The organism is Rhodococcus aetherivorans (genome assembly GCF_011058165.1).
Classification (GTDB): domain Bacteria; phylum Actinomycetota; class Actinomycetes; order Mycobacteriales; family Mycobacteriaceae; genus Rhodococcus; species Rhodococcus aetherivorans.
In genome coordinates this window covers 1-54,305 of sequence record NZ_JAALEG010000029.1, presented here as the reverse complement: position 1 = coordinate 54,305, position 54,305 = coordinate 1, and the positions used below count along the sequence as shown (strand labels likewise).

At 70.3% G+C, this 54,305-nt stretch carries 62 protein-coding genes and 1 tRNA gene (1 of these 63 running past the window's edge); 26 read left to right on the top strand and 37 right to left on the bottom strand.

Going from position 1 to position 54,305, the window contains the following annotated elements:
- The 6 genes from G6039_RS13880 to G6039_RS13855 all read left to right on the top strand — a co-directional run.
- On the top strand, positions 1-169 hold the final stretch of the coding sequence (locus G6039_RS13880; RefSeq protein WP_006940660.1) for an ESX secretion-associated protein EspG. The gene continues 590 nt to the left of window position 1, outside the view; 169 of the gene's 759 nt are visible here — the last part of the coding sequence; its start codon lies beyond the left edge, outside the window; the stop codon is at positions 167-169.
- On the top strand, positions 162-635 hold the full coding sequence (locus G6039_RS13875) for a DUF309 domain-containing protein (RefSeq protein ID WP_006940659.1): 474 nt from the start codon (positions 162-164) through the stop codon (positions 633-635). The genes G6039_RS13880 and G6039_RS13875 overlap by 8 nt, the downstream gene beginning before the upstream one ends.
- Complete coding sequence (locus G6039_RS13870; RefSeq protein ID WP_043802413.1) at positions 635-1,255, top strand: LON peptidase substrate-binding domain-containing protein; 621 nt, start codon at positions 635-637, stop codon at positions 1,253-1,255. Before G6039_RS13875 ends, G6039_RS13870 begins: the two co-directional genes overlap by 1 nt.
- Positions 1,256-1,501: 246 nt before the next feature.
- Complete coding sequence (locus tag G6039_RS30595; RefSeq protein ID WP_235194116.1) at positions 1,502-2,290, top strand: DUF8017 domain-containing protein; 789 nt, start codon at positions 1,502-1,504, stop codon at positions 2,288-2,290.
- Positions 2,290-3,510, top strand: coding sequence for a WXG100 family type VII secretion target (locus G6039_RS13860; protein ID WP_043802417.1), 1,221 nt, complete (start codon positions 2,290-2,292; stop codon positions 3,508-3,510). The genes G6039_RS30595 and G6039_RS13860 overlap by 1 nt, the downstream gene beginning before the upstream one ends.
- Before the next feature lie 50 nt (positions 3,511-3,560).
- Positions 3,561-3,878, top strand: coding sequence for a hypothetical protein (locus G6039_RS13855; RefSeq protein ID WP_232334139.1), 318 nt, complete (start codon positions 3,561-3,563; stop codon positions 3,876-3,878).
- Positions 3,879-3,952: 74 nt separating this feature from the next.
- Here the strand turns inward: G6039_RS13855 and G6039_RS13850 are convergent, their stop codons facing one another.
- The 3 genes from G6039_RS13850 to G6039_RS13840 form a co-directional block, all read right to left on the bottom strand.
- On the bottom strand, positions 3,953-5,461 hold the full coding sequence (locus G6039_RS13850) for a solute symporter family protein (RefSeq protein WP_029546469.1): 1,509 nt from the start codon (positions 5,459-5,461) through the stop codon (positions 3,953-3,955).
- Positions 5,462-5,466: 5 nt separating this feature from the next.
- Positions 5,467-5,793, bottom strand: a complete 327-nt coding sequence (locus G6039_RS13845) for a DUF485 domain-containing protein (RefSeq protein ID WP_043802506.1) — start codon at positions 5,791-5,793, stop codon at positions 5,467-5,469.
- A 109-nt stretch (positions 5,794-5,902) separates the two neighbouring features.
- Positions 5,903-6,469, bottom strand: a complete 567-nt coding sequence (locus tag G6039_RS13840) for a MarR family winged helix-turn-helix transcriptional regulator (RefSeq protein WP_043802419.1) — start codon at positions 6,467-6,469, stop codon at positions 5,903-5,905.
- A gap of 100 nt (positions 6,470-6,569) precedes the next feature.
- Between G6039_RS13840 and G6039_RS13835 the strand changes: the two genes are divergently transcribed.
- Both G6039_RS13835 and G6039_RS13830 read left to right on the top strand, forming a co-directional pair.
- Positions 6,570-7,532, top strand: a complete 963-nt coding sequence (locus G6039_RS13835; RefSeq protein ID WP_029546472.1) for an MBL fold metallo-hydrolase — start codon at positions 6,570-6,572, stop codon at positions 7,530-7,532.
- A 28-nt stretch (positions 7,533-7,560) separates the two neighbouring features.
- On the top strand, positions 7,561-9,192 hold the full coding sequence (locus tag G6039_RS13830; RefSeq protein WP_043802422.1) for an FAD-dependent monooxygenase: 1,632 nt from the start codon (positions 7,561-7,563) through the stop codon (positions 9,190-9,192).
- Between the two features lie 52 nt (positions 9,193-9,244).
- Here G6039_RS13830 and G6039_RS13825 read toward each other — a convergent pair whose 3' ends face one another.
- Genes G6039_RS13825 through G6039_RS13810 form a run of 4 tightly spaced genes read right to left on the bottom strand, consistent with a single transcriptional unit; the run spans position 9,245 to position 12,382 of the window.
- Positions 9,245-9,502, bottom strand: a complete 258-nt coding sequence (locus G6039_RS13825; RefSeq protein WP_152103802.1) for a WhiB family transcriptional regulator — start codon at positions 9,500-9,502, stop codon at positions 9,245-9,247.
- Positions 9,499-10,122 carry a LutC/YkgG family protein gene (locus G6039_RS13820; RefSeq protein WP_006940643.1) on the bottom strand — a complete coding sequence of 208 codons (624 nt, stop codon included), beginning with the start codon at positions 10,120-10,122 and terminating at the stop codon, positions 9,499-9,501. The genes G6039_RS13825 and G6039_RS13820 overlap by 4 nt, the downstream gene beginning before the upstream one ends.
- Positions 10,119-11,621, bottom strand: a complete 1,503-nt coding sequence (locus tag G6039_RS13815) for a LutB/LldF family L-lactate oxidation iron-sulfur protein (RefSeq protein ID WP_006940641.1) — start codon at positions 11,619-11,621, stop codon at positions 10,119-10,121. The genes G6039_RS13820 and G6039_RS13815 overlap by 4 nt, the downstream gene beginning before the upstream one ends.
- Entirely contained in the window at positions 11,618-12,382 is a 765-nt protein-coding gene (locus G6039_RS13810) for a (Fe-S)-binding protein (RefSeq protein ID WP_006940640.1), read from the bottom strand. Before G6039_RS13810 ends, G6039_RS13815 begins: the two co-directional genes overlap by 4 nt.
- A gap of 187 nt (positions 12,383-12,569) precedes the next feature.
- On the opposite strand from G6039_RS13810, the gene G6039_RS13805 reads away from it, so the two are divergent.
- Entirely contained in the window at positions 12,570-14,237 is a 1,668-nt protein-coding gene (locus tag G6039_RS13805) for an L-lactate permease (RefSeq protein WP_006940638.1), read from the top strand.
- Positions 14,238-14,244: 7 nt separating this feature from the next.
- On the opposite strand, the gene G6039_RS13800 is transcribed toward G6039_RS13805, so the two are convergent.
- The gene (locus G6039_RS13800) at positions 14,245-14,646 is read right to left on the bottom strand and encodes a PPOX class F420-dependent oxidoreductase (protein ID WP_043802425.1); all 402 of its coding nucleotides are present in this window, start codon (positions 14,644-14,646) and stop codon (positions 14,245-14,247) included.
- A gap of 77 nt (positions 14,647-14,723) precedes the next feature.
- Here G6039_RS13800 and G6039_RS13795 point away from each other — a divergent pair, with 77 nt between their 5' ends.
- The 3 genes from G6039_RS13795 (at position 14,724) to G6039_RS13785 (ending at position 16,876) form a co-directional block, all read left to right on the top strand.
- Positions 14,724-15,464 (top strand): FadR/GntR family transcriptional regulator, encoded by a 741-nt coding sequence (locus G6039_RS13795; RefSeq protein ID WP_029546476.1) that lies wholly within the window; start codon positions 14,724-14,726, stop codon positions 15,462-15,464.
- Between the two features lie 12 nt (positions 15,465-15,476).
- Positions 15,477-15,553 (top strand) — tRNA-Met (locus G6039_RS13790).
- A 183-nt stretch (positions 15,554-15,736) separates the two neighbouring features.
- Positions 15,737-16,876 (top strand): AI-2E family transporter, encoded by a 1,140-nt coding sequence (locus G6039_RS13785; RefSeq protein ID WP_029546477.1) that lies wholly within the window; start codon positions 15,737-15,739, stop codon positions 16,874-16,876.
- A gap of 3 nt (positions 16,877-16,879) precedes the next feature.
- Here G6039_RS13785 and G6039_RS13780 read toward each other — a convergent pair whose 3' ends face one another.
- Positions 16,880-17,431, bottom strand: a complete 552-nt coding sequence (locus G6039_RS13780) for a peroxidase-related enzyme (RefSeq protein ID WP_037201207.1) — start codon at positions 17,429-17,431, stop codon at positions 16,880-16,882.
- Positions 17,432-17,535: 104 nt separating this feature from the next.
- Positions 17,536-18,033, bottom strand: a complete 498-nt coding sequence (locus G6039_RS13775) for a MarR family winged helix-turn-helix transcriptional regulator (protein ID WP_051446174.1) — start codon at positions 18,031-18,033, stop codon at positions 17,536-17,538.
- Positions 18,034-18,061: 28 nt separating this feature from the next.
- Between G6039_RS13775 and G6039_RS13770 the strand changes: the two genes are divergently transcribed.
- The gene (locus G6039_RS13770; protein ID WP_043802430.1) at positions 18,062-18,628 is read left to right on the top strand and encodes a carboxymuconolactone decarboxylase family protein; all 567 of its coding nucleotides are present in this window, start codon (positions 18,062-18,064) and stop codon (positions 18,626-18,628) included.
- 76 nt (positions 18,629-18,704) lie between these two features.
- On the opposite strand, the gene G6039_RS13765 is transcribed toward G6039_RS13770, so the two are convergent.
- On the bottom strand, positions 18,705-19,358 hold the full coding sequence (locus G6039_RS13765; protein ID WP_043802432.1) for a CoA transferase subunit B: 654 nt from the start codon (positions 19,356-19,358) through the stop codon (positions 18,705-18,707).
- Positions 19,355-20,101: a CoA transferase subunit A gene (locus tag G6039_RS13760; RefSeq protein WP_029546482.1), complete on the bottom strand. Its 747-nt coding sequence runs from the start codon at positions 20,099-20,101 to the stop codon at positions 19,355-19,357. The genes G6039_RS13765 and G6039_RS13760 overlap by 4 nt, the downstream gene beginning before the upstream one ends.
- A 169-nt stretch (positions 20,102-20,270) precedes the next feature.
- Here G6039_RS13760 and pcaH point away from each other — a divergent pair, with 169 nt between their 5' ends.
- The 6 genes from pcaH to G6039_RS13730 are packed head-to-tail and all read left to right on the top strand — an operon-like array spanning position 20,271 to position 26,146.
- Complete coding sequence (pcaH, locus tag G6039_RS13755; RefSeq protein ID WP_043802435.1) at positions 20,271-20,990, top strand: protocatechuate 3,4-dioxygenase subunit beta; 720 nt, start codon at positions 20,271-20,273, stop codon at positions 20,988-20,990.
- The gene (pcaG, locus tag G6039_RS13750) at positions 20,983-21,576 is read left to right on the top strand and encodes a protocatechuate 3,4-dioxygenase subunit alpha (protein ID WP_043802439.1); all 594 of its coding nucleotides are present in this window, start codon (positions 20,983-20,985) and stop codon (positions 21,574-21,576) included. The genes pcaH and pcaG overlap by 8 nt, the downstream gene beginning before the upstream one ends.
- A 13-nt stretch (positions 21,577-21,589) precedes the next feature.
- The gene (locus G6039_RS13745) at positions 21,590-22,942 is read left to right on the top strand and encodes a lyase family protein (protein WP_043802443.1); all 1,353 of its coding nucleotides are present in this window, start codon (positions 21,590-21,592) and stop codon (positions 22,940-22,942) included.
- Positions 22,939-24,108 (top strand): bifunctional 3-oxoadipate enol-lactonase/4-carboxymuconolactone decarboxylase PcaDC, encoded by a 1,170-nt coding sequence (gene pcaDC / locus G6039_RS13740; protein WP_043802446.1) that lies wholly within the window; start codon positions 22,939-22,941, stop codon positions 24,106-24,108. Before G6039_RS13745 ends, pcaDC begins: the two co-directional genes overlap by 4 nt.
- Complete coding sequence (locus tag G6039_RS13735; RefSeq protein ID WP_050036044.1) at positions 24,105-24,911, top strand: IclR family transcriptional regulator; 807 nt, start codon at positions 24,105-24,107, stop codon at positions 24,909-24,911. The genes pcaDC and G6039_RS13735 overlap by 4 nt, the downstream gene beginning before the upstream one ends.
- A 26-nt stretch (positions 24,912-24,937) precedes the next feature.
- Entirely contained in the window at positions 24,938-26,146 is a 1,209-nt protein-coding gene (locus G6039_RS13730) for an acetyl-CoA C-acetyltransferase (protein ID WP_043802450.1), read from the top strand.
- Positions 26,147-26,200: 54 nt separating this feature from the next.
- Here the strand turns inward: G6039_RS13730 and G6039_RS13725 are convergent, their stop codons facing one another.
- The 17 genes from G6039_RS13725 to G6039_RS13645 form a co-directional block, all read right to left on the bottom strand.
- Entirely contained in the window at positions 26,201-27,490 is a 1,290-nt protein-coding gene (locus tag G6039_RS13725) for an MFS transporter (RefSeq protein ID WP_043802454.1), read from the bottom strand.
- Between the two features lie 52 nt (positions 27,491-27,542).
- On the bottom strand, positions 27,543-27,947 hold the full coding sequence (locus G6039_RS13720; protein WP_029546490.1) for a RidA family protein: 405 nt from the start codon (positions 27,945-27,947) through the stop codon (positions 27,543-27,545).
- Complete coding sequence (locus tag G6039_RS13715; RefSeq protein ID WP_043802519.1) at positions 27,944-28,261, bottom strand: hypothetical protein; 318 nt, start codon at positions 28,259-28,261, stop codon at positions 27,944-27,946. The genes G6039_RS13720 and G6039_RS13715 overlap by 4 nt, the downstream gene beginning before the upstream one ends.
- An 11-nt stretch (positions 28,262-28,272) precedes the next feature.
- Positions 28,273-29,370, bottom strand: a complete 1,098-nt coding sequence (locus G6039_RS13710; protein ID WP_029546492.1) for a Rieske 2Fe-2S domain-containing protein — start codon at positions 29,368-29,370, stop codon at positions 28,273-28,275.
- Position 29,371: 1 nt separating this feature from the next.
- On the bottom strand, positions 29,372-29,614 hold the full coding sequence (locus G6039_RS13705; protein WP_029546493.1) for a recombinase-like helix-turn-helix domain-containing protein: 243 nt from the start codon (positions 29,612-29,614) through the stop codon (positions 29,372-29,374).
- Positions 29,611-30,081: an alpha/beta fold hydrolase gene (locus G6039_RS13700; RefSeq protein ID WP_050036047.1), complete on the bottom strand. Its 471-nt coding sequence runs from the start codon at positions 30,079-30,081 to the stop codon at positions 29,611-29,613. Before G6039_RS13700 ends, G6039_RS13705 begins: the two co-directional genes overlap by 4 nt.
- Entirely contained in the window at positions 30,078-31,763 is a 1,686-nt protein-coding gene (locus G6039_RS13695) for a thiamine pyrophosphate-binding protein (RefSeq protein WP_043802458.1), read from the bottom strand. The genes G6039_RS13700 and G6039_RS13695 overlap by 4 nt, the downstream gene beginning before the upstream one ends.
- Positions 31,764-31,794: 31 nt before the next feature.
- A complete protein-coding gene (locus G6039_RS13690) occupies positions 31,795-32,580 on the bottom strand; it encodes an SDR family oxidoreductase (RefSeq protein WP_043802461.1) in 786 nt (261 codons plus the stop codon).
- Positions 32,581-32,620: 40 nt separating this feature from the next.
- Positions 32,621-33,358, bottom strand: coding sequence for an SDR family oxidoreductase (locus G6039_RS13685; protein ID WP_029546497.1), 738 nt, complete (start codon positions 33,356-33,358; stop codon positions 32,621-32,623).
- Positions 33,358-34,143: an alpha/beta fold hydrolase gene (locus G6039_RS13680; protein ID WP_235194117.1), complete on the bottom strand. Its 786-nt coding sequence runs from the start codon at positions 34,141-34,143 to the stop codon at positions 33,358-33,360. The genes G6039_RS13685 and G6039_RS13680 overlap by 1 nt, the downstream gene beginning before the upstream one ends.
- Positions 34,140-35,141 (bottom strand): VOC family protein, encoded by a 1,002-nt coding sequence (locus G6039_RS13675; RefSeq protein WP_043802465.1) that lies wholly within the window; start codon positions 35,139-35,141, stop codon positions 34,140-34,142. Before G6039_RS13675 ends, G6039_RS13680 begins: the two co-directional genes overlap by 4 nt.
- Before the next feature lie 17 nt (positions 35,142-35,158).
- Positions 35,159-36,046 (bottom strand): PDR/VanB family oxidoreductase, encoded by an 888-nt coding sequence (locus G6039_RS13670; protein ID WP_043802528.1) that lies wholly within the window; start codon positions 36,044-36,046, stop codon positions 35,159-35,161.
- A gap of 108 nt (positions 36,047-36,154) precedes the next feature.
- Entirely contained in the window at positions 36,155-36,673 is a 519-nt protein-coding gene (locus tag G6039_RS13665; protein WP_006938328.1) for a cupin domain-containing protein, read from the bottom strand.
- Positions 36,674-36,702: 29 nt separating this feature from the next.
- Complete coding sequence (locus tag G6039_RS13660; RefSeq protein WP_006938326.1) at positions 36,703-37,074, bottom strand: RidA family protein; 372 nt, start codon at positions 37,072-37,074, stop codon at positions 36,703-36,705.
- Positions 37,071-38,633: an aldehyde dehydrogenase gene (locus G6039_RS13655; protein ID WP_043802468.1), complete on the bottom strand. Its 1,563-nt coding sequence runs from the start codon at positions 38,631-38,633 to the stop codon at positions 37,071-37,073. The genes G6039_RS13660 and G6039_RS13655 overlap by 4 nt, the downstream gene beginning before the upstream one ends.
- Before the next feature lie 256 nt (positions 38,634-38,889).
- Entirely contained in the window at positions 38,890-39,426 is a 537-nt protein-coding gene (locus G6039_RS13650; RefSeq protein ID WP_043802471.1) for a MarR family winged helix-turn-helix transcriptional regulator, read from the bottom strand.
- A gap of 264 nt (positions 39,427-39,690) precedes the next feature.
- Positions 39,691-40,674: a helix-turn-helix transcriptional regulator gene (locus G6039_RS13645; RefSeq protein WP_043802472.1), complete on the bottom strand. Its 984-nt coding sequence runs from the start codon at positions 40,672-40,674 to the stop codon at positions 39,691-39,693.
- 89 nt (positions 40,675-40,763) lie between these two features.
- On the opposite strand from G6039_RS13645, the gene G6039_RS13640 reads away from it, so the two are divergent.
- A complete protein-coding gene (locus tag G6039_RS13640; protein ID WP_006938318.1) occupies positions 40,764-41,180 on the top strand; it encodes a VOC family protein in 417 nt (138 codons plus the stop codon).
- Positions 41,181-41,265: 85 nt separating this feature from the next.
- Here G6039_RS13640 and G6039_RS13635 read toward each other — a convergent pair whose 3' ends face one another.
- On the bottom strand, positions 41,266-42,018 hold the full coding sequence (locus G6039_RS13635; RefSeq protein WP_006938316.1) for an isocitrate lyase/PEP mutase family protein: 753 nt from the start codon (positions 42,016-42,018) through the stop codon (positions 41,266-41,268).
- A 162-nt stretch (positions 42,019-42,180) separates the two neighbouring features.
- Positions 42,181-43,548, bottom strand: a complete 1,368-nt coding sequence (locus G6039_RS13630) for an NAD(P)/FAD-dependent oxidoreductase (RefSeq protein ID WP_029546503.1) — start codon at positions 43,546-43,548, stop codon at positions 42,181-42,183.
- Positions 43,549-43,691: 143 nt separating this feature from the next.
- On the opposite strand from G6039_RS13630, the gene G6039_RS13625 reads away from it, so the two are divergent.
- The 3 genes from G6039_RS13625 to ygiD all read left to right on the top strand — a co-directional run bounded on the left by G6039_RS13625 (position 43,692) and on the right by ygiD (position 46,398).
- On the top strand, positions 43,692-44,594 hold the full coding sequence (locus G6039_RS13625; RefSeq protein WP_029546504.1) for a LysR family transcriptional regulator: 903 nt from the start codon (positions 43,692-43,694) through the stop codon (positions 44,592-44,594).
- A gap of 99 nt (positions 44,595-44,693) precedes the next feature.
- Positions 44,694-45,530, top strand: coding sequence for an alpha/beta hydrolase (locus G6039_RS13620; RefSeq protein ID WP_043802475.1), 837 nt, complete (start codon positions 44,694-44,696; stop codon positions 45,528-45,530).
- A gap of 25 nt (positions 45,531-45,555) precedes the next feature.
- Positions 45,556-46,398 (top strand): 4,5-DOPA-extradiol-dioxygenase, encoded by an 843-nt coding sequence (gene ygiD, locus G6039_RS13615; RefSeq protein WP_029546506.1) that lies wholly within the window; start codon positions 45,556-45,558, stop codon positions 46,396-46,398.
- 77 nt (positions 46,399-46,475) lie between these two features.
- On the opposite strand, the gene G6039_RS13610 is transcribed toward ygiD, so the two are convergent.
- From G6039_RS13610 to catA, 5 genes are all read right to left on the bottom strand, one after another.
- Entirely contained in the window at positions 46,476-47,453 is a 978-nt protein-coding gene (locus G6039_RS13610; RefSeq protein WP_029546507.1) for an alpha/beta hydrolase, read from the bottom strand.
- A 75-nt stretch (positions 47,454-47,528) separates the two neighbouring features.
- Positions 47,529-48,662, bottom strand: a complete 1,134-nt coding sequence (locus G6039_RS13605; protein WP_043802478.1) for an alkaline phosphatase family protein — start codon at positions 48,660-48,662, stop codon at positions 47,529-47,531.
- Between the two features lie 27 nt (positions 48,663-48,689).
- A complete protein-coding gene (catC, locus tag G6039_RS13600; RefSeq protein ID WP_029546509.1) occupies positions 48,690-48,974 on the bottom strand; it encodes a muconolactone Delta-isomerase in 285 nt (94 codons plus the stop codon).
- A gap of 69 nt (positions 48,975-49,043) precedes the next feature.
- Entirely contained in the window at positions 49,044-50,171 is a 1,128-nt protein-coding gene (locus G6039_RS13595) for a muconate/chloromuconate family cycloisomerase (protein ID WP_029546510.1), read from the bottom strand.
- A 129-nt stretch (positions 50,172-50,300) separates the two neighbouring features.
- On the bottom strand, positions 50,301-51,152 hold the full coding sequence (gene catA / locus G6039_RS13590; RefSeq protein ID WP_029546511.1) for a catechol 1,2-dioxygenase: 852 nt from the start codon (positions 51,150-51,152) through the stop codon (positions 50,301-50,303).
- A 196-nt stretch (positions 51,153-51,348) separates the two neighbouring features.
- Between catA and G6039_RS13585 the strand changes: the two genes are divergently transcribed.
- Positions 51,349-52,119 carry an IclR family transcriptional regulator domain-containing protein gene (locus G6039_RS13585; RefSeq protein WP_043802481.1) on the top strand — a complete coding sequence of 257 codons (771 nt, stop codon included), beginning with the start codon at positions 51,349-51,351 and terminating at the stop codon, positions 52,117-52,119.
- Between the two features lie 6 nt (positions 52,120-52,125).
- Here the strand turns inward: G6039_RS13585 and G6039_RS13580 are convergent, their stop codons facing one another.
- Entirely contained in the window at positions 52,126-53,055 is a 930-nt protein-coding gene (locus tag G6039_RS13580; protein WP_043802485.1) for an AraC family transcriptional regulator, read from the bottom strand.
- Between the two features lie 243 nt (positions 53,056-53,298).
- On the opposite strand from G6039_RS13580, the gene G6039_RS13575 reads away from it, so the two are divergent.
- A complete protein-coding gene (locus tag G6039_RS13575; protein ID WP_043802490.1) occupies positions 53,299-53,862 on the top strand; it encodes a flavin reductase family protein in 564 nt (187 codons plus the stop codon).
- Positions 53,863-53,912: 50 nt separating this feature from the next.
- On the top strand, positions 53,913-54,305 hold a 393-nt coding region (locus G6039_RS13570), incomplete at its 3' end, for a 4-hydroxyphenylacetate 3-hydroxylase N-terminal domain-containing protein (protein WP_277606666.1).

Below are 54,305 nucleotides of genomic sequence, written 5' to 3'. Positions count from 1 at the left end.
GTTCGACGTCGCAGGCGACGGGCGGTACCTGTTCCGGACCGGCCACCACACCCACGTCTGCCCGGCCACCCCGGAGCTGCTGCGCGACGAGCTGGCCTACGCGGTCGACGAGGCGCGCGAGAAGCGGGGTCGCGTCGGCGCTGCCGGTTTACGCTGGGTGCATGGCTGAACGGGATCGAACGGTCGACGGCAAACCGCAGAACGCCCGCCCGCGCGACGCCCTGGGGCGCCCGTTGCCCTACGGCGAGGAGGGAGTCGAACGGGTCCCGGAGGACCTGCAGCTCGAGCCCGACGAGGCGATCACCGAGGCGCAGCGGCTGCTCGACCACGGGTATCCGTTCCATGCGCACGAGGTGCTGGAAGGCACGTGGAAGTCGGCGCCGGCCGACGAGCGGACGCTGTGGCAGGGCTTGGCGCAGCTCACCGTGGGGCTGACGCATCTGCTGCGGGACAATCCGGCCGGGGCCGCGTCGCTGCTACGGCAGGGGGAGGCTCGGATCCGCCATTACGAGGACGAGCCGCCGCACGGGCTGGACATAGACGGCCTCGCGGCATGGGCGGAACACCTGTTGACGGAGATCGCGCGCGGCGAGCCGATCCCGGCGCCGCCGATACCGCGGCTGCGGCTGCCCTGATGCCCGTGCTCCCGATGTTCCCGCTGGGAACCGCGCTGCTTCCGGGCGACGCCCTTCCACTCCACGTGTTCGAACCGAGGTATCGAGAGCTGGTCCGGGACTGCCTCGCAGATCCGGACGGGCCGCGGTTCGGCGTGGTGCTCATCGAGCGAGGCCACGAGGTGGGTGGGGGCGAGACCCGCCACGACGTCGGCACGGTCGCGCGGATCGTGATGGACACCGAACTCGACGACGGTCGCTACTTCCTGGAATGCATCGGCGAGGAACGCATCCGGGTGATCGACTGGCTACCGGACGACCCGTATCCGCGGGCGGAGGTCGAGCCGTGGCCGGACATGGAGTCCGGTCCGGTGGACTTCTCCGGCCTGAGAGTGGGGCTCGGCCGGCTGTACGGTCTGCTCGACCGCCTGTCGGGCGGCCGGATCGAACCCCCGAGCATCACCGAACTGCCCGACGAGCCGGGTGCCCGGCTGTTCGCGCTGGCACGCTTCGTCCCTATGGGTGAGGCCGACCGGCTGCAGGTACTCACGGCGCACGGACCCACCGAACGATTGGCCGTGCTGACCGAATGCATCTCGAACGCTGTCCAACTCGCGCAGTGGCGCCTCGACAGTACGTAAGGGCGAGGGCGAACCGCCTCGCGGACAGCGCATGACCTCCCTCGACCGCACCCGCGCGTCTGCCGGTCAACCGCTGCCGCACCCCGTCGGTCGCCAGGACGACCGCGCACGTCGCCGACGGTTGCATCCCGACAGCCGGGAACGAACACACGACGATCCGGGTATCTGCGGGGCCCAGAAAAGCTCAATCCCCATGCGGAACACATCAACTGGTATGGTTCTGCCGTCGATAGGGGGGATCGAACAATGTCGAAATGGGGCGTCGTTGTCCTTCAGCTGGCCAAGGTGGCGTTGTGGTATGTGGGGGGCTTGCTGGCCATCGGTGGAATATCCGCAGCAGCGAGCCTGCTGAGGCCGGACCTTCCGGATTCCGGCTGGGCGCCACCACCACCGATCACGACGACACGCACCGAGTCGCCCACTGCCGCAACACCACCGCGCGAACTCCCCCCGGGTTTCCCGTCGATGGAGCGCGCTCCGCTCCCGCCGGAGGTTCCCGAAGGGCAACCGCAACCGGTACCGACACGGTTCGGGCTCACGTACACCACTCCAGCCGGCTGGTTCGGGCAGGGCCAATCGGTCATGGGCTGGAGAAGCCGGGACGGTGCAGCGATGGTGATCGGTTCGGCATCCGCTTTCGGGAAGGAGTACTGCGAGGCGGACGACACGTCGATGCTGGCCGCAGTGGGGATCACGGGGCGCCCAGCGGGCGACCTCCTGACCGTCGCTGCTCACGAAGTCCGGGCGGTCGAATGGATGTACTCCGACGACGGACGACTGCCGACGATCAACTATTCGGACCCCGTCCATTTCGAGATTGCCGGAAACCCGGCAGTCCGGCTCACGGCTCTGGTGTCCGACATCCCGCCCACCGACGAATGTGACCCGCCGGCAGCACGGTTGGACGTCGTGGCCACCACCGGCCTTGCAACAGCGGAGGTCGCGGTCTTCGTCGTCCGGGCGGATCGCGGTGTGGCCGGACAGCTCGACGACAGCTCTATCGATGATCTCGTCGCGTCGCTGAGGAGATCGTGATGTCCGGGACGCACGAGGAATTCTCCGCCACCACACGCCGGATAGCCGGCGCTGCCGTCGCCGTGCAGGAGATCGGACACGATGTTGTGCGGGCGAACCGGTATCTCGCCGTCCACGGTGAGCCGAACGGCAATTTCGACGGTGTGCTGTTGCAGACGATCCGGGCCGGGTTCGAGGCGGTTCTCCCGTCGGCACAGTCTCGATACTTCCAGGTTGCCGATCTCTGCCTGAAGACCAGCATCGAACTGAACCGGTGCGCGTGGATGTACGACGACACCGAGGCACGGAATTACGAACGGCTCAATGCCAACATGCTCTTCCCGAAGTCGGTCGACGCATTCGATCCCGACACACCGGCGCCCGGTCCGGCGCGGCCGTATCCCGGCACCTTCCCGTATGGCGGTCCGGACCGGATCGAACTCGGTCACCCCGAAACCCTCCCCGAGGACGTCCGCCAGGTCGTCGCGGATGCAGCCGGTTGGCTCGGCGATGTCGACGAGGCGATCGACATGCTGACCGGGTGGAGCCCGATCGCGCAGGTCGTCGAACCGCTGGGCGGAAACTGGAACGAACTCGAGCGCCTCGGCGACGCCTATCGCATCGCCGGGGAGGCGGTAGAGACCAGCGGCGGGAACCTCGCCGCCGTCGTCCGGACCCTGGATCCCCACTGGGGCGGGCAGGCCGCCCGGGCGTTCACGGACTACGCCGACCGCATCGTCGATGCCCTCCGATGGGAGGGACCGGTCGGACGCGTCATCAAGGAGACGTGCTACCTGGTTGCGGAGAAGATCCGGGAGGGGATCGTCACGGCGGTTCGGTCACTGAAGGAGATGCTCGAAGAAGAAGTGGCATTCGATGACGCGTTGCAGAAGTTGAAGTTCCTGCTGAAGAAGACTCCGTTCGTCGGTACGGCCGCACAGATCGTCACGATCACCAAAATCGTTCAGAACACGATGGAATTCGTCGACGATGTAGTGGACCGGATCCGCGAGCTCGCCGACGCATTGAAGGAATTCCTCGACGCACTGTCGTCGCCGGCGGACGTCCTGAAGGATCGGGTCGAGCAGAAGCTGGCGCCGCTGACCGAGGCGCACGAGCGCACCGAGCACAGGGCGGAGGTGGCCATCGACCTCGCCGGCGTCGCAGACGTGAGCGGCCCCGTGAACAAGCCCTCCAGCGCGTATTCGGTCGGTGAGGACCCGTGGGCGGATGCGATATGAGGGAAGTACCGCCGCACCTCGACAGTCCACTGCGGCGAATCCACCAGGCCGTGACCGACTTCGAAGCCGCCGTGATCCGCGCACGAGGGTTCGCCGGCGCCGACCGGGACCGACGCATCGAGGTCGACGATGCGTTGATGGAACAACTCGCAGCGACCGCGGAAGCGTCCCCCGAGTTGCGGCTGTATGCGTCGAGAGTCGCTGCCGGACAGTGCCGGTGGTCCGAGATCGAGGTGACGGCGCGTCCGGTTCCGCCGGAGGTGGCCGAACTCAAGACGAATCCGCGGCTCCGGTGGTTCCCGGAACCGCCGCGTACCTCGACTGCGGAAGGGCAGGAATGGGAGTCCTACCGGATCCCCTGGCAGTAGCTCCCCTACCCGTGGTGGCCGCGGCGGTGCGTCCTTCGGGCTGTCCTGGCAGCCCGAAGGACACACCGGCCGTGTCAGCGGCCGATGAGTGCGAGGCGTTCGATCTCGGCGAAGTCGGTGCCGGCGGCCTCCGGCCGGGAGCGGCCGACCAGCGAGCCCACATAGGCCAGCAGGAATCCCGCCGGCACGGACACCAGGGCCGGGATCGTGAGCGGGAAGATCGGGTCGATCCCGTGGATCAGCCCGGTGGGTCCCAGGATGTTGGGACTGATCGCCACCAACCCGAGGCTCACTGCGAGGCCGCCGACCAGGGCCCAGGTCGCGCCGACGCGGTTGAATCCGCGCCAGTAGATGCTCAGCAGCAGCACAGGCAGGCTGGTGCTCGCGGCGACGGCGAACGCGACGTTGGCGAGGAAGCCGAGGTTGAAGCCCTTGGCCCCGAGCGCGAGGAACATGGCGACGACGGCGATGCCGAGCAGTGACAGCCGGGCCACCTTCAATTGCTGTTCACCGGTGGCCTTTCCGCCCTTGACGACGTGAGTGTAGAGGTCGTGCGCGAACGCTCCGGAGGTGGCGATGGCGACGCCGGCGAGGACCGCGAGGATCGTGGCGAGGGTGATGCCGATGATCACGGCCTCGAGGGCAGGACCACCGAGGGCGCCGGCGAGCTGAACCACGGCGAGGTTACCCTGTGGATGCGCGGCGGCGATGGCGTCGGATCCGAGGGCGCGGATCGCGCCGTATCCGACGAACGGCAGCACCACGTAGAAGGCGCTGAAGATCCACAGTGCGACCACACCGGATTTGCGGGCGGCGCGGGCGTCCTTGACGGTGAGGAACCGGACCATCACGTGCGGCAGACCCATCACGCCGAGGGCAAGGGCGAGCTGCTGGGAGATGATGTCGAAGGTCTTGGTGGTGTTCTGCGGGTGCGACGACGCGACCGAGTCCGGCAGCGGCTCGACGACGTGCAGCGGGCTCGGCCCGTACTTCGCGAGCACCAGGAACAGGATGAGAGCGGTGCCGGTCAGCAGCAGCCCGGTCTTGAGCACCTGCACCCAGGTAGTGGCGAGCATGCCGCCGAACATGGTGTAGACGACCATGAGCAGCCCGAGGACGATGACGGCGACCCAGAACTTGATGCCCAGCAGGGCCTGCACGAGCAGTCCCGCGCCGACGAACTGGATCACCATGTACATCGCGGAGATGACGATCGTGGTGACGGCGAGAGCGGCGCGCAGTCCGCGGCCGTCGAACCGGGCGGCGACGGCGTCGGCGAGGGTGAAGCGGCCGAGGTTGCGCAGCGGTTCGGCGATGATGAGCAGCACCAGCAGGTACGCCAGAGGCACCGCGGTGGCGTAGTAGAAGCCACTGAACCCGGCGATCCCGATCATGCCGGTGATTCCGAGAAACGAAGCGGCCGAGACGTAGTCGCCGGAGATGGCCAGTCCGTTGCCGACGGGCCCGACCTGCCCCTCGGCGACGTAGTGCGAGTCCGTGGAGGTGTTGCGCTTGGCGGCCAGGTAGGTGATGCCGAGGGTGACACCGATGATGGCGACGACGATCGCGACGCTGAGTCCCATGCCGGTCACCGCCCTTCCAGCGCGGCAAGGTGCGCATCGACGACTGCATCCATGCGGCGCGCCCAGCGGGTGTAGATCTGCGCGACGACGAGGATCGCGGCGAAGACGGCGAACCCGACCCAGTACGCGATGCCGAGTCCGCCGAGGCGGCCGGACAAGACCGTGGTGGAGGTTGTCAGGACGATGTGGCCCATGAACACCGCGAGCAGGACGGCTGCGGAGCCGAGCGACAGGCGTCGGCGTTGCCGAGCAAGGGCGAGGACGGCGTCGAGACCGGCGTCGTCCGGCCGGGTCGTGCCGCCGCCGGCGGCCGTGGAGATGTCGAGCGACATGATCACCTCAATGGGGTGTGAAGGGATCAATCAATCAATGCTTTGATTGATTGGACGCCCTACCGTAAGTGAGGGCCATCACAAAGCGCAAGTACTCCGGCGCCGCGACTCAGTCGCGGGTGTGGATATCGAGGTCGTCGGCCGCGGTGGCGAGCTTCTCCAGCAGGCCGATCAGGATGGTCTGCTCGGGCTTGGTCAGCACGCTCGTCCAGGTCCGTTCGCGCTTGTTGTGCGCCGCGTAGGTGCTGGTGATCGCGTCGACGCCGGCCTGGGTCAGACTCAGCTCGACCGCGCGCCGGTCGCGCTCAGAGCGCCGCCGGGTCACGAGGCCGTCCCGTTCCAGCGTGTTGACCAGCGCGGACACGGCGGCGCGGCTCATACCGGAGAGCTGGGCGACCCGCTTGGCATCGCTCGGCCCGGACAACCACAGCATGAACAGCACCCGGAAGCCGGGCCAGCTCCAGCCCTGCGGGCGGTGCACGGTGGACTCGAGGTCGTAGACGAGTGCACTCGCGACCCGGGTCAGTTCGAGCACGAGCCGCATCGACTGGGGATCGACCTCGGGCATGACGCGCGTCGTCTTGCGCACGGCGAAGTCGACAAAGCTCAGAAAGTCCAGGTTGTCCACGTCGTCCGCAGGCTCGCTCACCCCGCCAGCGTAGAGGTGGCGCCGCATGCACCGTGCCGAAGTGGTCAAAGGCTTGCGCATCCGGTGTGACGCCACTTACATTGGTCACAGATTCGTTCAAACCTTTTACTAACTGGGGTGGTTCCATATGACCGCACTGTCCTTCGCTTCCTCCGCCGATCTGGGCGAGAAGGAGCAGACCCTCGAGATTCTCGCCGACGGGGTGTACGCGCTGACCGCCGAGGGCGATCCCAACCTCGGGGCTGTCGAGGGCGAGGACTTCCTCGTGTGCTTCGAGGCGCTCGCCACCCCGGTCGCGGCGCGCGACTGGCTGGCCAAGCTGCGTGAGCATACCGACAAGCCCGTGCGCTACCTCGTGCTCTCGCACTACCACGCGGTGCGGGTGCTGGGAGCGTCCGCCTTCGACGCCGACACCATCGTCGCGCACGAGAACACCTACAACCTCATCGCCGAGCGCGGCCGGGAGGACTGGGAGTCCGAGTTCGGCCGCATGCCGCGCCTGGCCAAGGGTGCCGACTCCGTGCCCGGCCTGACCTGGCCGACACTGACGTTCAGCGACCGGCTCACCATCGACCTCGGTGGCGACCGCGGCAACCTGGTACTCCAGCACCTCGGCCGCGGCCACACCGAGGGCGACATCGTCGCGTGGCTGCCGCAGCAGAAGATCCTGTTCGCCGGCGATCTCGTCGAGGCGCAGGCCGCGCTGTACACGGGCGATGCGTTCCACCGCGACTGGTCCACCGGCACACTCGACCGGATCAAGGCGCTCGGCGCCGAGGCGCTCGTCGGCGGGCGCGGCGCGGTCAGCCGCGGCCGCGAGGAGGTCGACGCCGCCATCGAGCAGACCCGGCACTTCCTGAACGTGATGCTCACCGAGGTAGGGACCGTGCAGCGGCGTGGCGGCACATTGAAGGAGGCGTTCGAGGCGACGCACGCGGCACTGTTCGACCGCTATGGGCACTGGCCGATCTTCGAGCACTGCCTGCCGTTCGACGTCTCCCGGGTGTGGGACGAACTGTCCGGCATCGAACGGCCCGTGATCTGGACCGCCGAGCGCGACCACGAGGTCTGGGCCCAGCTCCAGAGCTGACCCCACCACGGTACGAGAAGGAAATGTGATGACAGTGCGGAACATTCACAACGGCACCGTCGCGGTGCTCGGGAACGGACCCGTCGGGCAGACCACCGCCCTGCTGCTCGCCCGGTGGGGCATTCGCGTGATCGTCCTGGACGCTCGCCCCGAACGCGACCCGATCGGCTCGAAGGCGATCTGCCAGCAACGCGACGTGCTCGAAGTGTGGGCCGCCGTCGGTGTCGGCGAGCAGGTCGCCGCGGAGGGCGTCACGTGGGACACCGCGAGCACCTTCTACCGCGACGAGAAGCTGTTCACCCAACCGTTCGTCGACAACGGCCGCTCCGCGTTCCCGCCGTTCGTCAACATCTCCCAGGCCCGCACGGAGCAGCTGCTCGACGAGCGCATCGCCGAGGAACCGCTCATCGAGGTCCGGTGGGGTCACCATGTCGACGGTATCGACCAGGACGACGCCGGCGTACGCGTGCTGTGCACGACCCCGGACGGTCCCGCCGTCGTGCCCGTCGCCTACGCGGTCGCGACGATGGGGGCGCGGGCCGACGGGTTCCGCACGCACCTCGGGCTGGACTTCGCGGGTCGCACGTTCGACGACAAGTTCCTCATCTGCGACATCAAGGCCGACATCCCCGGCTGGGCACACGAGCGCAGGTTCTACTTCGATCCCGAGTGGAATCCCGGACGCCAGGTGCTCATCCACCCGTGCCCGGATTCGACGTTCCGCATCGACTGGCAGGTCCCCGGCGACTACGACCTCGAGGCCGAAACGGAGAGCGGCGCCCTCGACCGCCGGATCCGCCGGATCATCGGCGCCGAGCTGCCCTACGAGATCGTGTGGAAGTCCGTGTACCGCTTCCATGCTCGTCTCGTCGACCGGATGCGCGTGGGCCGCGTCCTCGTCGCCGGCGACTGCGCTCATCTCGTGTCGCCGTTCGGTGCGCGCGGCCTGAACTCCGGGGTCGGCGACGCCGAGAACGCCGCGTGGAAGCTCGCGTTCGTGCTGCGCGGCTGGGCCGACGAGTCGCTCCTGGACACCTACGACCTGGAGCGGCGGGCCGCGGCGCGCGAGAACATCGAGGTCACCTCCGCGACAATGGATTTCCTGGTGCCGCAGACCGACGAGCAGCGCGCACACCGCCTGCGTATCCTCGAGGCGGCGGCCGACGACGCCGACGCCCGCGCCCAGGTCGACTCGGGCCGCCTCGCGGAACCGTTCTGGTATGCCGACTCGCCACTGACCACCGCGGACCCGGCCCGTCCCTTCGCTGGTCGGCCCGCCAGGGGTGTTGCTCCACAGCCTGTTCCGGGCGTTCTGCTGCCGGACATGCCGGTCGCGGTGTGCGGTCGGGCCACGCGCCTGCGTGCGCTGGCCCGGGCGGGAATCCTGCTCCTGCACGGCCGCGACGTCGACGCGACCACGCTGCGCACGCTCGCGCTGGACGCCACGAGCGCGCCGGTTCGGATCCACGCCCTCGACGACATCGACGCGACCGGCGCGCTCGCCGAAAGCCTTTCCGCGGCAGCGCACGAGGTGTGGGTTGTCCGGCCCGACGCGCACATCGCCGCGGTCGTCGACACCGCGGACCCGGCCGTGCTGACCGATGCGATCCGCACCGCCACCGGACGGCGGGTCGTGGCCCCGCTGGTGGCCGCGGTGTGACACAGAGGTGGTACGCGCTCCCCGGTCACGGAACCGGGGAGCGCGTCCGCGGTCAGCGCCGGGTGCGGCGTTCCCGCTCCGACAGACCTCCCCACACACCGTGCCGCTCCCTGCTGAGCATCGCGTGGGTTCGGCACTCCGTCAGCACCGGGCAGCTCGCGCAGATCCGCTTCGCGGCGGCCTCGCGCCGGCGCCGGACGTGCGATGGTTCGTCGTCCGGGGCGAAGAAGTAGAATTCACCGGCGGATCGGCAGCTACCGCGGAACCGCCAGCCGAGGGCCGGCCGGGTGTGCTCGCTCAGCAGGCTCACCCAACGATCACCACGTCCAGGGTCCGCGGACCGTGCACACCCTCGACTCGTTCGAGTTCGATGTCGGAGGTTGCGGACGGGCCGCTGATCATGGTGGTGGGCCGCTCCGGCACCAGCCGGGCCAGTGCCTCCGGGACCCCGACCTCGACGTCGGCGAGCGGCACCACGCACACGTGCAGGTCCGGCACCAGGGTCAGCGCACGCCGCCCCTGGCCCGGGCTTCCGTCGAGGAAGATCGTGCCGGTCTCGGCGCACGTGACGGCGGAGGCGGTAACGACGCCGTCGAGTGCGCCGAGGTCCGGCGCGGGGATCTCGGCCGAGTCCACCACCACGTCACCGTCGAACCGCGCCAGCCACGAGGGATCCAGTCCGGCGGGAATCCCCACGCGCCGCACACCCCTCTCCGCGAGGACCCGTGCGAGCACGTCGGGCAGGTCGCCGGGCGTGCACTCGTGGACGTGTGCCTTGTAGTCGACGAGCCGGTCCACGAGCAGTTCCCGGCGCTGCGCGTCGGGCAGGGTGCGTCCGGTGCGATAGTCGCGCGGAACCTGCACGGGCTCCGGCGGAGCCAGGGTCAGGGCGTCACGGATCCGGCCGAGGATGACATCCCGGGTGCTCACTGCTGTCGTCCCTTCTCGCGAGCCTGCGCCAGCGCGGCCCGCCCCTCGTCCGAGTTCCACCATTGCCGGAACGTCTGTTTCGGTGGTGCCGGAATATCACGCGCCTCGGTCCAGCCTCCCAGCGGCCCGGGCAGCGTCGTGATCTTCCCCTTCCTCCCGGCGAGGAGCCGGCCGAGTCCGGCGGCCTTCTGCGCGGCCGTCCACCGGCGCGACGACGACATCGCCAGCGAGGCCGCCTTCATCGCCGCGGCCTCGACCCCGAACGGCGCGTGCTCGACCTTCTGGTGCCGCAGTTCGACCAGCAGCGACGGGATGTCGATCTTGACCGGGCACGCGTCGAAACATGCTCCGCACAGGCTCGACGCGAACGGCAGGGTCGCGTTGGGGTCACCCGGTGTGTCCATGCCGGCGAGTTGCGGGCTGAGCACGGCGCCGATCGGCCCGGGATACGTCGAGCCGTAGGCGTGCCCGCCGGTGCGCTCGTACACCGGGCACACGTTCAGGCAGGCCGAGCACCGGATGCAGTGCAGCGCTTCGCGTCCCACCCCGTCGGCGAGCGCGGCGGTGCGGCCGTTGTCGAGCAGCACGAGGTGGAACTCCTGCGGTCCGTCGCCGGGGGTGACGCCGGTCCACATCGACGTGTACGGGTTCATCCGCTCCCCCGTCGACGACCGCGGCAGCAGTTGCAGGAACACCTCGAGGTCCCGGAAGGTGGGCAGCAGCTTCTCGATGCCCATCACCGTGATGAGGGTCTGCGGCAGGGTCAGGCACATGCGACCGTTGCCCTCGGATTCGACGACGGCGAGCGTGCCGGTCTCGGCGATCCCGAAGTTCGCGCCCGACACCGCGACCGGCACGGTCATGAACTTCCGGCGCAGGAACTTGCGGGCCGCGGCCGCGAGATGTGCCGGGTTGTCGTCGAGATCGGGGTCGACATCGGGCATCTCGCGCAGGAAGATCTCGCGGATCTCGGCGCGGTTGCGGTGGATGGCGGGGACGAGGATGTGCGACGGCTTGTCGTGACCCAGCTGGACGATGAGTTCGGCGAGATCGGTCTCGTAGGCCGTGATCCCCTGGTCCTCGAGATGCTCGTTGAGCCCGATTTCCTGCGTGGCCATCGACTTGACCTTGATGACCTCGTCCGAGCCGGTCTTGCGGACCAGGTCGGTGACGATGGCGTTGGCCTCGGTGGCGTCGGCCGCCCAGTGCACGACGCCACCGCGGGCGACGACCGCCGCCTCGAGCTCGATGAGCAGTTCCGGCAGCCGGCCGAGCACGTCGCGCTTGACGGCGGCGCCGGCGTCGCGGAGCTGCTGCCAGTCGGGCAGTTCGTCGGTCACGTTCAGCCGCTTGGCCCGGATGGTGTGGGTGGCCTTGCCGATGTTGCGGCGCAGCTGGGTGTTCGCGAGTTCGTGATGCGCTGCGGCGGGGAATTTCTCGGTGCCGCGCAGATTGCCGGAGCCGCGCGGGGGGACGGCGGGCATGCCGAGGACGGTCATGCGGGCACTCCCTTCGGCGCGACGGCCGGTTCGACGGAGGCGAGGATCTCCGCGAGGTGGATGGTGCGGGCCCCGGTGCGCAGGCGCGAGAGCCCGCCGCCGATGTGCATCAGGCACGACGAGTCGCCGGCGCTGCAGTATTCGGCGCCGGTCGCGGCTATGTTGCACAGCTTGTCCGCGAGCATCGCGGTGGAGGTCTCGGCGTTCTTGATCGCGAACGTGCCGCCGAATCCGCAGCAGGAGTCGGCCTCGGGCAGTTCGACGAGGTCGATCTCGCGGACCGCCCGCAGCAGTTGCAGCGGTCTGTCGCCGACGCGCAGCATGCGCAGCGAATGGCAGGTGGGGTGGTAGGTGACCCGGTGCGGGAAGTAGGCGCCGACGTCGGTGACGCCGAGGACGTCGACGAGGAACTCGGACAGCTCGTACGTCTTCGCCTTCACCGTGTCGACGCGGCCGCACAGCGCCGGCGAGCCGTAGCGGGCGGCGACGATCTCGTGCTGGTGCCGCACGGAACCGACGCAGGACCCGGACGGCGCGACGATCGCGTCGATGTGGGTGTCGCCGAAGGTGTCGGCGTAGTTCTCGACGAGGGGCAGCGCGTCGGGTTGGTAGCCGGTGTTGACGTGCATCTGGCCGCAGCAGGTCTGGCCTTCGGGGAAGACGACGTCGTGGCCGAGCCGGGTGAGGAGCAGGGCGGTGGCCGAGACGGCACCGGGGAACATCGTGTCCCCGAGGCACGTCGCGAACAGGGCGATTCGCATGTGGATCTCCGCATCGGGTCTGTGTGGTCAGACCACAGTAACGCATGGTCGGTGCGGTGCGTCACCCCCTCGGCCGAAATTCCCCCGGATCCCTCCGGCACTCGATTGTGACCGGGGTCATGGTGTACGGTCCTGTGGTCTGACCACAGAACCCGCCGCGGTCCGCGGCGCAAACCGGGAGTTTCATGTGGAAACCGAACTGCTGGCGGTGACGTACACGCCGTCGACCACCGCCGTCGCCGGCAACCTCACCGCGACGGCCCTGCTGGGCCTGGTCCCCCTGCTGACGTTCTTCGTGCTGCTCGCCGGCCTCAAGCTCAAGGCCTGGTACTCCGGGCTCGGCGCGCTCGCCGTCGCGCTCGTCGTCGCCGTCGTCGGCTTCGGCATGCCGGCGCCGCTGGCCGGACTGTCCGCGCTGCAGGGCATCACGTTCGGCCTGTTCCCGGTCATGTGGATCGTGGTGACCGCAATCTGGTTCTACGAACTCACCGTTGTCAGTGGACGTTTCGAGGACTTGCGGCACGTGTTCAACTCGGTCGGTCACGGCGACATGCGCATCCAGGCGATGCTCATCGCATTCTGCTTCGGCGGCATGCTCGAGGCCCTCGCCGGATTCGGCGCACCGGTCGCCATCACCGGCGCGATGCTCATCGCGATCGGAATGCCCCCGATCCGCGCCGCCGTCACCGTGCTCGTCGCGAACACCGCACCGGTTGCGTTCGGCGCCATGGCAATTCCGATCACCACCGCCGGCAACCTCACCGGCATCCCGTCGACCGAGATCGCGGCCGTCGTCGGCCGACAGACGCCGGTCCTGGCGTGGTTCGTGCCGTTGCTGTTACTGCTGCTGGTCGACGGCCGGCGCGGCGTCCGGCAGGTGTGGCCGATCGCGCTGGTCACCGGTTTCGCCTTCGCGGTCGCCCAGTACTGGTGCTCGAGCAACTTCTCGTACGAACTCACCGACGTCGTCGCGTCCCTCGTCGGGCTCGCCGCCGCCGTCCTCATGCTGCGGTTCTGGCGGCCCACCACGCCCGAGGACCAGCATTCGCACGTCACAGCCGAACCGATCGGCGCCGTGCGCACGGCAATGGCCCTGTTCCCGTACCTGCTCGTCATCGTGGTGTTCGGCATCGCCAAGCTGTGGACCCTCGGCCTCGACGTGCCGAAGTGGCTGTCGGGCACCGACATCAAGATCGAGTGGCCCGGGCTGTACGGGAATCTGCTCACCGCGAGCGGGGATCCGTCGACCGGGGCGATCTACACGCTGCCGTGGCTGTCGAATCCCGGCACACTCCTGCTGCTCTCGGGGATCATCGTCGGCGTCGTGTACACGGTGCGCAGCGGCGACGGGCGGTTCCCGATGACCGTCCGGCTCACCTTCCGCACCTTCGGCGAAACACTGTGGAAGATGCGGCTTTCCATCGCCACAGTGGCGACGGTGCTCGGACTGGCGTACGTGATGAACCACTCCGGGCAGACCGTCGCGATCGGTACGTGGCTCGCCGGCACCGGCGCGATCTTCGCGTTGCTGTCGCCGATCCTCGGCTGGCTGGGTACCGCCGTCACCGGCTCGGACACCTCGGCGAACGCGCTGTTCGCGCGGCTGCAGCAGACAGCGGGCCAGGCCGCGGGTATCGATCCGACACTGCTGGTCGCGGCGAACACCTCCGGCGGTGTCGTCGGCAAGCTGATCAGCCCGCAGAACCTCACCATCGCGGCGACCGCAGTCGCCCGGCCGGGCAGCGAGCCGCTGCTGCTGCGCAAGGTCGTCGGCTACAGCGTCGGGATGCTCGCGCTGTTGTGTGTGCTGGTGTATCTCCAGTCGACTCCGGTGCTGTCGTGGATGCTGCCGTGAGCCGGCACTACCGGGGCGGGTGCAGCCCGGTCAGCTCGTAGTGCAGTGTGGGCGTGCGCATGACCTTGTGGGCGGCACGCACCAGGTAGCGCTGCAGCACCGGATACTTGCGGTCGATCGCGCGTGCCGCGGCCACCGACTCGGCGCCCGACAGCAGCCGGGCGGTGGCCTCGACCGCGGATCCGGTGACCCGCCCCCGCCACGTGCACGGGCTGATGCGTACCTCGGGAAAGTTCTTCAACCGCTTGTTCTTCGATGCCCGCCCGGGCGTACGGAAATAGGCGCGACCGCCCCGCACCGCGATGTTGACGGGGGTGTCGACCCAGCTGCCGTCCCGTTTCCGGGTCTGCAGCAGCACCACCTTCTCGGCGACGAACGGTTCGAGCTCGGGAGGAATCGGTTCGGTCATGACTGCTCCTCACGACGATCACTGCCTCCCAGGATCCGCGCGTTCGGTGCGACCGGCAAACGGCATAGGCTCGCACCATGTCGCAGTCCGAGCCCCGCGCATGGGAGACCGTGTTGAACCACCTCGAGCAGCAACTGGTCTCGGGACACCTCGCCCCCGGCCAGCGGTTGCCCGGGGAACGCGTCCTGGCCGCCGAGCTCGGGGTGGGCCGTTCGTCGGTGCGGGAGGCACTGCGCGTGATGGAAGCGCTCGGGTTGCTCACCGCGCAGACCGGCTCCGGGCCCACCGCGGGCGCGATGATCGTCTCGCGGCCCACCGGCGGCATGTCCATGCTCATGCGCCTGCAGGTGGCAGCGCAGAATTTCCCGGTGTCGGACGTGGTGCAGACCCGTCTCGTCCTCGAGACCGAGGTGATGCGCGCGCTGGCCGCGAGCGACCCCACCCCGGACCTGTCGCACGCCGAGCAACTGCTCGACGCGATGGACGACGCGACGCTCGCCGCACACGAATTCCTGGTGCTCGACGCCCGGTTCCACATCGCGATGGCGGACGCGGCCGGAAACCAGGTGATCGCGGCGATGATGACGGGCCTGCGCGACTCGATCGAAAGCTACGTGCTCGCCGGCGCCCCTCTGACCACCTGGCCCACGACGTGCACCCGGCTGCGCTGCGAGCACCGCGGGCTGCTCGAAGCCGTTCGGGCGGGCGATCCCGAGCTGGCCCGCGCCCGTATCGTCGAGCACATTCGCGGCTACTACGCGGAGAGCCTGGGGCGCCCGGACGCCCCTGAACGCGAGCACCCCCGACCTCGTGTATAGTTGGCGATGCAACGCGGGGTGGAGCAGCTCGGTAGCTCGCTGGGCTCATAACCCAGAGGTCGCAGGTTCAAATCCTGTCCCCGCTACCACCACCGGCCCGGACTCGCACGAGTCCGGGCCGGTTTCGTAGTCCCGTGCGAACCCTGTGGGCCGAGCGAATGTATCGCTCATCTCGACAGCGGTAGCGACCGATACATTCGCTCCGAGCCACGGCGGGCAGGCGAGTACATTCCCGCTGTGTACGGAACAGTCGGGCGACCGCGGAGTGTGCGATGAGCGAGGACGACCCGGGCGGGCGACCGGCGCAGCGTGAGAACGCCGGCCGGCGTGCTCCCCGCTGGCTGCGGCCGGCGATCTTGTACGTGCTGTTCGCCGTCGCCGCCTACCAGCTCTCGGGTTGGCTGTTCCACAACCTGCGCGGGTTCCTGGGCCTGCTGTTCCTGGCGTGGTTGCTGAGCATCACCCTCGAGCCGGTCGTCGACTGGCTCGAACGCGTCGGCATGCGGCGCGGCGCCGCCACCGGCCTGGTGCTCTTCTCTCTGCTGGCCTTCGCGATCGGGTTCGTCGCGCTGTTCGGCACCCTGCTCGTCGAGCAGCTGGGCCAGCTGTTGAAGGCCCTGCCGGACGCCCTCACCGCGGTCACCGAATGGGCCAACCGCGTCTTCGACACGAATTTCGCCACCGGTCCGGAGCTCCTCCGCCTGACCCCGGAGACCGTCCGGGAACTGGTCCAGCGGTTCACCCCCGGGGTCGTGGGGGTGGTGTCGTCTGTGGTGGGAGTGGTCTTCCAGGCCATGACGATGCTGCTGTTCGTGTTCTACATGTCGGCCGAGGGACCGGCGATGCGCCGCACGATCTCGAGCTGGTTCCCGGCCCGGCAGCAGCAGGTGATCTCGACGGTGTGGGAGACCTCCGTCGAGAAGGCCGGCGGATACGTCGTCTCGCGGCTCATCCTGGGTGCGGTCAGCGCCGTGGGCACCGGCATCTTCCTGATGGCGATCGGTGTGCCGTACTGGCTGCCGCTCGCGCTGTGGACCGGGGTCGTGTCGCAGTTCGTGCCCACCCTCGGGACGTATCTCGCGATCGCGCTGCCGGCGATCATCGCCGCGGCCAACCAGCCGATCGACGGGCTGTGGGTGGTGTTGTTCGGCACTGCCTATCAGCAGGTCGAGAACTACGTGCTGCACCCGCGGATCACGTCGAAGACCGTGTCGATCCACCCGGCCGTCGCATTCGGTTCGGTGATCGTCGGCGCGTCGCTGTTCGGTGCGATCGGGGCGCTGGTGTCGGTCCCCGTCGTCGCCGTGCTGCAGGCGTTGGTCGAAACATACGGACGCCGCTACGAACTCGTCGTCGACCCCACCGGCAGGACGAAGCCCGAGCCGGAACCCCGCGACGACGAGGACGGCTGAACGTTACTGCCGCGGCACCCGGCCCATGAGATAGAACTCGGGATTGGGCATCATCCCGGTCACGCTGGCCATCTTGTTGCTCAGGCCGAAGAACGCGGTGATCGCGGCGATGTCCCAGGCGTCCTCGTCGGTGAAGCCGTGGGCGTGCAGGGCCGCGAAGTCGGCGTCGTCGACGTCGTAGGCACGCTCGTTGACCTTGGTGGCGAAGTCGAGCATCGCGCGCTGCCGCGGTTCGATGTCGGCGGTGCGGTAGTTGACCGCCACCTGGTCGGCCACCGTCGGCTTCTTCTCGTAGATCCGCAGGATCGCGCCGTGCGCCACGACGCAGTACAGGCAGTTGTTGGCAGCGGAGATCGTGGTGACGATCATCTCCCGGTCGCCCTTGGTCAGGCCGGAGTCCTCCCGCAACATGATCGCGTCGTGGTACGCGAAGAAGGCCCGCCACTCGGCGGGACGTCGCGCGAAGGTGAGGAACACGTTGGGCACGAACCCCGACTTCTCCTGCACTTCGAGGACGCGCTCTGCGATGTCCCCGGGCAGATCCTTCAGTTCCATGGCGGGAAAGCGCGTGCTCACAAGGTCTCCTGGGCCGGTCGGGACAACGGACCCTGAAGTTAACCGGAATTAACCGAGTTGTCCAGATCGCCGCGCCACGGCGGTCACCGGTCGAACCACGCCTGCGCATCGAGACGGAAGCCCTCGGCGCCGGCGACCGTGCGCAGATCGGCTTCGAGCTGCCGCAGGCGCTCGGAGCCCAACGTCCGGCCCCACCGGCCACGAAGTTCGTCGAAGATCGCCGCGGAGCGCCGGAGGCAGTCGAGGCCTCGGTCGGTGAGGACGACGGTCTTCGCGCGCGCATCGGACGGATCCGCCTCCCGCCGCACGTACCCGAGTTGCTCGAGCCGATCCACCGTCTTGCCCGCCGCCTGTTTGGACACGCCGAGACGGCGGCCGATCTCGCTGGCCGAGGCGCCGGCGGTTCCGATGGCCTGCATCGCGAAGCCGTGCGCGGGGCGCACGTCCGGATGCCCCTCCTCGGCGAGCTGCCGATGCAGAGCGTCGACCAGGGCACGGAATCCCGCGAACAGCAGGAGTGGCAGCTCGTAGCCGGGGCCTTGCGCGGATTCGACAACTTGGTTTACCGTTCCGTCAACCATGTTGTCTATCTTAACGGAGGACGGTTCGATGCCCACCACCTTCACCCGCCACAGCGCCGAGACCGCGCCGTCCGCAGCCCGGCCGATCATGTCGGCGATCGGACGAGAGTTCGGATTCGTGCCCGACCCCGTCGCGCTCATGGCCGAATCCCCCGAACTGCTGTCGGCCTTCACCCGCGCCAACGCACTGTTCGAGCGCAGCAGCCTCGGCGAGATCGAACGGGAGGTGCTGGTGCTGACGATCGCCACCCGCAACGAATGCCACGTGTGTGTCGCCCTGCACAGCGCGAAGCTCACCAGGATGGGCGCACCCGGGGACCTCGTCGACGCACTGCGCACCGGCCGGGCCCTCGCCGACGAACGACTCGAGGTCCTGCGGAGGTTCACCCTGGCGGTACTCGATTCGGCCGGTGCGGTGCCCGACGACCGGTGGGCCGAGTTCACCGCGGCGGGGTTCACGGCGCGCAACGCCCTCGAGGTGGTCCTCGGCGTCGGCACCTTCACCCTCTCGACGCTCGCCAACCGCCTCACCGCCGCCGAGCTGGACCCGCCGCTCGCGCCGTTCGCGTGGCGACGCGAGGAGGTCGCCCCGTAAACGCAGACGGCCGAATGTCACACGGGTTCAGTCAGATCGAACCCGTGTGACATTCGGCCCGTCAGGGGAGGAAGGGTCAGACGATGAGCTTCGCGGCGGTCGCGGCCAGAACGTCGTCGACACTCACGCCGGGCGCGGTCTCGACGAGCTTCAGGCCCTCGTCGGTGACGTCGATGACCGCCATGTCGGTGATGATCCGCTGGACGCAGTGCTTGCCGGTGAGCGGCAGGGTGCACTCCTCGAAGATCTTGGGCTCGCCCTTCTTGGTGACGTGCTCCATCATCACGATGACGCGCTTGGCGCCGTGGACGAGGTCCATCGCGCCGCCCATGCCCTTGACCATCGCGCCGGGGATCATCCAGTTGGCGATGTCGCCCTTGGCGGAGACCTGCATCGCGCCGAGGACGGCGACGTCGATCTGTCCGCCGCGGATCATGCCGAAGGACTCCGCCGAGTCGAAGAACGAGGCCCCGGGGATGACCGTGATGGTCTCCTTGCCGGCGTTGATGAGCTCGGGGTCGAGCTCGTCCTCGGTCGGATACGGCCCGACACCGAGCACGCCGTTCTCCGAGTGCAGGATCACCTCGACGTCCGGGTCGAGGTAGTTGGGCACCAGGGTCGGCATGCCGATGCCGAGGTTGACGTACTGGCCGTCCGAGAGTTCCGCGGCCACGCGCGCGGCCATCTGCTCACGGGTGAGCTTCTGGATGGTGGTGGCTGCCTGGGTCATGAACGGACCGTCCGATTCTCGATGCCGACAGTGACGGGGCCGACGTGCACGACGCGCTGGACGTGGATGCCGGCGGTATGGATCTCGTTGGGGTCGAGCTCGCCGGGTTCGACGAGGTGCTCGACCTGCGCGATGGTGATGCGGCCCGACGTGGCGGCGGGCGGGTTGAAGTTGCGGGCGCTCGTGCGGTAGACGAGGTTGCCGTGCCGGTCGCCCTTCCAGGCGTGGACCAGGGCGTAGTCGGCGACGATTCCGCGTTCCATGACGTAGGTCTCGCCGTCGAACTCGCGGGTCTCCTTCGGCGGGGACGCGACGGCGATACCGCCCTTGCCGTCGTAGCGCAGCGGCAGGCCCCCCTCCTCGACCTGGGTGCCGACACCCGCGGGGGTGAAGAACGCGGGGATGCCGGCGCCGCCGGCGCGCAGCCGCTCCGCGAGGGTGCCCTGCGGGGTCAGCTCCACCTCGAGCTCGCCGGAGAGGTACTGCCGCGCGAACTCCTTGTTGGAGCCGACGTAGGAGGAGATGGTGCGGCGGATGCGGCCCTTCTCCAGCAGCACCCCGAGGCCGAAGCCGTCGGTGCCGCAGTTGTTGCTGACCGTCTCGAGGTCGGTGGCGCCCTGCTCGAGCAGCGCGTTGATCAGGATTTCCGGAACGCCGACCAGACCGAATCCGCCCACGGCGATGGTGACGCCGTTCGGGATGTCGGCTACGGCCTCGGCGGCGGTGGCAACGACTTTGTCCATGCCTCTACGATAGCGGCAGTTGTGCGTAATGTGAACCCCCGTCCGTGATACGAACCATTTCGAGACTGTTTCATTTTGGAATATTGATTCGGCCAGGACGACCCACTAGCCTCGTACGCATAGCGTCCTTCCGTCCATATCGCGAACACGCATCGAACACCGAGGTCCCATGCTTCACCTGCCACCCCGCTTCGCCCGCCCCGACGGCGTGCACCCGCCGCTCGACTTCCCCGACTACCGGACCACCGCGCTGCGCCGCCCGGCGCAGCCGCTCACGCTCGTCCCACAGCGGCTCGGCGAGCTCACCGGGCCGGTCTTCGGCGAGGACCGCGTGCAGGAGGGGGACGCCGACCTGAGCATCGCCAACGGCGGCGAGGCCGCCGGCCAGCGCATCATCGTGCACGGCCGCGTCCTCGACGGCGACGGCAAGCCCGTCCCCCACGCGCTGCTCGAGGTGTGGCAGGCCAACGCCGCCGGCCGCTACCGGCACGTCGACGACAACTGGCCCGCCCCGCTGGACCCGTTCTTCACCGGCGTCGGCCGCTGCGTCACCGACGCGGCGGGCCGATACCGGTTCACCACCGTCAAGCCCGGGGCCTACCCGTGGCGCAACCACCACAACGCCTGGCGTCCCGCCCACATCCACTTCTCGTTGTTCGGCACGGCGTTCACGCAGCGGCTCGTCACCCAGATGTACTTCCCCGACGACCCGATGTTCTTCCAGGACCCCATCTACAACGCGGTGCCCGCCGAGGCGCGGCACCGGATGGTCAGCGTCTTCGACTACGACGCCACCGTCGACAACTGGGCCCTCGGCTTCCGCTTCGACATCGTCCTGCGCGGACGCGAGGCCACCCCCTTCGAGAACGAGGAGGACGACGATGAGTGAGTTCGCTCCTCGTTACCCCGTCACCCCGGGCGACCAGAGCACCGCCGCCTTCGGTCCCACACCGTCGCAGACCGTCGGTCCGTACTGGAAGATCGGCCTCGAGTGGGCCGACGGCGCGGACGTCGTCCCCGCCGACACCCCCGGCCGGATCACCGTGCGCATCACCGTGATCGACGGGAACCGCGAGCCGATCGCCGACGCCATGGTCGAGACCTGGCAGGCCGACGCCGAGGGCCGGTTCGGCGCCGAGGGCTTCCGTGGCTTCGCCCGCAGCGCCGCCGACGGCACCGGCACCGCCGCGATCCACACGGTCAAGCCCGGCGCCCACGAGTCCGACACCGAGGCCGACGAGGCGCCGCACCTGAACGTCGGGATCTTCGCGCGCGGCATGCTCGACCGCCTCTGCACCCGCATGTACTTCCCGGAGGACCTCGCCGCGCACGCCTCCGACCCGGTGCTCACCGCACTGCCGGAGTCGCAGCGGCACAAGCTGATCGCCGACAAGTCCGACGACGGCTACGCCTGGACCGTGTACGTTCAGGACCTCGATCCGAACGGTGTGGAGACGCCGTTCTTCGCGATCTAGACGGGAGCGTGCCTTGACCGTGCCGGCGCAGTCCGACAACACCCGCGGCGCCCTCTTCGACCCTGTGTTCGGGGCCGGCGACCTCGCAACGCTGCTGTCCGACCGGGCGTGGATCGCCGCCCTGCTCGACGTCGAGGTGGCGATCACGCGCGCCGCCGAGAAGCACGGTCGCGCCACCGCCGCCGACGTCACGGCCGTCGCCGCGGCGGCCGGGGAACTCACCCGCGAACTGGACCCGGCCGAACTGGGCCGGCTCTCCGCGGCCGGGGGCAATCCGGTGATCCCCCTGGTGAAGATCCTGCGGGAGCGCGCGCAGGCCCCTGCCGCCGCGGTGCACGTCGGGGCCACGAGCCAGGACGTCCTCGACACCGCGCTGATGTTGCTGGCGCACAAGGCCGGCCGGCTCGTCGTCGCCGAGTTGCGCGGCGCCGCCGAGGCGACGGCACGCCTGGCCCGCCGGCACCGTGACACCCCGATGGTCGCGCGCACCCTCGGGCAGCAGGCGCTGCCCACCACGTTCGGGGCCCTCGCCGCGACGTGGCTCGTCGCGCTCGACGACGCCACCGCCTCGCTCGACCGCGCCCTCGTCTCGCTGCCCGCCCAATACGGCGGCGCAGCAGGCACTCTCGCCGCAGTGCACCCGGACGGCCTCGCGTTCGCGGACACCCTGGCGGACCTGCTCGGGCTGGCCAGGCCCCTCGTGCCGTGGCACACCGCGCGTACCCCCGTGACCGGGCTCGCGGCCGCCCTGGGGATCGCCGCCGGCGCGGTCGCCAAGCCCGCCACCGACGTCGTCCTCATGGCCGCAACCGAACTCGGCGAGGTCAGCGAGGACGCGCCGGGCGGATCGTCGGCGATGCCGCACAAGCGCAATCCGGTCGCGGCGATCACCGCCCGGGCGGCCGCGCGGCGCGTGCCCGGCCTCGTCGCGACCGCCCTCGCGTCGACGGACCACGAGTTCGCCCGCGCCGCGGGCGCCTGGCATGCCGAGTGGGAGACGCTCACCGACCTGCTCCGGCTGACCGGCGGTGCGGCCCATCAGCTTTCGGTCAGCCTGGCCGGGCTGCACGTCCACGCCGACGCGTTGACCCGCAACCTCGAACTCACCGGCGGGGCGATCCTCGCGGAGAAGGTCGCCGCGGTGCTGTCCGAGCACACCGGCTCGGCGCGCGAGATCGTCACCGCGGCGGCCCGCGCCGGCACTCCGCTCGACCGCGATCCCGGCATCGTCGAGCACCTCGGCGCCGACCGGGTCCGCGCCCTGCTCGACCCCACCCGCTACCTCGGCCACGCCGGCGACCTCGTCGACCGTGCCCTGGCCCACCACGACACCACCGCCGACCGGCCCCTTGGAGGACAGGCATGACCGTCACGCTCAACTACGAACAGCACGGCGACCCCACCGCTCCCCCGGTGGTGCTGCTCGGGTCGCTCGGCTCCGACCTGTCGATGTGGGCGCCGCAGATCACCGCGCTGTCCCCGATCGCCAACGTCGTCGCCGTCGACCACCGCGGGCACGGCAAGTCCCCCGTCGTCGCCGGTCCCTACACAATGGCCGATCTCGGCGGTGACGTCGTCGCGCTGCTCGACTCGCTCGGCCTCGGCTCGGTGCACTTCGTGGGCCTGTCGCTCGGCGGCGCCGTCGGCCAGTGGCTCGCCGCGCATCACCCCGAACGCGTCCGCACCCTGACCCTGCTGTGCACGTCCGCCGCCTTCGCCCCGGCCCAGCCGTGGCTCGACCGCGCCGCCACGGTCCGCGCCGACGGGCTGGCGTCCATCGCCGAGTCCATCGTCGGCCGCTGGTTCACCCCGGGCCTCGCCGAACGCGACCCCGACCTGGTCGCACGGCACGTCGAGATGGTGGCGGGCACCAGCGACGAGGGCTACGCCGCGTGCTGTGAGGCGCTGGCCACGTGGGACGGGCGCCCCGACCTCGCCCGCATCGTCGCGCCGACCCTCGTCGTCGCCGGCGAGCAGGATCCGGCCACCCCGCCGGCCGTCATGGAGCAGATCGCCGACGGCATCGCCGGCGCCGCCTTCCACGTCGTCGACCCGGGCGCGCACCTGGCCAACGTCGAACAGGCGGGCCGGATCACCGCCCTGATCCGCGAGCACATCGCCCGCGCCACCCCGGCCGGCGCGCAGCGCACCGCCGCCTTCGAACAGGGCATGCGGGTCCGGCGCTCGGTGCTCGGCGACGCGCACGTCGACCGGGCGATGTCGGCGGCCACCGCGTTCACCGAGCCGTTCCAGGACTTCATCACCCGCACCGCGTGGGGCGACGTCTGGTCCCGGCCCGGACTGGACCATCACACCCGCCGGCTGCTGACGCTGGCGATCCTCACCGCCGTCGGCAACGAGCACGAACTCGACATGCACATCCGGGCGGCCCTGCGCGCCGGTCTCGACCCCGACGAGCTCGTGGAAGTATTCCTGCACACCGCGATCTACGCGGGAGTGCCGAACAGCAACCGGGCGTTCGCGCTCGGCAGGCAGGCGCTCGCAGACGGCGAGGGGAGCACCACACCATGACGATCACCGACGGCGACCCGATCGCGGCGACCGCAGCGTCGCCGGACTACGTGCAGTCGCTCGCGCGCGGACTGTCCGTCATCAAGGCGTTCGACGCCGAGCACCCCCGGCGCACCCTCAGCGAGGTGGCCAGGGCCACCGACCTGACCCGGGCCACCGCGCGACGGTTCCTGCTCACGCTGGTCGAGCTCGGATACGTACGTACGGACGGCTCCCAGTTCTGGCTGACCCCGCGCGTGCTCGAGCTCGGCTACAGCTACCTGTCGAGCCTGACGCTGCCGGAGGTGGCACGCCCGCACCTCGAGGCGCTGGCGAAGAACGTCCACGAGTCGACGTCGGTGTCGGTGCTCGACGGTGGCGACGTCGTCTACGTCGCGCGGGTTCCGGTCAGCCGCATCATGACCGTCTCCATCACCATCGGCACGCGCTTTCCCGCGCACGCCACCTCGATGGGGCGCGTCCTGCTCGCCGGGCTCTCCCCCGCCGAACTCGACGCCTACCTCGCCACCGCGACGCTCGAGCCGCTCACCTCCCGCACCCTGATCACGGCCGACGGGTTGCGCGCCGAGCTCGACCGGATCCGGCGCGACGGCTACTGCATCGTCGACCAGGAACTCGAGGAGGGGCTCCGCTCGCTGGCCGCGCCCATCCGCGACGCCTCCGGCGGCGTCGTCGCCGCCGTGAACATCTCCACCCAGGCCGCCCGCTACAGCCTCGACGCCGTGCGGAGCGAACTCGTGCCCGCCGTGATCGAGACGGCAGCGGCGATCTCGGCCGATCTCGCCCGGACCCAGAAGCACTGACCCCGAATATCGACAAGGAAACTGCCATGCGCGACGTAGTGATCTGCGAACCCCTCCGTACCCCCGTCGGCCGCTTCGGTGGCGTCCTGAAGGACGTCGCACCGGAAGACCTCGCCGCCACCGTGATCCGCGAGCTCGTCGCCCGCACCGGTATCTCCGGCTCGGACGTCGACGACGTGATCCTCGGCCAGGCCTCGCCCAACGGGGAAGCTCCCGCCCTCGGCCGCGTCGCCGCCCTCAACGCCGGTCTCGGCGTGGAGGTTCCGGGCCAGCAGGTCGACCGTCGCTGCGGCTCGGGGCTGCAGGCCGTCCTGCAGGCCGTCATGCAGGTCCAGTCCGGCGGCAGCGACCTGATCCTCGCGGGTGGTGCCGAGTCCATGAGTCAGGCCGAGTTCTACGCCACCGGCATGCGCTGGGGTGTCAAGGGTGAGTCCGTGGCCCTGTCCGACCGTCTGGCCCGCGCCCGGGTCACCGCCGGCGGCCGGGACTTCCCCGTGCCGGGCGGCATGATCGAAACGGCCGAGAACCTGCGCGCCGAGTTCGCCATCAGCCGCGCCGACCAGGACGCCCTGGCGGTCCAGTCGCACCAGCGCGCCGTGGCCGCGCAGAAGGACGGCGTGTTCGCGCAGGAGATCGTCCCGGTGGCCGTGCCCCAGCGCAAGGGTGATCCGCTCGTCGTCGACACCGACGAGCATCCGCGCGCCGACACCAGCGTCGAATCCCTCGCCAAGCTGCGCCCGATCCGCGGCAGGATCGACCCGGAGTCGACCGTCACCGCCGGCAACGCCAGCGGTCAGAACGACGGTGCCGCGCTGGCGATCGTCACCACCGCCGAGAAGGCCGCGCAGCTGGGCCTGCGCCCGCTGGCCCGGCTGGCGAGCTGGGCGGTGGCCGGGGTGCCGCCGCGCACCATGGGCATCGGCCCGGTCCCGGCCACGGAGAAGGCCCTCGGCCGCCTCGGCCTGAGCCTGGCGGACATGGACGTGATCGAGCTCAACGAGGCGTTCGCCGCGCAGACCCTCGCCGTGACCCGCAGCTGGGGCCTCGAGCCCGACGATGCGCGCCTGAACCCCCACGGGTCGGGCATCTCGCTCGGCCACCCCGTCGGCGCGACCGGCGGCCGCATCCTCGCCACCCTGCTGCGCGAGCTCGACCGCCGCGAGGGCCGCTACGGCCTCGAGACGATGTGCATCGGCGGCGGCCAGGGCCTGGCCGCGGTGTTCGAGAGGGCGTAAACGCCCGTGTGTCCTTCGGGCTGTTCCAGCAGCCCGAAGGACACACCGGCCGCGTCAGCGGCCTGCGGGCACGGCCGGCGGTGCCGACTTCGAGAGGGTCTTCGGAGCGGTGATCCAGCCGAGCACCGCGATGAGGACCAGGGCGGCCAGGACCGGAACGCACGCCACCAGCACGATGGTGCCGGTCGGGACGCCGAGGCCGATGAGCGCGCCGCCCACCACCGGGCCGACGACCGAGCCGAGCCGTCCCATGGACGCGGACCAGCCGACCGCGGTCGTCGCAGTCCCCTGCGGGTACATCGACACCGACAGCGCGGTCTGACCGATCATGCCGGCCTGGATGCCGAGACCCACGCCGCCGAACACGATCAGCAAGAGCACCTTGTCGGGACCGAGGAACGCGGACACGACGAGGAAGACGATCGCCAGCGACGTGGTGACCAGGAGCACCGACGACATCCGGAACCGCAGCGCACCGATCATGAGGACCGCCGCACCGACGATGCTGCCGACCCCGAGCGCGGCCGAGCCCAACGGTGCCAGCCCAGCCGAGAACCCGTAGCTCGTCAGCAGCGTCGGCAACCACGACGAGAAGACGTAGTACACGGTGAACATCAGGAACGAGAAGCCCCACAGCAGCAGCGTGCGGCTCCGCAGCCCCGGATCGAACAGGCGCGCGACGGACGCCTCGCGCACCGCCGACGCGGTCGCGGCGGCGGCCGGCGCGGGCTCGCCGACGGCGGCGCGTCCGTCGGGGAGGCCGATCCACAGCAGCGGCAACAGGACGGCCGAGGCCGCGGCGCCGACGAGGAACACCGATTCCCAGCCGAACGCGCCGATCAGGCGCGTGCCCAGCACCCCGGCGATCAGCGCACCGAGGGAGATGCCCATGGTGACGAACACGGCGATCGACTGCCGCAGCCGGGCGGGATTGAGGGCCGTCGCGTGGGAGACGGCCGCCGGCAGGACCGCACCGAGGCCGAGGCCGGTCAGCACGCGCAGGGCGGTGAGTTCGGTGATCGTCGACGCGAACGCGGTCAGCAGCGAGCCGACGGTGAACACCACCACCGCGGCCAGCACGACGCGCCGGGCGCCGAACCGTGCGACGATCCGGCCGCAGGCGAGGTAACCGAGTGCCACGCCGACGCTGGTCAGGGACAGTGCGGGGGTGAAGTGGGACGGGGCGACGTCCCAGTCCTTCGCGAGCGCCGGGACCGACAGGCCCAGGGCGATCGTGTCGTAACCGTCGAGGACGACGGCGACGAAGGTCAGGACGAGGACGGGCCAGTTCGGCGCTGCCTCGTCGGTTCGGGAAGTGGACGATGTGGTGTTGGGTCCGCGCATGGTGGCGTCCTCGGGTCGGTCGATGCCCTGCCAGGGGCGTCGAATCAGAAGGTTACGCGTCCGCCGTCGCGGCCGCCGAGATGATTCCCTGTGCTTCGACCTCGACGCTGAGGCCGTCCTCGACCAGGGCCGACACCGCGACCAGGGTCGAGCACGGGAAATCGCCGCGGAACATCTCGGCGCGGGCCCGCCCGACGGCGGCCTTGGCTCCGATGTCCGTGACGTAGATGCGCAGCGCGAGGATGTCGTCGACCTGCGCGCCGCAGGCTTCCACCAGCGCGCGGGTGCGCCGGAACGCCTCCCGCGCCTGGCGGTAGACGTCGGCACCGCCGACGGGACCGTCGGGGGTGCCGGCGTGCATGCCGGAGACGAAGAAGTGCCGGCCGACGACGCGGGCGTTGCTGAACATGTCCGGCCGCGGCGGCTCCGGGACGGCCGGGTGTCCCACCCGGGTCATCGGAGCACCGCGCCGCGACGTTCGTCGGATTCGCGGGTCAGCCGCTCCCGCACCGGCACGAAGTCGTAAGTCGGGTAGCACTCGGTGCGGAACACGCCCCACGCGCGGCGCTCGAGTTCGACGTTGACGGCGGCCAGCCGATCGGCGGGCAGCCGCAAGGTCACGATCTGCCCGATCCCCATCGCGACCACCCACGAGACGACCTCGCACCCCTCGGGCGGGAACCCGTGCCACCAGTCCGCGTCGTCGAGCCGGCCCTGCAACTGTTCGAGGTTCCGGCTCTGATCGTGCCGCAGGACCACGGTGAGCATCATGGTCCCGCCGCTCACGCCGGCACTCCCGCGAGCACCGCCGCCTGCTGCTTCGCGTCGGCCCGGTAGATCCGGCGGATCCGGGAGACACCGAGGTCGTGCTGGTAGAGGTGTTCCTCGACGTCGGCATCCGCGGCCAGCGCCTCCAGGACGGCACGGTCCTGTTCGAGCACCTCCCAGTGCCGTTCCTCGAGCCGGGTCCGGTACAGGAAGCGCCACGCCTCCCGTTCCCAGCCCGACACCCGCCGGGTGCGCCAGTGGAAGATGGCGGAGTGGTCCCGGTCGATCGGGGTGCACATGCCCACGATGCCGAACACGCCGCCGGGACCGGCATTGGGGGCGTAGGGGATCTCGAGGTCCACGTAGTCCATGGATCCGCGCACGAACTCGACCCAGTCGAAGTTCACGCCGCGCTGGTCGGTCTTCTCGAAGAAGAACCCGCGGTCGGTCTCGCGGATCCGGAACCGCGCCGAGGTGTCGCCGCCGAACATCGAGTGCGAGTTGCGGTGCAGGAAGGCCCCGTGCATCGGGTCGAGCACGTTGTCCATGTAGAAGCGCCACGGCCCGGCCCACTCCGCGTAGTTGGGGAACCACGACACCTCCTCGTCCGCGAGCCGGTCCGGCAGGACGAACGGCGTCGGCACGGAGTCGTGGGTCAGGGGCACGAACGCGAAGATCGTGTCGGCGGCCTCGACCACCGACAGCGAGGCGGTCGCGCGTTTGCCCTCGAGCGCGCACCCGGGCATGCCGGGCACGGAGACGACGGTGCCGGTTCCGTCGACCTGCACGCCGTGGTACAGGCAGGCGACGCGGTCACCGAGATGCTGCCCCACCGACAGCGGGGCGCTGCGGTGCGGGCACCGGTCCTCGAGCATGTGGACCGCGCCCCGGGCGTCGCGGAACAGCAGCCAGTCCACGCCGAGGCGGGTGACCTTGACCATCGCGCCCGGTTCGACCATGCGCGACGGAAGGATCGGGTACCAGCGGTCGCGCAGGCCGGTCGCCGCGATCTCGTCGGCGTCCATCGGCCGGCGGGTGCCGACGGCGAACCGCGGTCCGGCCGGGCGCGGGGCGCCGCTGGTGGTGGTCTGTGCAGTCTCGAAGGTGGTCATGTCATCTCCCCAGTCGTCGCATTTCGGCGCGGAAGGTGTCCTCGGTCCAGGGCCGGCCGTCGGGGCCGTGCAGGCCCAGGCCGTTGAGTCCCTCGACGACACCGGGCAGGTCGTGGGTGCCGGTCCCGAAGATCTCCATGAGTGACCCGGCGAGCTTGTCCTCGTAGGGGGTCAGCGGATCGGGATGGGTCTGTCGTGGTTCCAGGTACGGTTCTGTGAATCGTGCCGTCGCAGTGCGGTTCACGCGAGAACTCCTTCGATGTGGGGGGTGGGGGCGGCGAGCCCGGACCGGTAGCGGGCGGCGAGTCCCTCGGCGATGGCGGCGAAGGCGCTCGCCCATTCCGTGAAGGACTCGGGCCGGGTGAGGTGGACGGGCGCCGGACATCCGTCGACGACGACGAAGACTCCGTTGTCGATCTCGCCCGCGAGCCGCTGCGGTACGGACAGATCGGTGTCGTCGCCGAGAGCGGAGGCCACCACCAGCGTGGGGACGGTGATCCGGCCCAGGAGGCCGGCGACGGCGTCGACGTCGCACGCGGGATCGGCCAGGATCAGGCTGCGCAGCAGGTCGCCGTGACGATCGGCCGCGCGCAGGGCGGGTTCGGCGTCGGCGCCCGCGGCGTACAGGTGCACCGCGCGGCCGTCGCGCAGCGCGGCGGCGGCCTGCCCGTCGGTCCACCAGGCCGCCTCGGCGCGAATCCGCGGGGTCATCGGGCACCTCCCGTCGGCACGTGCACCGGTGGCACGAACGGTCCGGGCTGCGGGTCGAGGGCGGTCACGTCGACCTCGACCAGCGCGGGCCGGCGCGTCGCGATCGCCTCCCCGAACGCGGACTCGAAGACGCCGGGCCGCTGCACGAGGGTGTACGGCATGCCCATCGAGGCGGCGAGCAGATCGAACCGCGGCGTGTGCAGGTCCACCCCGGACCGACGGAATCCGTTGGCCTCCTGCATGTTCCGGAGAACGCCGTAGCCGCCGTCGTTGAACACCAGCACGACGCACCAGGCGTCGGACCCGGCGAGCGAGGCCAGCTCGCCGAGGTGCACGGCCAGACCCCCATCCCCGGCCATCACGACCGTCGGAACGTCCCGGCGGGCATGGGCCGCGCCGAGCCCCATGGCGAGGCCCTGCCCGATGCCGCCGCCGAGCGGGAAGATGTTGGTCTCGCGCTCGTAGAACGGCAGCAGGCGGTTGCCCCACTGGCTGGACGGGATCGTCACGTCGCGGGCGACCACCGACCGGCGGGGCAGCACGCGGCGCATGCCCTCGCAGATCTCGGCGTAGCCGCCGATGTATGCGGTGAGCGCGGCCCGGCTGCGCTTCCGTGCCGCCTGAACCCGGGCCGCCCACTCGTCGCGCCGGACGGTGCCGTCGAGCGCGTCGAGGATGCCGCGCAGTGCCGTGCGGGCGTCGGCGACGATTCCGACCGTGGCCGGATACACCCGGCCGATCGCGGCGGGATCGATGTCGATCTGCACCTGCGTCGCAGGCAGCGTGAGGTGGTAGCTCTTGGTCTCGTTGGACCGGAAGTGGGTTCCGACGGCGAGCAGGACGTCGGCGTCGGCGAGGAGCCCGGCGACCTCGGGGGACGCCGCGAAGTTCCCGACGACGAGGTCGTCGTCCTCGGACACGATGCCCCGTCCGGAGTTGCTGGTGAGAATCCCCGCCCCGAGCCGGTGGGCGAGGGCGCGCAGTTCGTCGCCGGCGCCGGCGGCGCCCCCACCGAGCCACAGCAGGGGCCGCTCGGCGGAGGCGAGCACCGCGGCGGCGCGCTCCAGCGCAGCAGCATTGGGGGCCGGTGGCTGTGCGATCCGGGCCTCCGCCGCTCGCTGTTCGTCCGGCGACGCCAGATACTGCAGGTCGGTGGGCCATTCGACGCTGGCGGGTCCCTGCGGTGCCGACAGGATGCGGGCGATCGCGGCCTCGAGTTCCGCCTCGGCGTCCTTGGCGTCGGTGATCGTCGCCGCGTACCGGGAGACGGCGTCGAGCATCTGCCGTTGCCGGGGAAATTCGTGGATCACGCCGCGGCTCGACGCGGCCGGTTCGGGCGTGAGGTATTCGCTTTCGATCTGGCCGGTCACGTGCAGGACGCGGCTGCCGGCAGTGAGGGCCTCGATCATTGATCCGGCGGCGTTGCCGGCGCCGGTGCCGGTGCTCGTCAGCGCCACGCCGATGCGGCCCGAGGCGCGGGCGTACCCGTCCGCGGCGTTGACCGCGGCGGCCTCGTGCCGCACCTCGACGAAGTTCAGGTCGCGGGCGACGGCCTCGACGAGGGGAAGGTTGTGGATGCTGACGACGCCGAACGCGGTGTCGATGCCGTGCCGGCGCATGACCGACACGAGGACGTCGCCGCCGGTGGCGCGCCGACCCGGCGCGGATGAGGGGGTGTCCATGTTTCCTCCGATGCAGATGACCACTGGCGGGTCAGACGTAGCGCCCGACACCGCCGCCGACGTCGACGGTCGCGCCGGTCACGTAGCTGTTGCGGGGTGAGAGCAGGGTGGTGACGGGGAAGGCGACCTCGTCCGCGATTCCGAAGCGGCCCAGTCCGATCCCGCGGTCGGCGGCGATCTCGGCGCTCCACTCGTCGAAGGCGCGGCCGTCGCCGGATTCGGCGTGGCGGCGCTGCCACTGACCGGTGTCGACGAGGCCGAGCAGCACGGAGTTGACGCGGATGCCGTCGGGTGCGAGTTCCCCGGACAGGGACTGCGCCAGGTTGAGCAGTCCGGCACGGGCCGCCGAGGTGACGGCGAGCCGCAACTCGGGTTGCCGCGCGAGGATCGCGTTGACGATCACCACGGAGGCCGCATCGGACTTCGCGAGCGCCGTCCGTGCCGCGCGGATCAGATGCAGCGCGCCGAAGATCTTGAGTTCGAACTCGTCCCGGATCTGCTCGTCGGTGGTGTCGGTGAGCGTCGACATCAGCGAGCGCCCGGCGTTGCACACCACCCCGTCGATCCCCCCGAACCGGTCGACGACCGCATCGGCGAAGGCCTGCACGGAGTTCCGGTCGGTGACGTCGCACGCGACGGTGAGGACATCGGCCGGGTCGGCCGCCAACGTGCCGGCGGCGGCGCGCAGGCGGTCGAGGTCCCGCGCGCACAGTGCCACTCGGGCGCCTTCGGCGGCGAGCATCCGGGCGGTGGCGAGGCCGACACCGGAACTCGCGCCGGTGACGATCACCGTGCGTCCGGTGAGGTGCAGGTCCATGGGATCTCCGTGGGGTTCGGGTGCTCGCCGGGCGAGCAGGTCAGTTCAGGACGAATCCGCCGTCGACGACGACGGTCTGGCCGGTGACGAAGGCGGCGTCCTCCGACAGGAGGAACCGGACGACCCCGGCGACGTCCTCGGGGGTCTGGTCACGCGGGAGGGCGCGGCCCTGCGCGTAGGTGGCATAGCGGGCGGCGGGAACGGATTCGGTGGCCTCGACCCGGACGAGCCCGGGGGCCACGGCGTTGACCCGCACCCCGTGCGGGCCGGCGTCCCGGGCCATCGAACGGGTCATCGCGACGACGGCGCCCTTGGAGGCGACGTAGTGGATCAGCCGGGGCGATCCGTAGAAGGCCACGTCGGACGCCATGTTCACGATCGCGCCCCGGTTGGCGGCGAGCAGCGGCCACAGGTGCTTGGTCACCATCCAGGTGCCGCGCACGTTGACCGAGGTGATGCGGTCGAATTCGCTCTCGGACAGTTCCCAGAACGCGTCCCCGCCGACGCCGTCGGCGATGGCCGCGTTGTTGACCAGGCCCGTCAGCGGCCCCTCGTCCGCCAGTCGCGACGCGAGAGCGCGCACGGAGCCGGCATCGGCGATGTCCGTGACCACCGCGATCGCGTCGCCGCCGCGTTCGCGCAGGGCACGGGCGGCGCCCTCGGCGGTGTCCGCGTTGCGCTCGGCGATCACCACCCGGCGTCCGTCGGCACACAACCGCTCGGCGATGCAGTAGCCGAGGCCGCGGCCGGCCCCGGTCACCACGACGGTTCCGCTCATCACGCGGCTCCTTCCCAGAATCGGACGAGTTCGCAGGCGACCGTGCGGGGCTGCTCCTGTATCGCCGCGTGACCCGCATCGGCGACGACGACAAGCCGCGCCCCGGGGATCGCGTCCGCCAGGAGCTGCGATTCGGCGACGCCGGTGACGACGTCGTGTTCGCCGACGAGGACCAGGGTGGGGACGGTCAGGGTGGGCAGGATGGGCCCGTGGTCGGTGGTCGCCATGGCTTCCGCGGCCGCCGCGTATCCGGCGAGGCGCACGGCGGCCATGTCGGCGGCGACGCGTGAGCGGACGGCGACGGGCGCTCCGGGCGCCGTGAGTTTCGGTGCCCGCTCCGCCGCGAACCGGTCGGCGCCGGCCTCGCGCAGGGCGCGGACACGGTCGCGCATGGCGGCGGCGCGTTCGGGCGACGTGCCCGAGCCCCGGGTGCTGTCGGCGAGGACGAGCGTGCGCACCCGGTCGGGCCGGCGCCGCGCGGCCTCGAGTGCGACGACTCCGCCCCACGACGTGCCCACCAGGTGCACGGGCCGGACCGGGTCGATGTCGTCGAGGACGTCCAGGACGTCCGTCGCGTGGTCGTGCCGGACGTCGACCGGGTCGGCGGAGCGGCCGTACCCCGCGGCGTCGAGCCGGTACGTCGCGTGTCCGCGGGCGGCGAGTTCCGCCGCGAGCGGTGCACACGAGTTCGCGTTGCCGCCGATGCCGTGCAGCAGGAGCACCGGCTCCCCCGTCCCGAGCCGCGCGACGTGCAGGTGCCCGGTCACCGCGGCGTCCGCGGTCACGACGGCGCTCCGGCCGCGACGCCGGCCCCGTAGAAGTAGTCGGCGTCGCGGGCCTCGACGCGGTCGCGGTGACCCGGGTCGGGGCTGCCGGCCATGGCGGCGCGCACGGTCGTGGTGGGTGGCCCGGCCGTCCCCCACTGGTCGGACAGTTCCGGTGTGCGCTTCCACGTGCGGCACAGCCAGGCGTCCTCGTCGATCTGGGCGACCTCGGAGGTGTACTCGCACACCAGGCCCGCGGGGTCGGTGAAGTAGGAGAAGGTGTTGTCGCCGGGGCCGTGCCGGCCCGGGCCCCACTGCGGCGCGATGCCGTGCGCCCGGAGCCCGCCGATGCCGCGCATGAAGTGATCGAGGCTCTGCATCTCGTACGCCACATGGTTGAGCGAGGGCCACGACGCCCGGTTGAGCGCAATGACGTGGTGGTCGGAGTTGCAGCGGAGGAAGGACATCTGCCGTTCCGACCAGTCGGAGACCCGCATGCCGAGCACCTGCGTGTAGAAGGCGGTGGTGCGTTCGATGTCGGTCGTGTTGAGCACGACGTGGGCGATCTTGCGGGGGATGGCCCGGCGGCCGGCCGGTTCCTGCTCGGTCACCGCGTGGGTGTCGGCCGACAACTCGAGGCACCGCCCCTCCGGATCGACCAGTTGCAGGCCGTAGCCGCCCCCGGCGTCGTCGAGCGGGCCCGGCGTGCGCAGCAGCGGGATGCCGAGCCGGTCGAGGGCCAGTGCGGCGTCGTCGACCTCGCGGGGGGTGGCGAGGGCGAAGCTGATGCGTCCCAGCGCGTTGACGTCGGCCCGTTCGACCGCGAGCACGTGGTGCTCGGGTCCGGTGGCGCGCAGCCAGAATCGGTCGCCGTCGGCCTCGACGGTCGTCAGTCCCCAGGCCTCGTGGTAGAAGTCCCGCGACGCGGCGGGGTCCGGCACCGAGAGGGTCACCGAGCGCAGGGCGCGCAGCCGGCAGACGGGCGAGTCGCTGTAGCGCGGAAGTTGGTGGTGGTACATGCGTTCCGGTTCCCTTCTCACAGATCCAGTACGAGTTCGGCGGAGCGGCAACGGGACACGCACGGGAACATCGTCGATCCGGCGGCGTGTTCGGACTCGGTGAGCAGGAAGTCGCGGTGGTCCACGTCGCCCTTGATCACCCCGACCTCGCACGTCCCGCAGATGCCTTCGGTGCACGAGCTGGGTACGGGCACACCGGCGGCGGCGAGGGCGTCGAGCACCGACACGGTCGGCGGCACCGGGATGCGGCGGCCGGTGCTCTCGACGATCACGTCGAAGGCGGTGTCCTCCCCCGAGCGCGGCGCCGGTTCCGGGGCCGCGAACCGTTCGGTGCGCACCTGACCGGGGTCCGGGACGGTCGCGGCCACCGCGTCCATGAGGGGGGCGGGGCCACAGCAGTAGACGACGGCGGTCGGCGGCAGGCCGGACAGCAGCCCGGCGAGGTCCGGCAGGCCCCCGGCCTCGTCGTCGGCGTGGACGGTCACCTGCTCGGCGGGATGGGCGGCGATCTCGTCGACGAACGCCATGGCCCGCCGGGAGCGTCCGGCGTAGAGCAGGCGCCACGGCCGTCCCGTCGCCCGCAGCTCCCGCATCATCGCGACGATCGGGGTGATGCCGATGCCGCCGGCCACGAGGACGTGGTCGGTCGCGGCGGCGTCGAGGGCGAAGGCGCTGCGCGGTCCGTCGACGTCGATCTCCGCGCCGATCTGCAGCGACTCGTGCACGTAGGCGCTGCCCCCGCGGGAGCGCTCGGCGCGCAGCACGGCGACCGTCCAGCGCGTGGTGTCCCGCGGATCCGAGCACAGCGAGTACTCGCGCACCACACCGTTCGGCAGGTGCAGGGCGAGATGCGCGCCCGGCTGCCACTGCGGCAACGACGCACCGGTCGGATCGACGAACGTCACGCTGGTGACTCCGTCTGCCTCCCAGGTCTTCTGGTGGACGCGGAGGCGACGTCGGACGGACTGCTCCATCGGTGATCTCCCTGTCGGTGGAGGGTCTTCTCGGCGGCGTCAGCGGGTGACGCCGTACATCTCCGAGCTCGGCGGGTAGGTGGGCAGCTGCGGCTTCGCGGCGCCGATGATCACGCAGAACAGGGCGTCGGTGTCGCCCACGTTCGCGAGGCTGCGCGGCACGCCGGCGGGAACGCGGATCATGTCGCGGTAGCCGAGCCGGCGGACGGCCTTCCGGGTGCCGTCCTCGACGTCGTGGACCGCGACCTCGAGCTCACCCTCGAGCACGAAGAACACCTCTTCGACGTCGTGGTGGGTGTGCTCGGGGCCGACTGCACCGGCGGGCAGCCGCATGTTGGACAGGGTGAAGTGCTCGGCGGGCAGCGTGCGGGCGTCGCCCTCGTGGTTGCCGGTGGCACCGGAGCCGATGTAGCGGATCTGGGCACGCTTGAAGCGATCTCCGCCCTTGGCGGCCTGGAAGCCGAGGGTGTCCCAGTCCTCGTAGCGGCTGTCGCGGCTGGCGATGCAGGAGTCGATGAGGGCTTCGAGGTCGACGGTGGTCTTCTCGGGTGCGGCCATGACGGTGGGTCCTTTCGTGCGGTGGGGGTTCAGGCGCGATGCGCGACGGCTTCGATCTCGACGGTGGCGCCGTAGGGCAGGGCGGCGACCTCGACGAACGAGCGGGCGGGCCGGGGCTCGGCGAAGACCTTCTCGTAGTGGCGGTTCGCCTCGTCGCGGAGCGTCACGTCGGTCACGAAGTACGTGGTCTTGACGACGTCGGCCAGGGTCATGCCGATGGTCGCGAGGCGCTCGCCGAGGCGGGCGATCGCGGCGTCGAGGGCGGGGGTCGTACCGTCGACGGCGATTCCGTGCTCGTCGACCGACAGGGCGCCGGAGACGAACCCGAAGCCGGCGACGGCGTAGGCGGGGCTGTACGGGTGGGCGGTGCGGTCGTGGGTCGCGGTAATCGAATCGGTCACCGGGAAGCGTCCTTTCGGGTTTCTGTCGGGTCGGGGGTGGCCCAGGCGATCGGTTCGCCGGACAGGTCGAGGTAGATGCTCTTCTGATCGCAGTACTGGCGGATGCCCTCGCGTCCCTTCTCGGTGCCGAGACCGCTGTCGCCGAGACCGGTGAAGGGCGTCGAGATGCTGAACTGCTTGTAGGTGTTGATCCAGACGGTGCCCGCCTTCACCGCGCCGGCCACGCGCCACGCCCGCCGGTAGTCGGAGGTCCAGATGCCGCAGGCCAACCCGTATACCGAGTCGTTCGCCTGCGCGATCAGGTCCTCCTCGTCGTCGAAGGGCAGCACGACGGCCACCGGACCGAAGACCTCCTCGCGGCAGATCGTCGCGGCGTTGTCGGCTCCGGTGAGCACCGTGGGCGGGTAGTACGCGCCGGACGAGAGCCGTTCGTCGGCCGGGATCGCGCCCCCGCACAACGCCCGGGCCCCGGCGGCGACGGCGTCGTCGACCATCGCGGCCACCCGGTCCCGGTGCGCGAAGGTGACCATCGGAGCCACCCGGGTGCGCGGGTCCGTGCCGGGGCCGAGACGCAGGGCCGCTGCGCGCCGGACGAGTTCGCCGGTGAAGGTCTCGGCGATGCTGCGGTGGACGAAGATCCGGGATCCGGCGATGCAGCTCTGCCCGGACGAGGAGAAGACGCCGTAGAGGACGCCGGCGAGGGCCTGTTCGAGATCGGCGTCCTCGAACACGATCGTCGGGGACTTACCGCCGAGTTCGAGCGTGATCGGCATGAGCTTGTCGGCGGCGAGATGCGCGAGGTGACGGCCGGTTTCGGTGCCGCCGGTGAAGGTGACCTTGGCGACGTCCGGGTGCCGGACCAGCGCCTCGCCGACGGTGCGCCCGGATCCCGGCAGGACCGAGAGCACCCCCGCGGGCAGCCCGGCCGCCTCGCAGATGCGGGCGAGACGCAGCGTCACCCACGGCGCCCACACCGGCGGCTTGCTCACGACGGCGTTGCCGGCGGCGAGGGCCGGGGCGATCTTCTGGGCGTCGGACGCGATCGGTGAGTTCCACGGCGTGATCGCGGCGACGACGCCCATCGGCTGGTACGTCGACATGGTCAACCACGGCCCCCGGGGCGTGGTCAGTGCGGAGTCCATCGTCTCGAGTGCGGCCGCGGTGTAACGAAACGTGTTGGCGGCGCTGGCAACCAGGGCCCGGGTCTCGGTCAGTGTCTTGCCGGTGTCGAGGGTCTGGAGCCGTGCCACCCGTTCGGCCTCGTCGTCGAGGGCGTTGCCGACGCGGTGCAGGACCCGTGCACGCTCGTGCGGGAGCAGTGCCGACCACCCGCCGCGGGCGGCGCGCAGACCTTCGGTGACGGCCCGGTCGACGTCGTCGACGGTCGCGGTGTGCAGGCTCGCGAAGACCCGGCCGGTGGCGGGGTCGACGGACTCGATGCACTCACCGAGTCCACGCTGCCATCGGCCGGCGACGAGGATCTCGTCGACCGTGTCGACGGACTCGGGCTCGTGCTCGGCGGGTCCCACCTGGAGAGGGGACGCGTACGCAATGGGCATGAGGGAGGTCCGTTCGGTCGGGACGGACGCGGACCACGCTGCTCGCGGAGCCGGAGGGTGGTGCGCGCCGAGTCGATATCTTTGCACTAAGAGATTTGTATCGTCTTAGCGAAAAGAGGTCAATAGCCGAATGCCCAGATCAGCCGGTCGTTACGCCGGATTTACGGGGCCGAAACGGAGGAGACGCAGGTCACAGCGGTGTGGCGGGCACCATAGAGGTCCCGAAATTTTTCTCGGCGGACGCCCGACTGCGGCGTCAGACCGGCCGATCGGCGTCCGAGTCCACGCCCACACCGGTGCCCGAGTCCTCGAACTCGGCCGCTCGGGCGGAGTGCTCCAGACGGGCGAGCAGGCGCGCCAGCGTCTCGCGCTCGTCGGTGTCGAGGTCGCCGAGCATCGCGCGCAACTTGGCGAAGTGCGCGTCGGCGACCGAGTCGACGAGCGCGGCACCGGCGGGTGTGAGCTCGACATACACCACCCGGGCGTCCTGACTGTCCTTCGATCGGGTCACCAGGCCCGCCTGCTCGAGCCGATTGACGCGCAGCGACAGCCCGCCGGTGGTGACCAGCGTCTGGTCGGCCAGCTCCCCCGCGGTGAGCCGATGATGCGGCACGGCGCGACGCAGGCAGGCGAGAACGTCGAACCCCGAATCGTTGATCCCGTGCTCCTCGAACGTGGGCGCGATGCGGGACTTGTAGACGAGGAAGCTCCGGTGGAGGCGACCGAACACCTTCAGCCCCGACACGTCGAGTTCGGGACGGGCCACGGCCCAATGCGCGACGATGGCGTCCACGGCGTCGCGATCCCCAGGCTCTCCCACAATGCCGGGAGTCTACCCCCGGCACGACCGGGATCCCGTCCGGCCACGCACGGCGGGCCGCGCCGTGCGGGCGCGACGGAGGGGACGCCGAACGAATCGCCGCCGTTCGCCGGCCACGTCACTTCCTCTCGCACAAGCCGATTCGACCCGCCGATCGTCCACGTCACCGAATACCCGCACGGCACGCCGGATCGTCGCCACCACGGGAGACCTGCACACGTCTTCCGCGAGCCGGATCTACCGGCAATCCCGTTCCGGTGCCGCACCGGTGCTTTCCGGATCGCGGTAGCGGCCGGTGAGCTCCGCGCCGATCCGCGCGAGTTCCGCCCGGACGGAAGGCGGTTCGGTCACCTCGATCATCGCGCCCCAGCCGGCGAGAGTGCGAGCGATGTCCAGCGGCGTCGGTGCGGCGACGCGGACCCGGACGCGCCCGTCGCCGAGTTCGCCGGCGGCGTGGCAGTGCCGGCCGAAGTGGTCGCGCAGGATCGGCACGAACCGGGCCGCGAGCAGGACGGTCGCCCAGGTACGTGACCGCCGCTGCTCGACCTCGCCGACGACCTGCCGCCACGCGGCGTCGAGCGCGAAGCCGTCCGGGCGCGCGGCCGGTTCGTCGGCCGGTTCGGCCCGGACGATCCGATCGACGCGAAAGGTGCGCTGGCCGCGATCGGTCCCCGCGATCAGGTACCAGATGTCGTCCTTGTCGACGAGACCCCACGGGTCCACCAGCCGCTCACTACGCTCGCGCGCGCTGTCGGTGTAGACGAGGCGCACTCTCCGTCGCCGCACGACGGCGGCCTGCAGAACATCGACCGTCTCGGGCCGGTGCCGGTCTCGCGCGCCCCACCGGGTGGGATCGATCATCGTGGCGTCCGCAGCGGCCTCGGCGTCGGCCCGGAACGTCGACGGCAGCGCCCGCACCAGCTTGCGCAGGGCGGTCTTGACCTCACCGGAGACGGCCGCCGCGGGGCCGACGAGCAGGAACAGTGCCTGCGCCTCGGCGGCGGAGAGCCCGCTGAGGTCGGTGCGGGCGCCGCCGACGAGCGACCACCCACCGCCGCGTCCGGGCTGCGGATACACCGGGATCCCCGCCGCGGACAGCGCCTCGAGGTCGCGGCGAGCAGTGGCCACGGACACCTCGAGTTCGGCGGCGAGCTCGGCGGCGGTCACCCGCCCACGACTCTGCAGGAGCAGCAGGACGGCGACGAGACGGTCGGCGCGCATCCCCGAAATGTCTCACGAAAAGTGCTCGGAAGGTGAGCGCTTTCGCCCGCAGGATGGATGTCGACACCCCCCGAGGAAAGGAACGAGCCATGTTGCGAGGACTCTCCACCGTCAGCTTCTTCGCCGACGACCTGACGGCCGCCGGTGCCTGGTACACCGAACTGCTCGGCGTCGAGCCGTACTTCCGACGCTCCGTCGAGGGCAGGCTTGCATACCTCGAGTTCCGCACCGGCGACTACGGGCACGAACTCGGGATCGTCGACGGCCGGTTCGTCGCCCACGAGCGCCCCGGGCAGCCCGGCCCCGCGACGACCTACTGGCACGTCGACGATCCCGCGGCCGCCCTCGAGCGGCTCGAATCGATGGGCGCGACGGTGCACGACAAGCCGGTCGAGCACGGCCCCGGATTCGTCACCGCCTCGGTGGTCGACCCGTTCGGCAACGTGCTCGGCGTGATGTACAACCAGCACTACCTGGACGTGCTGGCGGCGCGGACGGAGCCGTGACGGACGATCGTCGGCGGTCGCCGAGCGGTGCGGAGTGGGACGTCGGCGGAGTCACCCGGCCGGCGAACGCGCGCTGCGCGATCGTTCAGCGCCACCGCCCCAGCAGCTCACCCGCCCGCTCGGCCAGGGTGGCCTGCAGCAGCGGCCCGAAGCTGATCCGGGCGACGCCGAGGGCAGCGAGCGACGCGAGATCGTTCTTCGCCGGGTGGGCGATCGCATTGACCGGCAACGGCAGCTCCGACGTCAGGCGCCGCTGGACCTCGTCGCTGTGGAAGCCCACCGGATAGAGCACATCGGCGCCGGCATCTGCGGCCAGCTTCAGGCGGTCGATCGCCCGGTCCACCCGGTCGGACTCGGCACCGATCTTCTTGACGAACAGGTCGGTGCGGGCGTTGACCACCAGGTGCACACCGGCGGCGTCTGCGGCGGCACGCAACCCGGCCACGTACTCGGCGTGCTCGGCCGGCTCGCGCAGCCGGCCGCCCTCACTGTGCACGGTGTCCTCGACGTTCAATCCGACAGCGCCCGCCCCGAGCAGCCCCTCGACGATCCGAGCGGGGGCCTCGCCGTAACCGGCCTCCACATCCACCGAGATCGGGACGTCGACCGCTGCGGTGACCTGCCGGACCCGGGTCAGCAGCTCCTCGAACGTCATACCCTCGTTGTCCGGCTTGCCGACCGAGTCGGCCACCGGATGGCTGCCCATCGTCAACGCGGCGAAACCGGCCTGCACCGCCAGGTTCGCCGACCAGGCATCCCACACGGTCGGCAGCACCACCGGGTCACCCGGAACGTGCAGAGACTTCAGCGCTACGGCCTTCTCGGCAAGAGTCGTCATGCCGCATCCAACCACACACGTCCCCCGGCATTCCCGGCGAACGCACTGCACCCGGGTGCGGATGCGCGGCAGAGGCCGGGGCAGGGGGCAGGGGCAGCGAGAAGACCGGGCCCCGTGCCGTTCGCAGTGAACGGCACGGGGCCCGGTTCTCGTCGAGTCGTCCTATCGGACGCTGACCTTCTCGGGTTCCGGCTTCTTCTCGGGAGCGCGGTCGACCCGGGCAGGTACAGCGGTGACGGTCACGTCGTCGGGGACATCGGCGTCGAGCCGGTGCTGCTCCTGCGCATAGTGGAAGTGCGGGCGCCGGTGACCGAGGAAGGATCCGAACCACGACATCACCGCGACGTAGCGGTTGCGGAAGCCCACCATGTAGACCAGGTGCACGGCCAGCCACAGCACCCAGGCGATGAAGCCGCTCAGCTCGATCTTTCCGACGCGGGTGATCGCGCGGAAGCGGTTGATGATGGCCATGCTGCCCTTGTCCCGGTACTTGAACCGGGTGCCCACCGGCTGCTTGCCGAGGATGGTCCGCGCGACGTGGCGGCCGCCCTGCATCGCGACGGGCGACTGCCCGGGCAGGTTGTTCAGCGACGTCATGTCGCCGATGGCGTACACGTCGGCGTAGCCGCCCACGGTGAGGTCCGGGTTGACCAGCAGCCGGCCCGCACGGTCGGTGGCGCAACCGGTGCGCTCGGCGAGGACTCCGGCGAAGTCGTTGGCGCGCACGCCGGCCGACCAGATGATCGTCTCGGCGGTGATCCGGCGCTCCTCGTCGCCCGCCTTGAGCGTGGCACCGTGCTCGTCGATGTCGGTGACGAAGGTGCCGAGCACGACGTCGACACCCGACTTCTCCAGCGACTGCTTGGTGTATTCGCTGAGCTTGCCACCGAAGGCCGGGAGGGCCTCGCCCGCGCCCTCGACGAGGGTGACGGAGACGTCGTCGGCGCTGATGTCGTGGAACGACTGCTCGAAGTAGCGGCCCGCGAGTTCCTTGATCTGGCCGGCGAGCTCGACGCCCGTCGCGCCGGCACCGATGACCACGAAGCTCAGCAGGTTGCGGCGGCGCTCCGGGTCGGTGGTGGTGTGCGCCTCCTCGAAGCACCGCAGGATCTGCCGGCGCAGCCGCTCGGCGTCCTCGACGGTCTTGAGGGCGTAGGTGACCTTCTCGAACTCGTCGCGGCCGAAGTAGGCCTGGCGCGCACCCGTCGCCGCGACGAGCGAGCGGTACCCGACGGTGTGGACGACGCCGCCGGCAACGTAGTCGACCTCGTGCACGTCCGGCCGCACGTCCACGACCCGGCCGAGGCGGACGTCCGCGCTGGGGTACTTGGCGAGGATGGAGCGGATCGACGGGGCGATCTCGCCGGCCGAGAGCACGCCGGTGGCGACCTGGTACAGCAGGGGCTGGAAGAGATGTTCGGTGGTCTCCGAAATCAGGACGAACGGCGTCCCGGCCTTGGCGAGCTTCTTCGCCGTTGCCAGCGCGCCGAAGCCCGAACCGACGACGACGACCTCGGTCCGATCGGTCACTGCTGTGCTGCCCACGATTACCTCTACCTCCACCTTGAAGTCGATGTATGACAACCACCGTATGGAGACGGCAGACCGATGGCCACCAACCTGCCGTATTCGCGGAAGTCTTATCTCGATCGCTCATAAGTAGGATTGGGGGCATGGACTTCCGGCAGCTGCGTTACTTCCTCGCCGTGAGCGAGGAGCTGAGCTTCAGCAAGGCCGCGCAGAAGTGCTTCATCTCCCAGTCCGCCATCAGTCACCAGATCACCCGGCTCGAGAAGGAACTCGATACGTCGCTGTTCGAGCGGTCCACCCGGGTGGTGCGGTTGACCCCCGCCGGTTCGCGGCTGGTCCCCATCGCGCAGCAGGTGCTCAGCCTCGAAGCGCAGGCGTATGCGGTGGCGCGCGAACCGCGCAACCGCATCCGCATCGCCGCGAACATGACCTTCGCGTCCCAGAGCCTCGATGCCATCGCCCACGTCCGCGAGCAGTACCCGGCGATCGACATCGAGTTCGTCATCAAGAGCTTCGCCGACCGGATCGACGCCGTCGCCGGCGGCGACGCCGACGTCGCCCTGATCCGCGGCGGCGTCGACCGCCCGGGTCTCGAGACCGTGGAACTGGGGATCGAGGACCTGGTCATCGTCACGTCGAGCCGGCACCCGCTTTCCGCGTTCTCCACCGTCGACCTCGGCGACCTGGCGCCCTACCCGCTGCTGCTGCCGCCCCGGCCCAGCCAGGTGCTCATCCACACGGTGATCGAGGACGCCTTCCGCGCGGTGGGACGCCGGGTGCAGCTCGGGCCGTCGATCGCGAGCGACCACACCGCCACCCTCGACGTCATCACCAATCCGCGGGCGTGGACGGTCCTGTACCCGAGCACCGCCGCGGAGACCCCACGGACGGGCCTGGCCTACATGCGCGAGGCGCGCAATCGCCTCAGCGTCCCGGTGTGCGGCGTGGTCCGCAGCGACGCGCCCCGCTCGTCGGCGATGTCGAGCCTGATCCTCGCGCTGCGACGGTCGATGACCAGCGAGGCACCGCCGGGACCCGAGGACTGAACACACAGCCGCGCGGTCGCCGCAATGCGCACCGATCCGGCGGCGTTTCGTGGAAGGATGACCCGATCCGGCGGCGGATCCACGCGGTGAGGAGCGATCATGCAGCGAACCGAGACTTCGTTCACCAGTGCCGACGGCACCCGCATCGTCTACGACGTGTGGTCGCCCGGCGGGGACCCGACCGGCGTGCTCGTGCTGTGTCACGGGTTCGGCGAACACGCACGTAGATACGACCACGTGATCGAGCGCCTCGGTGATCTCGGCCTCACGGTGTACGCGCTCGACCACCGCGGGCACGGCCGCTCCGGCGGCAGGCGCGTATATCTGCGGGAGATGGCCGAGTACACCGGTGACGTCAACCGGCTGTTCGGCATCGCCTCCTTCGACAATCCCGGCCTGCCGCGGTTCCTGCTCGGCCACTCCATGGGCGGGGCCGTCGCCCTGGCCTACGCGCTCGAACACCCCGACGAGCTCACCGCCCTCGTCCTCTCCGGCCCCGCGGTCGACGTCACCTCCGGCACGCCGCGCGTCGTCGTCGAACTCGGCAAGCTCATCGGGCGCGTGCTGCCGCAGCTACCGGTGCAGAAGCTCGACTCCGCGGGCGTCTCCCGCGACCCCGACGTCGTCGCCGCGTACGAAGCCGATCCGCTGGTGCACCACGGGCTCGTGCCCGCCGGCATCGCGCGGGCCCTCGTCGTCACCGGGGAGAGCCTCCCCGACCGGCTGCCTGCGCTGAACCTGCCGATCCTGCTGCAGCACGGCGCCGAGGACCGGTTGACCGCCCCGGCCGGCAGCCGGCTCGTCGCCGAGCGGGTCGGGTCGCCGGACGTGACCCTGAAGTTGTACGACGGCCTCTACCACGAGGTGTTCAACGAACCGGAGAAGAAGCAGGTCCTCGACGACCTCGTGGAATGGCTCCGGCCGAGGCTCGTCTGACGTGGCCGCCGAACCGTCCGCGCGCATGCCGGCCGCGTTCCTCGGGCACGGCAGCCCCCGCAACGCGCTCGACGCGAACCGCTACACCCGGGCGTGGCGGGAGTTCGGGCGCGCGGTCCCCACGCCGCGTGCGATCCTCGCGATCTCAGCGCACTGGTTCATCAACGCCACCGCCGTCACCGCCATGCCCAGCCCGCGCACCATCCACGACTTCTTCGGCTTCGAGCAGCAACTGTTCGACGTGCAGTACCCGGCGCCGGGGCTGCCCGAACTGGCCGAGGAGATCGCCGACGTCGTGCATCCGACCTGGGTCGGCGCGGACGTCGACTCGTGGGGCATCGACCACGGCACCTGGTCGGTGCTCACCCACGCCTTCCCGGCCGCGGACGTGCCGGTCGTCCAGCTGAGCCTGAACGCCTACCAGGATTTCGACTACCACCTCGAACTCGGCGCGAAGCTCGCGCCGCTACGCGAACGGGGCGTTCTCGTCGTGGCCAGCGGCAACATCGTGCACAACCTCGCCGGCATGGATCGGCGCCTCCCGGACGAGGGGTTCGACTGGGCGCACCGGTTCGACGCGGCGGCGCGGGTCATGATCATGGACCGCCCCGACGGTGTCGCGAGTCTCGACGGGCACGCCGACTTCGAGCACGCGGTCCCCACCACGGATCACTTCCTCCCGCTGCTGTACCTCGCGGGCCTGGCGGGTGTGGGCGACGATCTCGTCGAGCCCCTGGTCGACGGCTTCGCGTACGGATCGCTGTCGATGAGCGCCTACACCCTCGGGGTCACGTGCACGGCCGGCGAGGACGGCCCCCCGTCCGCCGGGTTCCCCGACACCCCGAACCCGTCCGACACCAACACCTGACCGCCCGGGCACGCGGCCGAATGTCACACCGCGTCACTCAGATCGAATGGATGTGACATCGGGCCGCCACGGCGGGGTCATGCCGTGTGGCGACGCTCCTGCGCGACGACGGTGCGCCGCACGAAGTCGATGCTGTAGTGCAGCAGCGTGCGGGCCTCGGGCAGCACCTGCCCTATCACCGGGAAGGCGTGCACCTGACCGGCCCACAGGTGGGTCTCGACCGTCGCGCCCACCTCGTCGAAGGCGCCGGTCATGATCTCGACGTCGGGTCGGGTGATCTCGTACTCGGCGACGGAGAAGAACACGGGCGGGAACAGCGCCGGATCGGCACGGACGGGCGACTCCTCGCCCTCGATGTAGTCGGGACCGGCGAGCCAGCGGTCGCGTAGCTTCTCGACCTGCCGCATCGGCAGGTACGCGTCGCGCTTCATGAAGTCGGGGTCGTGCTCCTCGAGTTCGAGGTTGAGCAGCGGCGAGTAGCCGATCACCGCGGCCGGCCGGATCATGCCGCGCAGCGCGGCGATCTCGGCGACCTTCATCGCCAGGTAGCCGCCGGCCGAGTCACCGGCGACGACGATGCGGGTGGGGTCCTCGACCGTCTCGAGCAGCGCGGTGTACGCAGCCATCGCGTCGATGACGGAGGTACCGATCGAGCCCACGGGAAGCTGCCGGTAGGCGACGGAGTACACCGGAACCCCCGACTCGGCGGCGAGCAGTGAGCAGACGGTGCGGTGGGTGGCGAGGCCGCAGAACACGAAGGCGCCGCCGTGGAAGTACAGGATGGTGACCCCGGCGAGCGAGTCCCGGGCGGGTCGCGGCGGTTCGATGCGCTCGCTGGGCACCCCGCCGAGGGTCAGGGGGTCGATGTCGACGCCACGCGGTCGGGGCAGCAGCTTGTCGACGCGACGGTCGAGCCGGCTGAGGGTCTCGATGCCCCGGTCGGTGGCAGGCCACCAGGTGAAGAGCGGCTTCACGAAGATCCGCACGAACCAGAAGACGAGGATCGCCCGCAGGCTCACCGTCCAGTGCCAGATCGTCGAGCCGTGGGTGCGCATGTACGCCACGATAGGACGAGGCCGGTACCCGGTCGAGGTACTCTCCGTCACACGTATCTTCCGGACCCTCAGCCCTCAGACCTGCAGCAACGGCACCAGCAGCTCCTCCTCGGTCAGCGCACCGTGCTGGCCGGGCAGCTGCGACATGACCAATTCGCCGTCGGAGCGGATCACCGTGGACTCGCCGAGGCCGATCGCGACGACGTCACCGATGCGTCGGCACGCGGCGGGCGACGGGTCCGGGCCGAACAGGCCGCCGGCGATCACGTCGTCGCGGGTGCCGATCCACATGTCGTCGCCGAGTTCGTTGCGCCACCGCTCCAGCACTGCGTCGGGCCGCCGGGTGTGCACGTGCCGGCAACGGGGTTCGCCCGCGATCGCGTCGACGTCCTCCGAGAGGCCGGAGATGTGGTCGAAGTCGGCGCGACGGCCCCGGGAGGCGTCGACCATGCCGTGGTCGGCGGTGATCAGCAGCCGCGCCCCGGCGGGCAGGGCCGCGACGAGTTGCTCGACGAACCGGTCGACGACGGTGAACTGCGCGGTCCAGGACGGGGACTCGGGTCCGTAGAGGTGGCCGATCGTGTCGACCTCGCCGAGGTAGCAGTAGACGAGGGTGCGGTCGCCGGCGGCGACGGCAGCGACGACGTGGGCGAGCAGGTCGCCGTAGGCGGAGACACCGACGAAGTTGCCGCCGCGCAGCACGGCCCGGGTGAGCCCGCTGCCGTCGAAGCTGCGGGGCACGACGGTGGTCACGGTGAGCCCGGCGGCGTCGGCGCGTTCGAACGCCGTCGGGTGGGGCTGCACCCATTCGGGGACGAGCCGCTCACGCTGGTCGACCGCGGTCCCGGCGAGGGTCCAGCGCAGCCAGTTGAACGGGGCGTCGATCTCCTCGACGTAGGACTGGTAACCGGTGATGGCGTGGGCGCCGGAGGCCAGGCCGGTGCCCAGCGACGCGATGCTCACCGCGGTGGTGGTGGGGAATCCGGCGCGGATCGGCCGGCCGTCGAGTCCGGTGAGAAACGGGGCGGCTGCGGCATTGCGCCGCAGCAGGTTCCACCCCATGCCGTCGACGAGCAACACGACGGTGCGGGACTGCTCGTCGAGCGCGAGACGGTTGGCCTCGCCGGGCACCCCCGCGGACGCGAGCACGGACGGCATCAGGTCCGCGAGGGTCGGTTCGGCGTAGACGTCGTGCAGCGGCAGGTCCATTACCCGAGTATGGCCTGCCGGCGGCCACTAGTCCTTGATGTCGGATCCGTGCTTGGTCAGCGGCATGATCTCGATGTTCATGTACGGGAACAGCGGCAGGTTCCACAGGATCTCGTGGAGTTCGTCGGCGGAGTCGACGTCGAAGATGCTGATGTTGCTGTACTTGCCGACGATGCGCCAGATCTCCCGCCACTTGCCCTCGCGCTGCAGTTCCTGGCTGTAGGCCTTCTCCCGCGCGACGGTCTCGGCCCGCACCTCGGGATCGAGGTCGCGGGGGATGTCGACGTCCATGCGAACGTGGAACAGTGCCATGGTGCGTACTCCTTTCGGGCCGTGCGCGGTTTCGGTAGCTGTTTCTACCGAAACCGCGCACGGGTGTGGTCAGTCGCGGGCGAGGTGCTTGACGACGTCCATGTCGAGTTCGACGCCGAGGCCGGGCCCCTGCGGGAGGTGCACCTGCCCGTCGGAGTAGTCGAGCGGGGTCTGCAGCAGCTCGACGGCGAACAGCTGCGGCCCGAACAGCTCGGTGCCGTAGTTGATCCCGGGCTCGGCGCAGGCGAAGTGGATGGACGCCGCAGTGCCGATGGGCCCCTCGATCGAGGTGGCGCCGTGGCAGCGGATTCCGGCCGCCTTGGCGACGGCCACGACCTCCTTGCTGCGTTGCAACCCACCGCACTTGGTGGTCTTGAGGGCGATGACGTCGGCGGCGCCGAGCTTGGCGATCTCGAGCGCGTCGTGCGGCGTCTGCACGGACTCGTCGGCCATGACCGGGGCAGACACCAGATGGTTGATCTCGGCGAGGACCTCGCGCTGCTCGCCGGGAGTCGGCTGTTCGATGAGTTCGACGCCGCCGTCGACGAGTTGCGGGACGTACCGCAGCGCGGTGAACCGGTCCCAGCGGGCGTTGACGTCGATGCTGACGCCGGCCTTGCCCTCAAGGGCCTGCGCGATCGTGACGACACGTTCGGTGTCGACCTTCGGGTCGAGCGCGCCCATCTTGAGCTTGAACGCGAAGTTCAGGCGGGCCGCCATCTTCTCCTCGACCTCCTCGAGGATCTCCTCGACCGGCGCGGCGCCGAGCGCCCAGCGCACGTCGACCCCGGTGCGGAAGGCGCCGCCGAGCAGGGCGTGCACGCCGACGCCGAGGGCGCGGGCCCAGGCGTCGTGCAGGGCGACGTCGACGGCGGCCTTGGCGAACCGGGCGCCGGAGACGACGCGTTCGATGTCGACCATGATGCCGCTGATCTCGTCGACGCCGCGGCCGGCGATGTAGGGGGCGATGTAGCCGTCGACGATCGCCTTCATCGTCTCGACGGATTCACCACCCCACCACGGACCGCCGGGCACGACGCCCTCGCCGTAACCGGTGACGCCGCCCGCGGTGGTGATCGCCACGAGCAGGATGGGCTGCTTCTCGGCGGTGGTGGTGGCGAACTTGTGCGGACGTACCAGCGGCACGTCGATGATCGTCGTGTCGATCGAGACGATCTTCAGGTCGGGGTCGGACATCGAACAGCTCACAATCGGATATCGGCGGTGATGCGGGCAACAGTGGACCCTCGGGGACGACGAATGCCGGTGTCCTCTTGGTGGACACCGGCATTCGTCAACTCACGTGGACCCGGTCCATGGAGACGATCAGGCCTCGGGGTCGAGCACGAAGTTGTAGGTCACCTCGTCGACGCCCTCGGCGTTCGGCTGTGGGTCGAGGATGAGCTCGGGCTTGGTCGCGGTCGCGACGTCGTCCTCGACCCACTCGCCACCCTGGAAGTACAGCTGGGTGGTGATCGAGCGCTTGCCGGGGGCCTTCACCATCAGGTGCAGGTGGGCGGGGCGCCACGGGTGTCCACCGTAGGACTCGATGAACCAGCCGGTCGGGCCGTCGGCGGGGATCTTGTAGGGGGCGGGCTTGAGGGTGGTGATCTCGAAGTTGCCCTCGTCGTCGCACTCGACGGTGCCGCGCAGGTTCCACTCGGGGATGCCGGGGGCGAACTGCGAGTAGAGGCCCTCCGCGTCGGCGTGCCACAACTCGATGGTGGCGCCCTGCAGTCCGTTGCCCTCGAGGTCGGTGACCCGGCCCTTGAAGATCAGGGACTCGGCCGCCTTGTCCTGCTCACGCATCGGCATGGTGCACTTGGCCGGCAGCTTCGGGGAGTCGGCCACGTAGTACGGACCCTCGATGCTGCCCTTGGTGCCGGTGAAGTGCTTGCGGTTGTAGTGCACCTCTTCGATCTCGTGCTCGACGAAGACGTCCAGCCACAGCGGCCACTCGCCGTACTCGCCCACGTCGATCATCCACTGCTTGAGCACGCGGTACTCGTCGTAGGTGACCTCGTGCTTGTGGATGATCTCGGCGAACGCCCCGAGCACATCCTTGTAGATGGCGGCGGCACGCTCGACCGACGTGTCCGACGAGACGCGCTCGTTCTTGAACTTGTCGGTGGCCGCATTGCCGGACGCGTGGGCGGTGGGATTCTCGGTGGTGGTCATGTGTCCTCCTCGGCGAGGCTCGAACGATGGTCACGAAAGCTGTCGTGGTGATCGCGGGGCTGGCGCTCTCGCCACTCGGGTTGTACGCTGTGCGTACTTCTGTATCGCAGTGCGTACACACACTGTGCGTCCAGTCACAGGTGATTGTCAACACCCGGGTGGCCCCGGGCGCCGAAACCGCAGGTAGGAGCCAGCAATGCCTAGCCAGGACCGGGATTTCGTCCAAAGCATCGAGCGCGGCTTTGCCGTGCTGCTCGCGTTCGACGAACAGCACCCCAACCCGTCCCTCGCCGAACTGGCAGCGAAGACCGACCTGTCCCGGCCCGCGGTCCGCCGCATCCTGCTGACCCTGCAGAAGCTCGGCTACGTGAGCAACACGGGCAGCCGATGGTCGCTGACCCCGCGCGTGCTCAGCATCGGTCAGCACTACTCCGCCTCGCACGCCCTGGTCGAGGCCGCCATGCCGCGGCTGGTCGAGATCTCCGAGTACACCGGCGAATCCGCCTCCCTCGGCGTTCTCGACGGCGCCGAGGTGGTGTACGCCGCCCGGGTCCCGGTGCGGCGCATCATGAGCATCAACGTCTCGGTGGGCACCCGGGTCCCCGCATACGCGACGTCGATGGGCCGGGCGCTGCTGGCGTGGGCCCCCACCGACACCGTCGAGCAGGTCGTCGCCGACACGAGTTTCGAGAAGCTCGCCACCGCGACCGTCGGCAACGCGGACGAACTGCGGGCCGAGCTGGCCCGGGTGCGCGCCCAGGGCTACGCGCTCACCTCCGCCGAGCTCGAGGAGGGCCTCATCTCGGCGGCGGCGCCGGTGCGCGACGCCGCCGGCACCGTGGTCGGTGTGCTCGCCTGCTCGACGTCGGCGGCCCGGCACACGCCCGAGGAATTCCGCGCGCTCGCCGTGGACTGCCTGGTGAAGTCCGCGAACGACCTCAGCGCCGACCTCGGGTACCGCGGGTAGGTCTCGTCAGCCGCGCAGGGTCGCGGACGGGGTCACGCCGTACTTGCGGCGGTAGGCGGCGGCGAAGCGGCCGGTGTGCGTCATCCCCCAGCGCATGGCCACCTCCGTGACCGACGTCGCCGCCGGGTCGCCGGCCGCGAGCTCCTCGTGGATCCGCTCGAGGCGCAGGTCGAGCAGGTAGTCGCGGGGACAGACCCCCAGGTACTCGCGGAATCCCTCCTGGAGGCGGCGCACGCTCACGCCCGCCAGCTCGGCCATGTCCGCCGACGTCCACGGCTGGGCCGGATCCTCGTGGATGCGGTCGAGGACCCGCTTGACGATCCGCGGTCGCGCCGCGGTGCCGGTTCCGCCGTCGGGCATCACCGCGAGCACGAACGCCGAGGTCAGGGCGCCGGAGAGCTGCTCGGCGACCAATGGGTTGCGCCACAGCTCCTCGTCCGCGCGCAGCTGATCGACCACCGAACGCAGCAGGGTCATCCAGCTCTGACCGGCCTCCCCGGTCAGGTCCACCTGCTCCGGCAACTGCAGGTCGGGACGTCCCAGGATCCGCGCCAGCTCACGGTCCAGGTAGTCGCGGTCGAGCTTGACGCCGACGATCTCGCAGTCGTCGGTCCAGCGGGTGATGGTGGCGGCGGTGTCCGGCCGGAACACCGACGCCTGTCCCTGCACCGAGACCACCTCGCGGCCCGCGGTCACCGATTCGATGCGCCCGGACAGGGGGATGTTGACCGCGTAGGCACCCGGATGGTCCGACTGCACCGTGACCTCGGCGCCCCATCCGATTCGCGCCAGCCGCAGCGGACCGAGCTGCAGCGCGCGGACATCGACGTGCGGTTCCGTACCGGCGGCCAGCGGGGCCAGGGTGTGCGGGAAGTATGCGTCGGACACCACATGCTCGGCTTCGTCCCAATCGGCCGGATCAGGCGTCGACCTCACCCTGTACCTCCGTTTCCGTCCCCGGGACCTTCGGCGCCGTTCGCCATTCGGGACCTTCGTCCCGGTATACCCGGGACCCACTGCCCAGTGTGATGGGCAACACGTCTCCGGGCAAACGAGGCCATCGGTCACGCCGACCGCGCTAACCGGATAGCGACCGCGTTCAGCGGATCGCAGCCGGCACCCACCCGCTCCTATGGTCTACATCACACCAGCACGGATCGACCCGGGAGGAGCGCCGAAATGGAACAGCGTCGGCTCCGGAACATCTTCGGACAGTTCGCAAGTGGCGTCACCGTGATCACCTGCGCCAACCACGAGGGCACACCCCACGGCGCGACGGTGACCGCGTTCACCGCCGTCTCCCTCGAGCCCCGGCTGTGCCAGGTCACCCTGACCCGCACGTCGAAGGCGTGCGGCTTCCTCTCCGGCGCACCGTTCGCGGTGAACATCCTCGCCGCGGACCAGGTCGACACCGCCCTGCACTTCGCCGGCCGGCCGCAGACCCCCGGCCCGGTGTTCGAGGACGGACCCACGGCGCCGGTGCTCGCCGGGGCCGCGGCGACCCTGTCCTGCGTCCCGTGGCGCGAGTACGACGGCGGCGACCACGTGATCTACATCGGCGAGATCGTCGACGCCCAGTGCCGCGACACCGCCCCGCTGCTGTTCTACCGGAGCACCTTCCACGAACTCGGCGCACCGAGCGCCTCCGCCGCATGGAACGGCTCGATGGACGATCCGCACAGCGGCTGGTTCGACGCCCGGACCCGGTTCACCCCGCTCCACCTCGATGCCGCGGTGAACTGACCACCGCCCGGAACCACTTACCAGTTCCCTTCACCCGCAAGGAGATATCCATGACCACTCTCGAGTCCCGTCCCGGCGAGAACACGATCGACCGCTCCACGGTGAACGTCGCCGCCGATTCCCCGGCGAACCGGCAGCAGAATTTCGCCACGCGGCCGATGACCGGCGACGAGTACATCGAATCGATCAAGGACGGCCGCGAGATCTGGCTGCACGGCGAGCGGGTCCAGGACTTCACCAACCATCCGGCGTTCCGCAACTCCATCCGCATGACCGCCCGCCTCTACGACTCGCTGCACACCGGCGAGCACGTCGGCACCCTCACCTGTCCCACCGACACCGGCAACGGCGGGGTGACCATGCCGTTCTTCCGCACCCCCACCTCCGCCGACGACCTGCTCGCCGAACGCGACGCCATCGCCACCTGGGCGCGGATGACCTAC

Excerpts from the sequence above, each read along its gene's own strand:
- G6039_RS13835 (WP_029546472.1), top strand. The coding sequence starts at position 6,570 with ATGACCGCACTGTCCTTCGCTTCCTCCGCCGATCTGGGCGAGAAGGAG.
- pcaG (WP_043802439.1), top strand. The coding sequence starts at position 20,983 with ATGAGTGAGTTCGCTCCTCGTTACCCCGTCACCCCGGGCGACCAGAGC.
- G6039_RS13845 (WP_043802506.1), bottom strand. The coding sequence starts at position 5,793 with ATGTCGCTCGACATCTCCACGGCCGCCGGCGGCGGCACGACCCGGCCG.
- G6039_RS13730 (WP_043802450.1), top strand. The coding sequence starts at position 24,938 with ATGCGCGACGTAGTGATCTGCGAACCCCTCCGTACCCCCGTCGGCCGC.
- G6039_RS13785 (WP_029546477.1), top strand. The coding sequence starts at position 15,737 with ATGAGCGAGGACGACCCGGGCGGGCGACCGGCGCAGCGTGAGAACGCC.
- G6039_RS30595 (WP_235194116.1), top strand. The coding sequence starts at position 1,502 with ATGTCGAAATGGGGCGTCGTTGTCCTTCAGCTGGCCAAGGTGGCGTTG.
- G6039_RS13640 (WP_006938318.1), top strand. The coding sequence starts at position 40,764 with ATGTTGCGAGGACTCTCCACCGTCAGCTTCTTCGCCGACGACCTGACG.
- G6039_RS13665 (WP_006938328.1), bottom strand. The coding sequence starts at position 36,673 with ATGGCCGCACCCGAGAAGACCACCGTCGACCTCGAAGCCCTCATCGAC.
- ygiD (WP_029546506.1), top strand. The coding sequence starts at position 45,556 with ATGCCGGCCGCGTTCCTCGGGCACGGCAGCCCCCGCAACGCGCTCGAC.
- G6039_RS13655 (WP_043802468.1), bottom strand. The coding sequence starts at position 38,633 with ATGCCCATTGCGTACGCGTCCCCTCTCCAGGTGGGACCCGCCGAGCAC.
- G6039_RS13585 (WP_043802481.1), top strand. The coding sequence starts at position 51,349 with ATGCCTAGCCAGGACCGGGATTTCGTCCAAAGCATCGAGCGCGGCTTT.
- G6039_RS13780 (WP_037201207.1), bottom strand. The coding sequence starts at position 17,431 with ATGGAACTGAAGGATCTGCCCGGGGACATCGCAGAGCGCGTCCTCGAA.
- G6039_RS13815 (WP_006940641.1), bottom strand. The coding sequence starts at position 11,621 with ATGACCGTCCTCGGCATGCCCGCCGTCCCCCCGCGCGGCTCCGGCAAT.
- G6039_RS13870 (WP_043802413.1), top strand. The coding sequence starts at position 635 with ATGCCCGTGCTCCCGATGTTCCCGCTGGGAACCGCGCTGCTTCCGGGC.
- G6039_RS13710 (WP_029546492.1), bottom strand. The coding sequence starts at position 29,370 with ATGACCACCTTCGAGACTGCACAGACCACCACCAGCGGCGCCCCGCGC.
- G6039_RS13760 (WP_029546482.1), bottom strand. The coding sequence starts at position 20,101 with ATGGACAAAGTCGTTGCCACCGCCGCCGAGGCCGTAGCCGACATCCCG.
- G6039_RS13725 (WP_043802454.1), bottom strand. The coding sequence starts at position 27,490 with ATGCGCGGACCCAACACCACATCGTCCACTTCCCGAACCGACGAGGCA.
- G6039_RS13700 (WP_050036047.1), bottom strand. The coding sequence starts at position 30,081 with ATGACCCCGCGGATTCGCGCCGAGGCGGCCTGGTGGACCGACGGGCAG.
- G6039_RS13690 (WP_043802461.1), bottom strand. The coding sequence starts at position 32,580 with ATGGACCTGCACCTCACCGGACGCACGGTGATCGTCACCGGCGCGAGT.
- G6039_RS13595 (WP_029546510.1), bottom strand. The coding sequence starts at position 50,171 with ATGTCCGACCCCGACCTGAAGATCGTCTCGATCGACACGACGATCATC.
- G6039_RS13800 (WP_043802425.1), bottom strand. The coding sequence starts at position 14,646 with ATGACCGAACCGATTCCTCCCGAGCTCGAACCGTTCGTCGCCGAGAAG.
- pcaDC (WP_043802446.1), top strand. The coding sequence starts at position 22,939 with ATGACCGTCACGCTCAACTACGAACAGCACGGCGACCCCACCGCTCCC.
- G6039_RS13875 (WP_006940659.1), top strand. The coding sequence starts at position 162 with ATGGCTGAACGGGATCGAACGGTCGACGGCAAACCGCAGAACGCCCGC.
- G6039_RS13810 (WP_006940640.1), bottom strand. The coding sequence starts at position 12,382 with ATGCGAATCGCCCTGTTCGCGACGTGCCTCGGGGACACGATGTTCCCC.
- G6039_RS13775 (WP_051446174.1), bottom strand. The coding sequence starts at position 18,033 with ATGGTTGACGGAACGGTAAACCAAGTTGTCGAATCCGCGCAAGGCCCC.
- G6039_RS13765 (WP_043802432.1), bottom strand. The coding sequence starts at position 19,358 with ATGACCCAGGCAGCCACCACCATCCAGAAGCTCACCCGTGAGCAGATG.
- G6039_RS13715 (WP_043802519.1), bottom strand. The coding sequence starts at position 28,261 with ATGATGCTCACCGTGGTCCTGCGGCACGATCAGAGCCGGAACCTCGAA.
- G6039_RS13830 (WP_043802422.1), top strand. The coding sequence starts at position 7,561 with ATGACAGTGCGGAACATTCACAACGGCACCGTCGCGGTGCTCGGGAAC.
- G6039_RS13720 (WP_029546490.1), bottom strand. The coding sequence starts at position 27,947 with ATGACCCGGGTGGGACACCCGGCCGTCCCGGAGCCGCCGCGGCCGGAC.
- catC (WP_029546509.1), bottom strand. The coding sequence starts at position 48,974 with ATGGCACTGTTCCACGTTCGCATGGACGTCGACATCCCCCGCGACCTC.
- G6039_RS13625 (WP_029546504.1), top strand. The coding sequence starts at position 43,692 with ATGGACTTCCGGCAGCTGCGTTACTTCCTCGCCGTGAGCGAGGAGCTG.
- G6039_RS13695 (WP_043802458.1), bottom strand. The coding sequence starts at position 31,763 with ATGGACACCCCCTCATCCGCGCCGGGTCGGCGCGCCACCGGCGGCGAC.
- G6039_RS13675 (WP_043802465.1), bottom strand. The coding sequence starts at position 35,141 with ATGTACCACCACCAACTTCCGCGCTACAGCGACTCGCCCGTCTGCCGG.
- G6039_RS13850 (WP_029546469.1), bottom strand. The coding sequence starts at position 5,461 with ATGGGACTCAGCGTCGCGATCGTCGTCGCCATCATCGGTGTCACCCTC.
- G6039_RS13840 (WP_043802419.1), bottom strand. The coding sequence starts at position 6,469 with ATGCGGCGCCACCTCTACGCTGGCGGGGTGAGCGAGCCTGCGGACGAC.
- G6039_RS13620 (WP_043802475.1), top strand. The coding sequence starts at position 44,694 with ATGCAGCGAACCGAGACTTCGTTCACCAGTGCCGACGGCACCCGCATC.
- catA (WP_029546511.1), bottom strand. The coding sequence starts at position 51,152 with ATGACCACCACCGAGAATCCCACCGCCCACGCGTCCGGCAATGCGGCC.
- G6039_RS13645 (WP_043802472.1), bottom strand. The coding sequence starts at position 40,674 with ATGCGCGCCGACCGTCTCGTCGCCGTCCTGCTGCTCCTGCAGAGTCGT.
- G6039_RS13795 (WP_029546476.1), top strand. The coding sequence starts at position 14,724 with ATGTCGCAGTCCGAGCCCCGCGCATGGGAGACCGTGTTGAACCACCTC.
- G6039_RS13575 (WP_043802490.1), top strand. The coding sequence starts at position 53,299 with ATGGAACAGCGTCGGCTCCGGAACATCTTCGGACAGTTCGCAAGTGGC.
- G6039_RS13610 (WP_029546507.1), bottom strand. The coding sequence starts at position 47,453 with ATGCGCACCCACGGCTCGACGATCTGGCACTGGACGGTGAGCCTGCGG.
- G6039_RS13735 (WP_050036044.1), top strand. The coding sequence starts at position 24,105 with ATGACGATCACCGACGGCGACCCGATCGCGGCGACCGCAGCGTCGCCG.
- G6039_RS13770 (WP_043802430.1), top strand. The coding sequence starts at position 18,062 with ATGCCCACCACCTTCACCCGCCACAGCGCCGAGACCGCGCCGTCCGCA.
- G6039_RS13685 (WP_029546497.1), bottom strand. The coding sequence starts at position 33,358 with ATGAGCGGAACCGTCGTGGTGACCGGGGCCGGCCGCGGCCTCGGCTAC.
- G6039_RS13635 (WP_006938316.1), bottom strand. The coding sequence starts at position 42,018 with ATGACGACTCTTGCCGAGAAGGCCGTAGCGCTGAAGTCTCTGCACGTT.
- G6039_RS13605 (WP_043802478.1), bottom strand. The coding sequence starts at position 48,662 with ATGGACCTGCCGCTGCACGACGTCTACGCCGAACCGACCCTCGCGGAC.
- pcaH (WP_043802435.1), top strand. The coding sequence starts at position 20,271 with ATGCTTCACCTGCCACCCCGCTTCGCCCGCCCCGACGGCGTGCACCCG.
- G6039_RS13860 (WP_043802417.1), top strand. The coding sequence starts at position 2,290 with ATGTCCGGGACGCACGAGGAATTCTCCGCCACCACACGCCGGATAGCC.